Source organism: Bifidobacterium saimiriisciurei (assembly GCF_010667655.1).
Taxonomy (GTDB): Bacteria; Actinomycetota; Actinomycetes; order Actinomycetales; family Bifidobacteriaceae; genus Galliscardovia; species Galliscardovia saimiriisciurei.
Genome location: NZ_WHZU01000010.1, coordinates 19147 through 76817, shown reverse-complemented (window position 1 = coordinate 76817; position 57671 = coordinate 19147). Strand labels below are relative to the sequence as shown.

Below are 57671 nucleotides of genomic sequence, written 5' to 3'. Positions count from 1 at the left end.
GACGTGGTGCGCCACACCACCCGCTACGGCCTGCCGCAGGTGCCGACCAGCGAATACCACCAGCTCGCCAAGGACTGGGTGCTGCGCGACGGCACCACCTACCCGCTCGACAAGGAGCTCGGCACCAAGCGCGCTCGCGCCGCCATCCTCATGGAGATGGCCCTGCCCGGTTCCGCCTACGTGTACCAGGGCGAGGAACTCGGCCTGTTCGAAGTCGCGGACATCCCGTGGGACCGCGTCGAGGATCCGTCCGGCCACCGCACCTCGCAGGCCGCCAGCACCAAGGGCCGCGACGGCTGCCGCGTGCCGCTGCCGTGGACTGCCGCCGACGCCCCGAAGCTGGAGAACCCCGACGACGAGTTCGGCACCGGAGGCTCCTTCGGCTTCTCCCCCGCCGACGCCGCCGAGGAACCGCACCTGCCGCAGCCGGCATGGTACAAGGACTTCGCCGCCGATGTGGAGGACGCCGACCCGGACTCCATGCTCAACCTCTACCGCAAGGTCCTGGAGCTGCGCCACAAGCTGCAGACCACCGACCTGAGCATCGAATGGCTGCCCGAGGACCGCTCCAGCGGCAAGCCCGACGGCGCCAACGGCTTCACCGGAGGCACCATCGCCTACAAGCGAGCCAACGGCTGGGCCTCGATCACCAACTTCGGCGCAGATCCGGTCGACCTGCCCGCCGGCGAGCTGCTGCTCACCTCCGGTCCGCTGACCGAGGACGGCAAGCTCCCCCAGGACACCTCCGCGTGGATTCAGCTCTAACGCGCTACCCATTCGTTCCTTTTGACGATATGCGGAAGGAAGGGAAGGGCGTGTGATGCGAGACCGTAGGCTAGCGCCCGGCTTGACCGGGCGCGGGGCCGAACGGCCTTGAGTGTGTCGCGCATTACACGCCCTGACCGACCGTCCATCCCAAAACTTCACATGAATAACCAGCAACTCAAGGAAGAGGAGAAAAGGAAAATGACCACTGCAACAGTGAATCCGACTCCCGCAAACACCAAGTCGGAGAAGTGGCGCTATGTCGGCGGCTTCATGGCCTTCGCCGTGCTGTCCGGCGTCGCGTTCTTCGGCACCATGTCGGTGCTGGTCCCGCAGCGTCTGCGTGCGGACCTCGGCATGGGCGCCACCGAATCGACCGCGGCCCTCGGCGCCATCAACTCGGCCGGTTCGATCGCCTCGATCTTCATCGCGCTGTTCATCGGCGCGCTCTCCGATCGCACCGCCAGCCGTTGGGGCAAGCGCACCCCGTGGATCTTCACCGGTGCATTCATCTACGGCATCTGCTTCTGGTCGCTGAGCCGTCCGTCCACCGCCGTGCTCATCGGCATCTTCTACGTCATCGCCCTTATCGGCCTGAACATGGTGCAGGCTCCTATCTACGCGTTGATCTCCGACCGTGTTGAGGAATCCAACCGCGCCACCGTCTCCGCTGCCATCGGTGGCGGCGGCGTGATCGGCCAGGGCATTGGCACCCTCATCGGCTCCCGCTTCATCGAGAACGTCGAGGTCGGCTTCATCTGCACTGGTCTGTGCGCCCTCGCCGCCGGTGTGCTCGCCGTGGTCATCACCCCGAAGGAGCCGTCCTCCAAGGACATGGTGAAGGACACCTCCAAGCCGATGTGGAAGGTCATCGTCGAGTCCCTCACCCCGCCGCTGAAGGATTGCGGCGACTTCTACCGTGCGTTTATCTGCCGTACCTGCCTCATCGTCGCCTATCAGATGATCTTCAGCTACCAGCTGTACATCCTGACCGACCACATCGGTGAGAGCACCAAGCAGGCCGCCGTCTCCATGTCCGTGATCTCCGTGCTCACCATGGTCGCCTCGATGGTCGCCTCCCTGATCTCCGGCCCGATCGCCGACGCCCTCCACCGCCGCAAGGCCCCGATCGCTGTCGCCTGCGCCGTGTTCGCCATCGGTCTGGCCATGCCGTGGATCTTCCCGACCCAGATGGGTATGTTCCTCTTCGGCGGCATCGCCTCCTTCGGTTACGGCATGTACCTCTCCGTCGATCAGGCCCTGAACGTCGACGTGCTGCCGAACAAGGAGACCGCCGGCAAGGACCTCGGCTTCATGAACATCGCCACCTGCGCCGGCCAGGCCATCGGTGTGGCGATCACCTCCAGCATCGTCGCCGCCACCGGCTCCTACAACATCGTGTTCCCGACCGCCATCGCCATGGCCGCGATCGCCGCGATCGCCGTCCTCGGCATCAAGCGAGTCAAGTAACACCAACCCGTTGCCGCCCCGGCAAGGTCGGGGCGGCAATCCCAACCATAATCCTTACCGTTTCCGTCCATCCCTCCCCCAGGCCCTGCAGCCCAAAAGGCAGCAGGGCCTTTTTCATGCTCGCCGACGGCATCGGTACATGCAGACTTCCCAAGGTTTCACTCCCCAGCCCATCCAAAACCCCACGAATCGTTCAATATCAACACCGCGCAGGTAGCGGCGATGTCCGCAATATGCAGCATCGCATTCTCGCGGATTCTTCGGCACAATCCACGAGAATCATGCTGATTGTGTTGGATTGCGTTGCAAATCGGTGATTTTGCGACGCAATCCATGAAAATCACGGTGGTTTTGATGGATTGCGTCACGAAACCGTCGATTTGCAACGTAGTCCATCAAGATTCGGCTGTCATGATTTTGGGATCGTTGGAATCATGCGGTTTTAATGGATCAGCAAATACAAGCGTGATGGATTGCGTCACAATTTGGGCGAAATGCGACGCAATCCATTGGAATCATCCCGTTTTTGATGGACCACGGTGCGATAAAGGCGAAATGCGGCGTAATCCATCATGATGCGATGCAACGCCATGGATTGCGGAAGATTATTCGGACAGGCAACGGAATCCTTGAGTAACGGCGGCCCGAGCCCAGGGAACCGGCAAGGCGACGGTCGACGGCGAACAATCAACGCGCAAAACAGCGAATATCATCCTCAGGGATGATTGCGGGAGTTCGCACGCGGCTTTCAGGTTCGCTCCAGATTCGATGGAGACGACACCCGTAGATTGAAGACATTCCGCACATGCAACCGTCTGGTAGGACTCATCCGGCATGGTCGTACGAAGGCCGTCGCCCAGCATGATCGTTCGGCAGGACCGTCTGTCATGGTCGCTCCCCGGTCGTTCGGCACGATTACCCGACTTGGCATGCGCGCAATCGTTTTCGTCGAAAGGCCCATCATGCAGTCCATCGCGCAAGCCATCAGATCGCGTCTGCCCCGGCAATCCCAACCATCCCGACAGACCTCGACCCGGGATTCGCAACCGTCATCAACCACCAGCCGTGCCAGCGTCCGCACCCGCCGCACCATGCAGACCGTGTGCAGCGCCGTCGTCGCCGTCGCCATGGCCGCGACGGTCGGTATCGTCGCGTTCTCCTCGCAGCGGGCGGCCGCGACAACCAGTGCCGGCGCCGACATCGAGAAGATATACACCGAGGAATATCAGACGGCGGCGCAGACCAAACTCGACGAAAAGAAATCGTCCGGCACATGGACGGCCGACCACATGCTGGTGGAGAACAATCCGTACGGCACCAACACCACGTCGCTGTACGTGTATTTCAAGACCGACGACATCGTCAAGGTCTCCTATACGGTGAGCGCTCCGAAGACCGACTACCCCGACTTCTCCGCCACGCCGTCGGGCGGCGACAGCTACGCCACCGTGCATGAGTTCCAGGTGCTCGGCCTGATTCCCGGCGAGGACAACACCGTCACCATCACGATGACCAAGCGGGACGGCAGCAGCACCACACGCACCATCCACCGCAAGGCGCCGGCCACCATCGGCGGCGAGCAGGTCCAGCTCGACCATTCCGTCACCGAAACGGGAACGCAGACCGAATACGCCGGCACGATGGGCAACGGTCTGTACGCGGTGCTCGGCAACGACAGCAACGAACAGGACCTCATCTACCTGTACGACGACTACGGCGTGCTGCGCGGCGAGATCCCCATCCTCTACTATCGTGCGCAGAGACTCGTCTTCAAGGACGGGCTCATGTACTACAGCGCGTCCACACACGACATCGTGGCGATGAACAGGCTCGGACGCATCGAGAAGTTCTACAACCTCGGCAGCCGGTACATCCTTCACCACGACTACGTGTTCGACGACGACGGCAACCTGCTCGTGCTCGCCACCGACATGAAGGGCAATTCCGTGCAGGACAAGGTCGTGCGCGTGAACCTCGCCACCGGCAAGACCACGCTGGCCGTCGACATGGGCACGCTCATGGCGTCGTACAAGGCCGGCACCAAACATGACGCCGACGCCAAGGCCACCTCGACCGACAGCGGCTCCGACTCATGGGATTGGATCCATCTCAACACCATCCAGTACGTGAGCGACGACGACAGCATCATCGTCAGTTCGCGCGAGACGTCGTCGGTCATCAAGATCGACGACGTGAGCTCCAAGCCGACGCTCAAGTACATCATCGGCGAGGAGACGTTCTGGCAGGGCACCGACTACGCGAAGTACAACCTCACCAAGATCGGCGACTTCCCCAGTTCGGGCGGCCAGCACACGGTGACGTATGTGAAGGACGATTCGCTGCCCGACGGACAGTACTACATCTACATGTTCAACAACAACGGCGGCGTGAGCTCGACGACCGACTACGACTGGTCGCAGATCCCCGGCATGGTGACGGAGCTGGCGTCTCAGGACACGAGCAACAAATCGTACTTCCAGAAGTACCTCGTCGACGAGAAGGCGGGCACGTACAAGCTGGTCAAGCGGTTCGCGGTGCCGTATTCGGGCTACATCAGCAGCGCCGAGGAGTATTCGGACGGCACGATCGTCACCGAGTCGGGCATCAAGGGCACATGGGGCGTGTACAACGCCGACGGCACGCTGCTGCGCGACTACACGATGAAGATCAACAGCGCGTTCATCTACCGCGTGTTCAAGTACGATTTCAAGGGATTCTGGTTCGCGTAGCGACGTGGAACCACCCATACGAATACAAGATACGGGCGAATAACCCCGATACCCGGAATCCACGGTGTCTTTCGTTCGTTTTCACAGCGAGAAACGAACGAAAGACACCGTAAACACACAAGGGCCTCTCCCACAAGCGGGAGAGGCCCTTGTCATGCCGATATCAGACGGATGATCAGCTGTGGAAGCCGGTGTAGTTCGGGGCTTCCTTGGTCATCACGATGTCGTGCGGGTGGGATTCACGCAGCGCGGCGTCGGTGATGCGGATGAACTTGCCCTTCGACTGCAGCTCGGGGATGTTGTGGGCACCGACGTAGAACATCGTCTGGTGCAGGCCGCCGACCAGCTCGTACAGCACGTAGTTGAGCGGTCCGCGGTAGGGCACCTGGCCTTCGACGCCTTCCGGCACGACCTTGTCGGCGGTGGTGACGTCGGCCTGGAAGTAGCGGTCCTTGGAGTAGGACTTCTTGCCACGCGGGGCCATGGCGCCGAGGGAGCCCATGCCACGGTAGATCTTGTACTGCTTGCCGTGCAGGAGCACCTTCTCGCCCGGAGCCTCCTCGCAGCCGGCGAGCAGGCCGCCGAGCATCACGGAGTCGGCGCCGGCCACGAGGGCCTTGCCGATGTCGCCGGAGTAGTGGATGCCGCCGTCGGCGATGCACGGAACGTCGAATTCCTTGCAGGCGCGGGAGGCCTCGTACACGGCGGTGAGCTGCGGGACGCCGACGCCGGCGACCACGCGGGTGGTGCAGATGGAGCCGGGGCCCACACCGACCTTGACGGCGTCAACGCCGGCCTCGATCATGGCCTTGGCGCCGTTGTAGGTGGCGATGTTGCCGCCGATGATCTGCACACCGTCGAAGGCGCGGTCGGCCTTGATGCGACGGATCATGTCGAGGGCCAGACGGGCCTCGCCATTGGCGGTGTCGACGACGAGCACGTCCACGCCAGCCTCCATGAGGGCGGTGGCACGCTGCCAGGCGTCGCCGAGGAAGCCGATGCCGGCGGCCACGCGCAGACGGCCCTGCTCGTCCTTGGTGGCGTCCGGGTACTGCTCGGTCTTCACGAAGTCCTTCACCGTGATCAGGCCGGCGAGCTTGCCGTTGCCGTCGATGAGCGGGAGCTTCTCGACCTTGTGCTGGGCGAGCAGACGGTGGGCGTCCTCCTTGGAGATGTCGGCCGGACCGGTGATGAGGTTCTCCTTGGTCATCACATCGGAGACGCGGAGGCTGTCGTAGTCGTCGGGGTTCACGAAACGCATGTCGCGGTTGGTGATGATGCCGACCAGATGATCGTCCTTGTCGACGACCGGCAGGCCGGAGACGTGGTAGGCGGCGCACAGCTTGTCGAGGTCGGTCAGCGTGGCATCGGGCTGCACGGTGAGCGGGTCGGAGATCATGCCGGACTCGCTGCGCTTGACGATATCGACCTGGTTGGCCTGATCCTCGATGCTGAGGTTGCGGTGAATGACGCCGATACCGCCGTTACGGGCCATGGCGATGGCCATCTGGGCTTCGGTGACCGTATCCATGGCGGAGGAGAGCACCGGGGACTTCATGGTGATCTCGCGCGTCAGGCGGGTCGAGGTATCGACTTCGGAGGGAATGACGTCCGTCTCGTTGGGGAGCAACAGAACGTCATCATAGGCCAGACCAAGCTGCTGGAATGGAGTGGCGAGCGGTTTGTAAGTGGACTCTTGTTCTGAAGTGTTAGAAGCCATAGATTTACTCTATAGGCGTGCGTAGACCTCATTACCATTTCGTGTCTCGGACACGAAATCGACGTCTCAGTCCTCGAAACGATCGCGCTTCGGCGGGTCGACATACGGAACGCGCGACGTGGCCGCCGTATGGATCTCCGCGGCGAGCACGATGGCCGCGCCGATCAGCAGGAACACGGCGCACAGCTTGGGGTCGAGCCACTGTGCGTCCTTGATGCCCAGCAGCACCGCCACGACGATGCCGACCTTGATCATCCAGCCGAGCAGGAACCATGTCAGATATGCGGCGGGGCGCAGATGCAGTCGGCTAAGCACCGACACCAGCACCGGGTTCGACAGGCAGAACAGGATGACCGCGACCAGTGCCATGACCGCCGACCAGATGCCGTGCAGGCCGGAGAACATGTAGCCGGCTATGGCGCTGACCACGGCGAAGACGCCGATGAACAGCAGGCTCTGATAGATCGCGCGGTACATGAGCTGCCAGACGGTCTCCTCCCCCACACGCGGCGGCTTGTGGAACAGTCCGTGGCCCTTCGCGCTTTCGGCGCCGGCCGTCGCGTCGTTCGGAGTCTCCGTACGCGGGGTCTTGTCGGTGAGGTTCGTTTCGTCGCTCATATTCGCTCTCTTTTCTTCCCGTTGTCCGTCAGTTATCCGTCATGCTTGGTCGTGCGTATGATTCGTGCCGCCGTATGCGGCCTGCGGTCACTGGAGCCTGCCGTGCTTTCCGGTAGACACCGTATCCGTGCTGTGTTTCGGCCGGCCCATGTTCTCCCTGGCCGGGTCGCGCGATGCGGCCAGCGCCGCGTTCTCCGCGCGCAGCTCCGGTATACGCCTACGAAAATACGGGTAGAGCGTGGCGAATGTCAAGACCACGGTGGCGATGGCGAATCCGATGAGGACGTACTTCACGGGGAAGAACAGCACCATGATGGACCCGAAGGATATGAGCGCGGCCCAGCCCCACAGAATCAGCACGGCGCCCTGCACGGTGTGTCCGATGCGCAGCATGCGGTGATGCAGGTGCATGCGGTCGGGGTGCATGGGCGACTGGCCCTTCGCAAGACGCCGCGTGATGGCGAGGCACATGTCGAGCACCGGCAGGAACAGCACGAGGATCGGCAGCAGGATCGGCATGAACACCGGCAGGTAGATGCTGGCGTGGATGGTGGTCGGGTCGAGACGGCCGGTCATCACGATGGAGGCGCAGGTGACGAGATAGCCGAGCAGCATGGAGCCGGAATCGCCCATGAACAGCTTGGCGGGATGCCAGTTGTGCAGGATGAAGCCGATGCAGATGCCGACCAGCGCCACGTCGATCATGGTGGCCATCGAGGCGTAGCTCGGCGAATTGCGCGCGATGATGTACGAATATATGGCGAAGGCGACGCCGCCGATGGCGACGATGCCCGAGGAGAGGCCGTCAAGGCCGTCTACGAAGTTCACGGCGTTGATGGACGCCACGATGAGGATGGCGGTGATGGCCATCGACATGCTCGGCGAGGCCGCGACCAGGGAGCCGAACGGCAGCGACACCACCTGCAGTCCGCCCCATGCCACGAACACGGAGATGATGAGCTGTCCGGCGAGCTTGAGCATCCAGTCGAGGTCCCACCGGTCGTCGCATACGCCGAGCAGGCATATGAGCACGGCGCCTATGGTGATGACCCATGGCTGCATGGTGTTATGGAACAGCCCGCGCGTCAACGACAGCTTGCTGGCGAAGCACATGGCGACCACGAAGCCGAGCATCATGCCCACGCCGCCCATGCGCGGGGTCGGCACGGTGTGCACGTCGCGCGCACGGACCTCGCCCACCGCGCCGAATTCGATGGCCAGATGGCGAATCAGCGGCGTGAGCAGGAACGTGGCGCCGCCCGCTATGGCGGCGATGAACAGATAGACCCTCATACGCGTTCCCCTCCGTCCTCGTCATGGTTGTCGATGTCATGGTTTTCGATACGCCGGCCGGCCGTCATATGCAACGCCTGGCGGATGCGGCTCTGGTCGATGACGCCCTCGCGCAGGATCGCGATGCCATCGCGGCCGTGGATGTCCGCGGCCACCACTGTACTCGACAACGGCCCCGGCGTGGGACCTCCGTCAAGGTACAGCGACACGGAGTCGCCCAGCGCATCGGCGGCCTGTTGCGCGGTCTGGGCCGAATCGCCGCCGGAAAGATTGGCGCTCGACGCGGCGAGCGGCCCGGTGGCACGCAGGATGCGCAGCGTATCGGACGAATCGGGTACGCGGATGCCCTGCGTACGGCTCGGATGCGCGTTCGGGTCGACGCGGACGGTCGCTAGCGGGCATTCGTCGCGCGCCACGCAGATCGGCGAGAACGCGCCGGGCAGGAATCGGCGGGACAGCCTGTCGAGAGGCACGGGAAGGTCGAGCGCGTAGCCGGCGAGCTCGTCGACGGACGAGAACAGCACCTGCAGGGATTTGGCCGCGGGACGATGCTTGGCGGCGAAGATCTTCGCCACGGCATCGGGGTTCCTCGGATCGCAGGCGACGCCGTACACCGTGTCGGTGGGCACCACGATGATCTCGCCGGCACTGATCGCCTCGGCGGCCAATCGCAATGACTCTTCGTCAATCGGCATGATTCGGGCCATATGTTCCTCCCGTGTCTTTAAGCCTCACCATTGCACCACTGCGTGCCGACGATGGGCGGGAACACCCGTCGATTCATGAATTATGATACGTTATGAACGTTCTAATGAGAGCGCACACATACATATTGCATATACAAGGAAGTGCATAATGAGCGAAGAAGCCCAGTCCACGGTCCCACCGATTGAACCGCGCACGCCGCGTGCCAGCGAGCGCGAGGAGATGCTCGCCGGCAAGCTGTACGACGCGTCCGATGCCGAACTCGTCGAGCTGCGCAAGAAGGCCGGCGACCTGTGCACGAGGTTCAACGCGCTGTCGCGCAACGACGAGAAGACCCGCGCCGAAGTATTGGACGAATTGCTGCCGAACCACGGCAAGGGCCTGGACGTGATGGGGCCGGTGTTCTTCGACTACGGCATTCACACGACGATCGGCGAGCGCGTGTTCGCGAACTTCAATTTCACCGTGCTGGATTGCGCACCGGTGACGATCGGCGACGACGTGCTGTTCGGACCGAACGTGTCGCTGCTGCCGCCGATGCATCCGCTGCGATGGCAGGACCGCAACGTGCGCCAGCGTGAGGATGGCAGTTTTTATGATTATGAATACGGCGAACCTATCGTCATCGGTTCGAACTGCTGGTTCGGCGGCAATGTGACGGTGCTGGGCGGCGTGACCATCGGCGACGGCTGCGTGATCGGCGCCGGAGCCGTGGTGACGAAGGACATCCCCGCGAATTCGGTGGCCGTCGGCAATCCGGCCCGTGTGATCAAGACCATCACCGACAAGGACGCCAGCGTACATCAGGATTACGCGCAGTAGACCGCGAACAGGTAGCGCGGTCGGCCGGTGAGGTCGTTGCCGGTGCGGGCTTCGGCGAATCCGTGCGCGGCGGCGTATGCGCGCAGCGCCTCGCCCTGCGAGATGTCGTGTTCCATGACGAGCGCGCCGCCGTCACGCAGCAGCGCCGCCGAACGGTCGATGATGCGTTCGGGGATGCGCAGTCCGTCCGCCGACCCGCCGTATAAAGCGAGATTGGGATCGTGGTCACGGACTTCGGGCTGTTCCGGCACGTCGGTTTCGGGGATGTACGGCGGATTGGATATGACCAGGTCGATGGTGCCGTCGAGGTCGCGCAGCGTGGAGGCGGCCGTGGCGTCGCCAAGCGTGAGATGGTACCGCCCGTCCACGCCCGGATGGTCGGCGATCACGCGGAGACGGTTGCGTTCCGTCCATGCGTAGGTGGTTTCGCTCAGCTCGACGGCCCACACCTCGCTGTCGGGAATCTCGCTGGCGACGGACAGGCCGATGGCGCCGCTGCCGGCGCACAGATCCACAACGCGCGGATGGCCGATTTCATGCCCGGAGAGCCAGTCAAGTCCGGACTGCACCAAGGTTTCGGTCTCCGGCCTGGGGATGAACACCCCGGGACCGACTTCCATATCGAGATAGCGGAACGGGGCGAGGCCGGTGATGTATTGCAACGGCTCGCGTTCGGCGCGACGCGAGACCATCGCGTCGAACGAGTCCCCGTCGAAGGGAAGGGTGTCACCGAGCAGCATCGCCTTGTCCACGTCGCGCGGCTGGACGCCGGCCGCATGCGCGAGCAGCAGCTTTGCATCGAAGGCCGGTGTGTCGATGCCCGCCGCCGACAGCCGGCGTGCGGCGGAGCGTAGCGTTTCGGCGACATCCATGCGTTCAGCCACGACGGCGGCACCTCCTCTCGGTCTCGCTTCGCGAGCCGGCTCCCCTTCTGAGGAGAGCCGTCATCGAATTCCTCCATCAGGCTTCCCTCAATATTGAGGGAAGCCGACCATCTCAGGCGGTCTGAGGAGAGTTATCCCCAGATCCGTCATACTCCGTCACTGCTTGTCGGCGGCGGCGAGGCGGGCGGCCTCGTCGGCCTGGATGTCGGAGTCGATGACGGCCTGCAGATCGCCGTCGAGCACCTGGTCGAGGTTGTACGCCTTGTAGTTGGTGCGATGATCGACGATGCGGTTCTCGGGGAAGTTGTAGGTGCGGATGCGCTCGGAACGGTCGAGCGAACGCACCTGCGAATGACGCATGTCAGCGGCCTCGGCGGCCTCCTGCTCGTGCTTCATGGCCAGCAGGCGGCTCTTGAGCACGCGCAGCGCGGCGGCGCGGTTCTGGATCTGCGACTTCTCGTCCTGCATGCTCACCACGATGCCGGTGGGGATGTGCGTCATGCGCACGGCGGAGTACGTGGTGTTCACGGACTGGCCACCGGGGCCGGAGCTCATGAAGATGTCGATCTTGAGGTCCTTCTGGTCGATCTGGATCTCATCGTCGTCGTCATCGGCCTCAGGGAACACGATGACGCCGGCGGCCGACGTCTGGATGCGGCCCTGCGATTCGGTGACGGGCACTCGCTGCACGCGGTGCACGCCGCCCTCGTACTTGAGCGACGCCCATACGCCGTCGGCGGGAGCCACGGCGCCCTTGGCGCGGATGGCCACCTGCACGTCCTTGACTCCGCCGAGCTCGGTGCCGTTCTGGCTCTGGATCTCGGTCGCCCAGCCTCTACGCTCGGCATAGCGCATGTACATGCGCAGCAGGTCGCCGGCGAACAACGCGGCCTCCTCGCCGCCGGCGCCGGCCTTGATCTCCATGATGGTGTCGCGCGCATCGTCGGGATCGCGCGGAATCAGCGCGGTGCGCAGCTTTTCGCGGGCGTCGGGAATCTCCGCTTCAAGACGCTTGGCCTCCTCGGCGAAGTCCGGGTCCTCGGCGGCCATCTCCTTGGCGGCCTCATAGTCGTCGTTCAGCGACGCGTAACGCTGGTACGCGGAGACGATAACGCTCAGTTCGGCGTGACGACGGCCGAGCTTGCGCATCTTATCGGGGTTGGAGGCCACCTCGGGCTGGCTCATCTCCTGCTCGATGCGGTGGTACTCCTCCAATGCGGTCTTCGCCGCGGGGAACTCTTCTGCCATGATCGCCTTTTCTATAGGGAAGTCGTCTATCGGGAAGTCTTGGTAGGTCTTTTCAAGCATACAAAAACGCCAGCCCGTGGCGGAAACGAGCGTTTCCGCACGGACTGGCGTTGCAACGTCTGCTACTTGGCCTTCTTGCCGTAACGCTTCTCGAAGCGGGCCACGCGACCGCCGGTGTCCAGAATCTTCTGCTTGCCGGTGTAGAACGGGTGGCACTTCGCGCACACATCGGCCGTGATATGGCCGGAGGTGACGGTGGAGCGGGTGACGAAGGTGTTGCCGCACGAGCACACAACCTCGGTCGGCACGTATTCGGGGTGGATACCCTTCTGCATAGTTAACTCCTAAGGATCTATTTCAGGACCGGGTCGCCACGCCCCTACGGCGCAACGTGAACCGGAACCTTCGAGATTATACGCGGGTGGACGGACGAACGCAAAACGACGACGGGCCCGACGCCGGGCCGCCGCCGCACCCTACTTTCCGCCGCGGCCCGAGGCCGTACCGCCGAAACGGGTGAACCGGCATGCGTACCAGAGTTCGGCGACCGTCTGCGGGTCGGCGAGGTCGACGGAAAGGGCCTTGGATATCCTCGCCATGTATTTCGTGACGGTGTGACGGTGCAGACCGAGCGTGCGGGCGACTTCCTCCGCGCGCCCCCGGCAGCGCAGCCATGTGCGCAGCACATCCACGGCATGCAGCGTCATGCCGGCACCGGAACCGTCGGCGGACGTCTTCCTCCCCGACGAACGCGTGTTCTCGCCATGGGGACCGACCGACAGGTTGAACTCAAGCGCCGAGATCGGCGCGAGCTTGAGGTCGGCGAAGGCGCGCATCTTGGATGGCTCCACCATGTTCTCCAGCGACCCTCCGCCTTCGGACTGGCCGTATCGCAGCGACTGCTCGCCCGAGGTCATGGCCTCGGACGCCGCCTGGTACGCCTCGTGGCGGGCGCGGGGCAGATCGCGCCAGATGCATCCCGACGACTGGCCGATGACCACACGCGAGTCACGCAGCAGGCTGGCCATCCACTCCCCCGCATTCGACTGCGAGACCACGGCCCAGAAATCGCCCTCGATCATGCCGAACACCGCCGGATTCATGTTCTTGGCCAGCGACTTCCTGAAAGGCTCGAACAGGCGCTGGGCCGCCTCCAGGGCCTCCTGCTCGCCGGTGACGCGCAGCACGGCGAGCGGTTCGGCAGGCATGCCGTCCCACAGGTCGGATGCGTACGGACGCACCATCTCCGCGCCGCCTTCCAGGCATTGGCGCACCATGGCGGAACGCAGGCGCCCCAACGCACGGTTGGCATCGGCGGAGCTGCTGATCGCCAGCGACAGCAGGGCGGCCGCCTGCGCGACCAGAGGATGGTCGAGCGTGCCCTTCTCGCCGCGGTATCCGGCAACCAGATAGCCGAGCGTCTGGCCGGCCGGGGAGACTATATGGAACACGGCGATGTCGTAGCCGCGCATGGCCACGAACTTCGCCTCGCCGAGCGTGCTGAACGTGAGGGTGTCGCCGAGCGCGGATATCTCGATGGGCAGGAACCGATGAGACGACTCGACGACGGCGCCGGCGGGGTTGAGCAGCGCGGCCCAGCCTCCGATGAGCTCGGCGGTCCTGGAGATGATGGTGCTCACCGGGTCGAGCGTGTGCACGGAGCGCATGAGCTGCTGCTGGTTGCGGTACAGGCGCGCGAACCCCTGCTGCTTGCTGTCGGCGACGCCGCGCGAGATGGCCTTGGTGATGGCGATGAACGAGATTTCCAGCGGCACGGAGAACAACGGCATGTCGCTCATCTCGCACTGCCTGACCAGCCATTCGGGGATGTCCGCATGGTGGACGCCCACGCCGAATCCGATGCCGCGAATGCCGATGTCGGCCAGGCGGGCCACATACCGGCGGAATCGCTCGTCCGGCTCGGTCTCGGGCATGAGCAGTCCGGTCAGCAGCAGCAGTTCGCCTCCCTCGAGGTACGGCGTCGGATCGGCGGACTCGGAGGAATGCACCCAGGAGATTGGCGTGTCAATGGCTCCGGCGGCCCCCTCCACCACCAGGGAAAGCTTCAGCGAGCGCTGTTCCAACAACGTGTTGAGGGTGATCGGCATGGTTCATATCATATCAATCGATATACGACGCCGGTCAATCGTTTTCACTACGAAATACACAATCGTGGCCGACATGTCCACATTTCCGCTCTATTTACTCCAGTACGTCCATAACATGGCGATTTTCGGGAAATTATCTTGAGAGCCAACGAACGCAGACCACGAAACGAAAAGAGCCCCCATGACCACGCCGAACATGACAGCACAACGCCTCCAACCGCAGTCGATGGCGACCGCAGCCGCCAACATCCTCGACTCCGCCAAGCCCGCCGAGCCGGCGCTCAAGCGCACGATGGGACTGCGTTCCGTCGTCCTGCTGGGCCTCGCCTACATGTGCCCGATCATCGTGCTCGGCACGTTCGGCGTGATCGCCGCCGCCTCGCACGGCGCCACCGCCATGAGCTACACGGCCGCCACGATCGCCATGCTGTTCACGGCCGGCAGCTACGGCCGCATGGCCGTGCTCCACCCCGAGGCCGGCAGCGCCTACACATACGTGGGCAAGACGATCAGCCGCAAGCTCGGCTTCCTCGTCGGCTGGGCGGTGCTGCTCGACTACATGTTCCTGCCCATGGTGGTATGGCTGATCGGCGCCTCCTATCTCTCCGCGCAGTTCCCCGCCGTGCCGATCTGGGCATGGGTGCTCGGCTTCATCGTGCTGACCACGGGCATCAACATCGTGGGTCTGAGCGTGGCCGACAAGGTCAACTTCGCGCTCATGTCGTTCCAGGCGGTCGTCATCGTCGTGTTCGTCGCCCTGTCCATCCGCTCCGTGCTCGGCGGCACGGGCGCGGCCACGCTGGTGACCGCCGACCCGTTCATCGGCCAGGGATCCTCCCTTTCCGCAGTGGTCGCCGGCGGCGCCATCGCAGCCTACTCCTTCCTCGGATTCGACGCCGTCACCACGCTGAGCGAGGAGACGAAGAACCCGAAGAAGACCATGCCCCGCGCCATCCTGCTCATCGCCGCGGTCGGCGGCCTCATCTTCATCGCCGTCTCCTACTTCACCCAGCTGGTGCACCCCGGCGGCGCGTTCATCGACGAGTCCTCCGCGGCCTACGAGATCGCCGCGCAGATCGGCGGCAACCTGTTCACCTCCGTGTTCATCGCCGGCCTGTGCTTCGGCCAGTTCACCTCCGGCATCGCCACGCAGGCCAGCGCCTCCCGCCTGCTGTACGTGATGGGCCGCGACGGCGTGCTGCCCAAGAAGTTCTTCGGCCGCCTCAGCGCGAAGTTCGACACCCCGGTCCCCTCCATCCTGCTCGTCGCCGCCGTGGGCCTGATCGCCATGTTCCTCGACGTGGCCACCTCCACCTCGTTCGTCAACTTCGGCGCCTTCACCTCGTTCACCCTCGTCAACGTCTGCGTGATCGTGGCCTACGCCAAGGCCGATGCCGAAACCCGCAGGGAGTACTTCTCCGGCGGCGTGCTGCGCAACATCCTCCTGCCGATCCTCGGTGCGCTGTTCTGCCTCTACCTGCTCGTGCACCTCGACGTCCACGCCCTCGTGCTCGGCCTGTCCTGGCTGGTCATCGGCGTGGTGATCCTCGCCGTGCTCACCAAGGGCTTCAGGCACGACCCGCCCGAGTACACGCACGACTGAGTACACGCACGACTGACCGGCCGGTCCCAGAGCCAACCATCAACACTTGGCCCGCCGCACAGCTGCAGCAAACCGCGCGGCGGGCCACCAAACCAAACACAATCAGACATCGAATTTTTTCATCAATCAGAAAGGAAACAACCATGTCAGTCCCTCAGGTCGCCCGTAAGATCGCAACCGCCATCCCCGGCCCGAAGTCCCAGGCCCTCGAAGAGGAGCACAAGCAGTACGTGAGCGCCGGCGTCGGCCAGCTCATGCCGGTCTTCGCGGAAAGCGCCTCCGGCGCCACCATCACCGACGTGGACGGCAACCGCTTCATCGATCTCGCCTCCGGCATCGCCGTGACCGGCGTGGGCAACTGCGCCCCCGAGGTCGTCAAGGCCGTGCAGGACGAGGTCGCCAAGCTCACCCACACGAACTTCGCCACCACCCCGTACGCCAACTACATCGAGGTGTGCAAGAAGCTCGCCGAGCACACGCCGGGCGACTTCGCCAAGAAGAGCGTTCTCGTGAACTCCGGCGCCGAAGCCGTGGAGAACGCCATCAAGATCGCCCGCAAGTACACGGGCCGCTCCGCCGTCGTGGTGATGGAGAACGCCTTCCACGGCCGCACCAACCTGACCATGGCCATGACCACCAAGTCCATGCCGTACAAGCAGGGCTTCGGCGCCTTCGCCCCCGACATCTACCGCGTGCCGTTCAGCTACCCGCTGCGTGACGGCTTCGGCTCCGACGGCGCCGCCGCCGCGAAGGCCGCCGCCTCGAAGATCGAACTGCTGGTGGGCCACGAGAACGTCGCCGCCATCATCGCCGAGCCCGTCCAGGGCGAGGGCGGCTTCATCGTCCCGGCCCCCGGCTTCCTCTCCGGCCTGGCCGACTGGGCCCACGAGCACGACGTGCTCTACATCTCCGACGAGATCCAGGCCGGCTTCTGCCGCACCGGCAAGTGGTTCGCCTGCGAGTACGACGGCGTGACCCCGGACCTCATCACCACCGCCAAGGCCCTGGGCGGCGGCATGCCGATCGCCGCGGTCACCGGCCGCGCCGAGATCATGGACAGCGTGCAGGCCGGCGGCATCGGCGGCACCTACGGCGGCAACCCCGTCTCCTGCGCCTCCGCCCTCGCGGCCGTCAAGCTCATGGAGGACAAGGACCTGCCGGCCCGCGCCGCCCACATCGGCGAGCTGGCCGACGCCGCCCTCAAGCCGCTGGTCGACGAGCTCGACACCGTGGCCGAGGTCCGTGGACTCGGCGCCATGATCGGCATCGAGTTCGTCAAGCCCGGCTCCCTCGAACCGAACAAGGAGCTGGTCGGCCGCATCGCCAAGCGCACCGTGCAGGAGGGCCTCATCGTGCTCACCTGCGGCATCAACGGCAACGTCATCCGCCTGCTGCCGACCCTGACCATCACCGACGAGGAGTTCGGCGAGGCGCTCGACGTCCTCAAGGAGATCATCACCGAGGAAAGCGCCAAGTAAGTCAGGCGTCCCAACCGCGACACCCGCGACAACGAATGGCGTCGGCCGGAGGCCAGAGGAATCGGTCTCCGGCCGACGCCGTCTCCGGCGGCGGAAGCCGCCATATCATCGTATTGACCACCGGTCGATTCCATATATAAAAGGACATCATCATGAAACTGCTTACCGTCGGACCGAAGGACATCTTCAAGTTCCCCACCGTCGAAGCGTTCGCCAGGGAGTTCGAGCTCGGCGAGAGGGACCTCGTCGTCAGCATCGAGATGATCTACGAGAAGTTCCTCAAGCCGTATCTCAACGGCGCGAACGTGCTGCTCGTCGACAAGTACGGCAACCAGGAACCCACCGACGTGATGATCGACGAGATCATCGCCGACGCCGGCAAGTTCGACTACGACCGCATCGTCGCCATCGGCGGCGGCGCCGTCATGGACATGTCGAAGATCGTGGCCGTGGCCGGCGGCGCCAGCATCGACGACGTCATCGACCATCTGCCCGACTTCAAGCGCAAGGTCGGACTCGTGCTCATCCCCACCACCTGCGGCACCGGCAGCGAGGTCACCGAGATCGCGGCCATCAACCGCACGCGCCTCGGCTGCAAGGCCGGCATCGCGGGCCCCGAGATGTTCGCCGACCATGCCGTGCTCATCCCCGAGCTGCTGTACGGTCTGCCCGACCACGTGTTCATGACCAGCTCGCTCGACGCGCTCGTCCACTCCGTGGAATCCACGCTCTCGCCGAACTCCACGCCGTACACGAAGCTGTTCGGCTACGAGGCCATGAAGACCATCCTCAACGGCTACAAGGCCATCGTCGAGGCCGGCGAGCCGGGCAGCGAGGAGCGCCGCGCCAAGCGCAACGAGCTCATGGACGACTTCCTCATCGCCTCCGACTACGCGGGCATCAGCTTCGACACCGGCGGCTGCGCGGCCGTGCACGCGCTGAGCTACCAGCTGGGCGGCAAGTACCATGTGCCGCACGGCGAATCCAACTACGCGATGTTCACCGGCGTGCTGCGCAACTACATGGAGGTCAAGTCCGACGGCGAGATCGCGAGGCTCAACGCCGTCATCGCCGACGTGCTCGGCTGCGACGTGGCCGATGTGTACGACGAGATGGAGAACCTCATCAACCAGCTGCTGCCGAAGAAGGCGCTGCACGAGTACGGCGTGACCCGCGAGGACCTGCCCGAGTTCACCGAGCGCGTGATGACCACGCAGGAGCGTCTGATGCGCAACAACTTCGTGCCGCTCGACGCCGACCGCGTCCGCAAGATCTTCGAGGAGCTGTACTAGGCGACACTAGTCCCGCAAGCTCCCGCCATCGCGAGAATCCCCCCTGGCCCTCTCTTCGGAGAGGGCCTTCTGCGCTTCGGCGAGTTGCGAGGCGAGCATGTCGATCTTGGCCTCGAGGCGGGCGGCGCGCTCGTCGTCGTGGCGGCTGTCCTCGTCGAGCTCACGGTTCACGCCCGCCTGCAGCTGCTTTGCAAGATTCGCCTGGTTGCCAACGGCCACGCGCTCCATGATCCATGAGGCCACCATGGCGGAGACCACGCCGATGAGCGTGATGCCGCCGAGCATGAGCGCCGCCGCGATGAGCCTCCCCTGCCAGGTGACCGGCGCGTAGTCGCCGTAGCCCACCGTGGTCATCGTGACGAACGACCACCATACGGCGTCGCCGAAATCGTCGATCTGCCGGTGCGGCGCATACCGTTCCACGTCGTAGATGGCCAACGACCCGACGTATATCATCATCGACACCGCGCCGATCACGTAGACGGTGATCCGGCCGCGCAACGCCATGCCCGACGTGCGGTTGAGCATCTTGAGCACCATGAACAGGCGCAGCAGCCGAAGCGGCCGCAATACGGGCAGCACCACCGACGCCAGGTCGAACAGGTGGCGGAAGAACCACAGCTGCCGGTTCTCCGCCAGCACCAGCGACACCACGTAATCGACGACGAACAGCGCCCAGATGACGTTCATGACGATTTCGGTGGGCATCGTGTTCTCCGGCCGCGCCAGCACCTGATACGAATACACGACGAGGAACACCACGGCCGCGGCCGTCATCGGCCATTCCGTGCGCCTGCGCCATTGTTCCAGCGTCATCGACGGGAACGTCGTCGTTCTGTCGGTCATGATTCCAGCGTAGCCGAACGACGACATGGGCATCCGTGCATCGGCGATTCACACAGTATTGAACAAAAGTTCATTGAATAAAATGGACATTTGTAAAAATCGGTGGTAGACTCGGAACCACAAGGCAGCCAACGACGGCGGCCCCTTCACAATCCAGTGAATAATCAGAAAGGCACAGCCCATCATGTCCCTCACCCAGGCTCAGCTCGCCAAGTACATGGACCACACGCTCCTCAAGGCCAACGCTACCGCCGAACAGATCGACAGCACCGTGGCCGAAGCCATCAAGTACAACACCGCATCCGTATGCATCAACCCGTATTGGATTCCGCGCGTCTCCAAGGCCCTCGCCGGCACCGGCATCGCCACCTGCACCGTGATCGGATTCCCCCTCGGCGCCAACACCACCGACACGAAGGTGTTCGAGACCAATGACGCCATCGACAAGGGCGCCGACGAGATCGACATGGTCATCAACATCGGCGAGCTCAAGGGCGGCAACGACGATGTCGTGCTCGCCGACATCAAGGCCGTGGCCGATGCCACCCACGCCAAGGGCAAGCTGCTCAAGGTGATCATCGAGACCGCGCTGCTCACCGACGACGAGAAGGTGCGCGCCTCCAAGCTCACCGTCGAAGGCGGCGCCGACTTCGTCAAGACCTCCACCGGCTTCTCCACCGCGGGCGCGACCGCCCACGACGTCAAGCTCATGCGCGAGACCGTGGGCCCCGACTTCGGCGTCAAGGCCGCCGGCGGCATCCACAACCTCGCCGACGCCTACGCCATGATCGAGGCCGGCGCCACCAGGCTCGGCGTCTCCGCCTCCGTGGCCATCCTCGAGGAGGCCGCGCAGCAGTAGGTCGCGCACGAGACGCGACATCCCATACTTCGGGAGGCCGGCTCTTTTTCTCTTCTTTCTCTCTCCGAGCCTCCCGAACACAAATCACATTCGTTCATCTTTTCCTATGATCTAGATTCTTCTGTCTTTCAACGGCGAAAGGAAGCCTTCCCATGGCATACACCTACAAACGCGTCCTGGCCATCGCGCTGGACTCCATCGGCATCGGCGAGGCGCCGGATGCCGCCAGATTCGACGACGTCGGCGCCGATACCCTCGGCCACATCGGCGAGTTCTTCGACGGCGGCCTGCATCTGCCCAACCTCGCCCGCATCGGACTGGGCAACATCCGCGCCGACAACCCCATCAAGGGCGTCCCCGCCGCCGAGCCGGCCGTCGGATGCTTCGGCAAGATGACCATCACCTCGCACGGCAATGACTCGCTCGACGGCCACTGGGAGATGATGTGCCTGCCGGTGAAGTTCGAGATGGCCACCTTCCCGAACGGATTCCCGCAGAGCATCGTCGACAAGCTGGAGGAGTTCTCCGGCCGCAAGGTCATCGTCAACAAGCCGTACTCCGGCACCGAGGTCATCCACGACTACGGCGAGCACCAGATGGCCACCGGCGACCTGATCCTCTACACCTCCGGCGACTCGGTGCTGCAGATCGCCGCCCACGAGGACGTGATCCCGATCGACGAGCTGTACCGCATCTGCGAGTACGCCCGCACGCTCATCAACGGCCCCGAGATCGTAATGGGCCGTGTGATCGCCCGACCGTACGTCGGCCCCGACAAGGACCACTTCACCCGCACGTCGAACCGTCACGACTACGGTCTCGAGCCCATCGAGCCGACGGTGCTGGACTTCCTGCACGACGCCGGATACGACGTGCTCGCCGTCGGCAAGACCAACGACATCTTCTCCGGCCACGGCATCACCAAGGGCTGGCGCAACAAAAGCAACATGGACGGCATGGACCATGTGGACGAGGCCATGGCCTCCGACTTCACCGGCCTGTGCTTCACCAACCTCGTGGACTTCGACGCCATGTACGGCCACCGCCGCAATGCCCAGGGCGACGGCGAGGCGCTCATGGCCTTCGACGAGCGTCTCGGACACGTGATGGACAACATGCACGACGACGACCTGCTGCTCATCACCGCCGACCACGGCAACGACCCCACCTACAAGGGCACCGACCACACGCGCGAGTTCGTGCCGATCCTCGCCTACTCCCCCGGCATGACCAACCCCGGAACGTCGCTCGGCATCCGCGAGACGGCCTCCGACATGGGCGCGACCATCCTCGACAACTTCGGAGTCGAAGGCAATGGCAACGGCACGAGCTTCCTCGGCCAGGTCAGCTGACGCACCATCATCCCCACACCGGCCGCCGTCCATCCACGGACCGGCGGCCGCCGAACAACCGGACCGACAACCGTCAACCCCATCGAAAGGACCATCATCATGGCAACCCCCCACATCGAAGCAGAACCGGGCGATTACGCCGACGTCGTGCTCATGCCCGGCGACCCGCTGCGCGCCAAGTACATCGCCGAGACGTTCCTCGAGGACGTCGTGCAGGTCAACGGCGTGCGCAACTGCCTCGGCTTCACCGGCACCTACAAGGGCCATCGCGTCTCCGTGCAGGCCAGCGGCATGGGCATCCCGTCGCTGTCCATCTACACCAACGAGCTGGCCACCATCTACGGCGTGAAGACCATCATCCGCGTGGGCTCCTGCGGCGGCATGGCACCGGACGTCAAGCTGCGCGACGTGCTGCTCGCCTCCGGTTCGACCACCGACTCCGCCGTGGTGACCAACACGTTCGGCCACGGCGTGCACTACGCCCCGCTGGCGAACTTCGAACTGCTCGACACCGCCTACCACGTGGCCAAGGAGCAGGGCGTCGACGTGAAGGTGGGAGACATCTTCGCCGCCGACCGCTTCTACAACGACGAGCTCGACATGAAGAAGCTCGCGGACTACGGCGTGCTCGGCACCGAGATGGAGTCGGCCGGCCTGTACCTGCTTGGTGCGAAGCTGGGCTTCCGCGCCCTGTCGATCCTCACCGTCTCCGACCTCATCTTCGGTGAGGGCAAGACGACGAGCGAGGAGCGCGAGAAGACCTTCAACGACATGATCACCATCGCGCTGGAGACCGCCATCGCATAGCGCACGGCGCCATCCAGATGCGACCGACGACGGACGGGAGACAGGCATGAACACCCAGGCGAAGAAGACCCGCGACGCCCTGAAGGTGGCCAAGCTGTACTACCAGCAGGACTACAGCCAGAACGACATCGCCAAGGCCCTGCACATCTCCCGCCCGACCGTCTCCCGTCTGCTGCAGTACGCGCGGCAGACGGGCCTGGTCCGCATCGACATCGCCGACCCGCTCGGCGAGGCGCCCGACCTCGCCGACGCGCTCGAGCAGCGGTACGGGCTGAAGAAGGTCATCGTGGTGCCGATGACCAACATCGCCCCCAAGGACCGGCTCGACACCGTCGGGCAGGCCGCCGCCGACTATATCGAATCCATCGTGCGCAGCGACGACGTAATCGGCCTTGGATGGGGCCGCACGCTCTACGCCATCGGCACGCACCTGGCCCCGAAGGACGTGCACGACGTGTCCGTCGTGCAGATCAAGGGCAGCATCTCGAACACCGAAAGCAACAACTACGCCTTCGAAAGCGCCAACGCATTCGCCGCGGCGTTCCACACCCTGCCGCAGTATCTCCCGCTGCCGGTAATCTTCGACCGCCGCGAGACCCGCGAGCTCGTGGAGCAGGAGACCTACATCTCGCACATCTTCGACATGGGCAGGCGCGCGAACATCGCCGTCTTCACCGTGGGCTCGGTCCAGGATTCGGCGCTGCTGTTCCGTCTGGGATACCTGACCCGCGACGAACGCGACCGTCTGCGCCGCGAGGCCGCCGGCGACGTGCTCTCCCGGTTCATCGACGTCCGTGGCCGCATCGTCGACGACGACATCGACGCCCGGACGATCGGTCTCCGACCGGAGGAGCTCAAGACCAAGCCGCACAGCATCCTCGTGGTCTCCACACCGATCAAGGTGCCGGCGGCCCACGGCGCTGTCGTGGCCGGATACGCCAACACGCTCGTCATCGACGAGAACAGCGCGTCCGACCTTCTGGAATACAACGACTGAACCGACGTTCACCGTCGTTGACGACACTATTGAACAAACGTTCTTAAATCGACACGCACATTTGTAAAATCCACGGTTTTGATTTACCGTTTTATCATCACCAGGCAAAGGAGCCATCATGAGAATGATCGACGTCATCGACGCCAAGCGCAGCGGAGGAACCCTGACCAAGGAGCAGATCGACTTCTTCGTCGAAGGCTACACCAACGGCGACATCCCCGACTATCAGGTCAGCGCCCTGCTCATGGCCATCTGGTTCAACGGCATGACCGCCGACGAGACCCGTGACCTGACCATGGCCATGCTGAACTCCGGCGACCGGCTCGACCTGAGCGACATCCCCGGCAAGAAGGTGGACAAGCACTCCACCGGCGGCGTCGGCGACAAGGTGAGCATCCCGCTCGCCCCGCTCGTGGCCTCGCTGGGCATCGTCGTGCCGATGATCTCCGGCCGCGGCCTCGGCCACACCGGCGGCACGCTCGACAAGCTCGAGGCCATCCCCGGCTACACCGTGGAAATCGAGGAGGACGCCTTCAAGCGCCAGCTTCGCGACGTCGGCTGCATCATCGCCGGCGCCACCGGCAACATCGCCCCCGCCGACAAGAAGATCTACGCGCTTCGCGACGTGACCGACACCGTGGACTCCATCCCGCTGATCGCCGGCTCCATCATGAGCAAGAAGATCGCCAGCGGCACCGATGCCCTGGTGATGGACGTCAAGACCGGCGCCGGCGCATTCATGAAGGACGAGAAGGACGCCGTGGCCCTGGCCCACGCGCTGGTCGACATCGGCAAGGGCGTCGGCATGGACTGCATGGCCGTGATCTCCGACATGAACCAGCCGCTCGGCCGCGCCATCGGCAACGCGCTGGAGATCGAGGAGTCGATCGCCGTGCTGCGCGGCGAAGGCCCCGCCGACCTGACCGATCTGGTGCTGACCATCGGCAGCCAGATGGTCGTGATGGCCGGAGAGGCCGCCGACCTCGACGAGGCCCGAGGCAGGCTCGAGGAGAAGATCGCCGACGGCTCCGCCCTCGAACGCTTCCGCGCGATGATCGAGGCGCAGGGCGGCGACGGCCGCGTGATCGACGACCCGACGATCATGCCGCAGGCCAAATACCGCATCCCGATCCTCGCCGACAGGGACGGCGTGATCACCGGCATGCGAGCCGACGAGATGGGCATCGCCTCGATGATGCTCGGCGGCGGCCGCGCCACGAAGGACGACCGACTCGACTACGCGGTCGGACTGATGCTGAACCACAAGGTGGGCGACGAGGTCCATAAGGGCGACGTCCTGCTCACCGTGCACAGCGACCGCGAGGACATCGCGGACGTTGAACGACTCATCCGAGACAACATCACCATCGGCGAGGAGGCCGAACCCATCACGCTGATCCACCAGGTCATCGTCTGACAGGCGAACGGGTGGACCGCGTCACACTCACGGGCTACCGTGAATAGTGCAAACGCTTGAGCAATCAAGAACTGCAACGGGAAAAGAATTAAGGAAGGGATCACATGTATCTCGCGATCAACATCGTTGGCCTACTGGTCTTTCTGGCCTTGGGCTGGGTATTCTCCCATGACAGAAAGAACGTGGACTTCAAGTCCGTCGGCTGCATGGTCGTGCTGAACCTCGTCATCGCCTGGTTCCTCACCAGCTTCGAATGGGGCCGCGCCGCGGTGAAGGCCGCCGCCGACGGCTTCGCAGCCATCGTCAACATCTCGTACAAGGGCGTCAACTTCGCCCTGGCCAACTGGGTCGGCGCCGACGGCACCAACCCCGCCCCGGTGAACTTCATCGCCAGCGCCCTGCTGCCGATCCTCCTCATCGTACCGCTGTTCGACATCCTCACCTACATCGGCTTCCTGCCGTGGATCATCAAGTGGATCGGCCGCGGCCTGAGCTTCGTCACCCGTCGCCCGAAGTTCGAGACCTTCTACGCCGTCGAGATGATGTTCCTCGGCAACACCGAGGCCCTCGCCGTCTCCAAGGTCCAGCTGCAGCGCATGAAGGCCGGCCGTAACGTGACCCTGGCCATGATGTCGATGAGCTGCGTCACCGCCGCCATCATCGGCTCCTACATCCAGATGGTCCCCGGCGAGTTCGTCATCACCGCCATCCCGCTCAACTGCATCAACGCCCTGATCGTCAGCCACATGCTCTACCCGGTCACCGTCTCCAAGGACGAGGACGTCATCTACTCGCTGGGCGACCCGGCCTCCGAGGACGAGGTCGTCGAGCTCACCGACGAGGAGCAGAAGGCCAAGGACAAGGCCATCGAGGAGTACAAGGCCCTCCCCTGGTACAAGAAGCTCATCACGCACGATCCGAGCAAGCCGGTCAAGGAGCCGTTCTTCTCCTTCCTCGGCGACTCGATCCTCGGCAGCGGCAAGCTGATCCTCATCATCACCGCCAACGTCGTCGCCTTCGTGGCACTGGCCGCCCTCATCGACGCCGGCCTCGGCATGATCTGGGACAAGCTCTCCCTCGAATCCATCCTCGGCGTCGTCATGTACGTGCCGGCCTGGCTGCTCGGCCTTGACCCGGGCACCGCATGGGAGTTCTCGCAGCTCATGGGCCTCAAGCTCGTGACCAACGAGTTCGTCGTCATGGGCCAGATCACCGGCGAGGTCGCCACCTACGCCGCCCACTACAAGGCCGTGCTGACGGTGTTCATCACCTCCTTCGCCAACTTCTCCACGCTGGGCATGGTCATCGGCTGCTTCAAGGGCATCGTCGACAAGGAGAAGAACGACGCCATCTCCAAGCAGGTCGGCCGCATGCTGCTCTCCGGCATCCTGGTCTCCCTGCTCTCCGCCGCAACCGTCGGCCTGTTCGTCTGGTAATCCGCAGACAATACGCATAAGGAGCATTCCATGACCAAGAAGCTCATCCTCGATCTCGACACCGGCATCGACGACACCCTCGCCACCGCCTACGCGCTGGGCAGCCCGGAGGTCGAACTCATCGGCATCACCGGCACCTACGGCAACGTGCTGCTCGACCAGGGCGTGCGCAACGCCTTGGCGGTCACCGACCTGTTCGGGCATCCCGAGGTGAAGGTGTACAAGGGCCTGCCGCATGCCAGCACCAGGGATTCGTTCGAGGTGCAGCCGGTCTCCGCGTTCATCCACGGAGCCAATGGCATCGGCGACGTCGACATTCCCGACTCGAACCGCGAGCCGGAGACCGAATCCGCCGTCGACTTCATCATCGACGCGGTGAAGACCTACGGCAAGGACCTCGTCTACGTGCCGACCGGACCGATGACCAACATCGCCGCGGCATTGGACAAGGCGCCCGAAATCAAGGATGAGATCGGCGGCATCGTGCTCATGGGCGGTGCGCTCACCGTCTGCGGCAACGTCTCCGCATGGAGCGAGGCGAACATCTCGCAGGACCCGGACGCGGCGAACCAGCTGTTCCGCTCCGGCGCGCCGGCCACGATGATCGGCCTCGACGTCACGCTGCAGACGCTGCTCACCTACAAGGAGACGCAGCGCTGGCGCGACCTCGGCACGCCGGCGGGACGCTTCCTCGCCGACATGACCGACTACTACATCAAGGCCTACGAGACCACGTCGCCGCATCTCGGCGGCTGCGGCCTGCACGACCCGCTCGCCGTGGGCGTGGCCGTGGACCCGAGCCTGGTGACGACTCTCGACATCAACATGCAGGTCGACGTCGAGGGTCCGACCCGCGGACGCACCATCGGCGACAACGAACGGCTCAACGACCCGGTCAAGACCATGAAGGTCGCCGTCGGGGTCGATGTGCCCAGGTTCCTCGACGAGTTCATGAACCGCATCACCGGCCTCGCCGAGGCCTGATAGACAGACGGATTGACTCCCTGACCTTGAAAGCCGGGGAGTCAATTCGTTTTCGCTTGTTTCCGAATCATTCCCTGCTACAGACGGCAATCGCCACGAAAACCCGAACGCAGGTACGATACGCGGTGCGATGCAGCGCGTTCCCCGCGTTCGGCATCCCTGCCACTACACTGATAACTGCGGTCCTCCGGCTCCTCCGCATAAAAATGTACGAGTCGATTACCCAGGAGATTCCACATGCGCGTCACGCGCATCGCCAACGAAGGTAGGACTCGTCATGAGCAATCGGCCACAGAACACGACGGAAACGACCACGTCCATCGATCCGTCCCCGTCATCCGACAACGACATCGTCGCCGCCAAGGCGCGCAAGGCACTCGTCCCCCTGCTGTTCATATACATGCTGGGCACCCTGTGCCTGCAGGCGTTCAACCTCGTCTTCCAGCAGGTCGGCAGCGACGTCGGCGCGGGCGGACAGGCCTCGCTCATCACCGCCGTGCCCGGCGTCGTCCTCGGCATCGTATGCTTCATCTACGGATCGTTGTGCGACTTCGCCTCGCTCAAACGCATGACCATGTTCGGCCTCGCGCTGCTCTGGGCCGGCTCCATCCTCGGCTTCATACTGCACGGCAGCCTGTTGGAGATCATCATCTTCCGCGCCATACAGACCGCCGGATTCCAAGCCGCCGGCTCCGTATACCTCGTCATCGTGGCCCGATACCTCCACGCCGGCAAGAAGCTGCTGTACTTCGGCATGTTCACCGCGGCCTACCAGCTCGCCACCGCCATCGGCGTGGTGTGCGGCGGCGTCTTCAGCGCCATCGACTGGTCGTATCTGTTCCTCATCCCCATGGCATCGCTCATCGTGGTGCCGATGCTGCTCGCCGACCTGCCGCACACCACGGGCAGGGCCACGCACGTGGATGTCCCCGGCTTCATCATCTTCGCGCTCGCCGTGCTGCAGCTCACGCTGTTCTTCTCCGACCTGCACTGGCCGCTGCTTGCCGGAGCCATCGTCACGTTCGCCGTGTTCGCCGTGTACATCAAGCGCGCCCGCGACCCGTTCATCACCCCGGAGTTCTTCCGCAACACCCGCTGGTGGAAGGCCGTGACCCTGATGTTCCTCTTCTACTTCACCAACTTCTCCATCACTCCGCTGTTCAACGCCCTCGGCTCGAACGTCTATGGCATGACCAGCGCACAGGTCTCGCTCGTGCTGCTGCCGGCGCTGATCATCGCCACCATCAGCGGAACGTCGTCGGGCGCCATCGTCGGCCGCCTCGGCAGGAAGACGACGATCACGCTCGGAGCCTCGCTCATGTTCCTCGGCTCGCTCAGCGCCGCACTGTGTGTACTCGCCGGCCCCGTGACGCTGGGTGCATGCATCGCCCTGTTCTACGGAGGCATGGCCATGCTCTACTCCCCCACCGTCGACACCGTGCTGGGCACGCTGCCGGCCGAGCAGTCCGGACGCGGCGTCGGCATGAACGATCTGGCCATGCAGGGAGCCGGCTCCATCGGCATCGCCATCTTCGGCACGCCCATCGCCACGAACTCCCTCGCCGGCGGCAATCCGGTGACGAACCTCATCGGCGCGAGCGGCGCGGCCTCGAACTATACGAATCTGCTGCTTGTCTACGCGGCGGTCATGGCGGTGTCCATCATCTGGTTCCGCGTGAACAGCCGCGCGATCTACGGCGAGGCGCCGGCTGACGGCGGAGAATGATTCAACAGATGCGGAGCCTGAAACAAGTCTCGGCTGTTCATGCCGGAACCGGCAAAGGAAGCCGATGAACAGTGAAAAACAGAAAGTGGGGCCTCAGGGGCTTGAACCCTGGACCGACGGATTATGAGTCCGCTGCTCTAACCGACTGAGCTAAGGCCCCACGTCGCCAACAAGCAACTTTGCAATGATAGCAAAGACCGCGGAAGTCCTCCGACACAGAATGCGGGGATGCCGGTGCGTTACAGTGTTTTCATATCCGACGGCATGAGGAAGAGACGAAGGAAGCACGCATCATGGCCAAACATTCCGCAGGCGACCTCGCTGGAAAGCATTCGAAACGTCCGCTGGTCATTCTTATCGTCATCGCCATGGTTGCCGCCATCGCGGTCTCGGGCGGCGTGGCATTCACCCGACATAATCGACATATGCAGGCGCTGAACCAGTGTTCCGCAGCCCGCACGACGCTGACCGCCGCCGCAGGACGTCTCGGCGACGCAGTGAAGGACGCCGAACCAAACACCACCGTGCAGGCCTCCACGCTTGAGGACCCGGCCACGCTCACCGCATTGCAGACCACGGTGGACAAGGCCGGGAAACTGGTGTCGGCAGTGAAATCCGATGACGACTACCGATGCACGGAGACGCTGTCCGCCGACGAGCTCGGTGCGAGAACGCAGAAACTGGATTCCGCCACAGGCGCCGCAAAGAAGCAGACGACCGCCATCACGGACGGCGTTCGCAGCGTGCGCCAGAGCATCGCGAACAAAACCAACGAAACCGTGCGGTTCACGCTCACCGCAGCGGTATCGCAGTCGCAGGGGCTGCTTGACCAGACCAAAGGACAAGTGAACGACGAATCCACACGCGCCAAGCTCCAGCAGCTCGTCAAGACCGCAAACGACCAGCTCAACGGCAACGACATCATCACCGACGGCGCCGTCTACCAGAAATCCCTTGACCAGCTGAACGCCGCCATGGACGCCGTCACCACGTCGAACATCGCCAAACTGGGAGTGGATTGCAGGAAGGTCCAGTGCGTGGCGCTGACGTTCGACGACGGCCCCGACGCCAACAACACCCCTCCCGTGATCGAGGCGCTGAAGAAGACCAAGGCCACCGCCACGTTCTTCTCGGTCGGCGAGCACATCACCGACACGACCACGCCCATGCTCAAACAACTCGCCGACGCCGGATACCCGATAGAGAACCATTCGTGGAACCATCCCCATCTGCAGACGCTGAGCAAGGCCGACGTGGTCAAGCAGTTGACCGACACCAGCACCGCAGTGAAGAAGGCCGTAGGCACCTACCCGTCGATGATTCGCCCGCCCTACAGTGAATGGAGCAACGACGTCCGCGACCAGGCCGTGGTCATGAACTCGTCGATCATCAACTTCAATGTCATGGGCTACGACTGGGAGAAGGACGCCGACGGCGTGCATGACGCCGTACTCGAATGGGCCAAGCCGGGCGACATCATCCTGCTGCACGATCTGCAGGGCAGCACGGCGAAGGCCACCGAACGCATCATCACCGACCTTCAGGCCAAGGGCTACACGCTGGTGAGCGTTCCGCAGCTGCTTGGGGAACGGCCGAAGCCCGGATACGTCTACTATTCGCAGGACCAGGTCGTCAAACCCGGCGAGCCGTGGAAGCCCTCCACCGACTACGCCGAGCAGTGGTAGTGAAGTGAGGTAACGACGAATAAGGCCCCGCAGCCTGGAATCCTTGCTCCGGAAACGAGTTCTCCGAAGCGGAATTCCCGAGTTGCGGGGCCTTGCGGCTAGCGACGGTCCTCGATCGGCACGAAATTGCGTTCAGGGGAGCCGGTGTACACCTGACGCGGACGGCCGATCTTCGTGGCCGGGTCGTTGAGCATCTCGCGGTACTGGGCTATCCAGCCGGGGATGCGCCCAAGGGCGAACAGCGTGGTGAACATCTCCCGGTCGAAGCCGATGGCCCTGTAGATGAGTCCCGTGTAGAAGTCCACGTTCGGGTAGAGATGGCGCGAGACGAAGTAGTCGTCGTGCAGGGCGATGTCCTCCAGCTCGAGCGCCACGTCGAGCAGGTCACGCTCGCCGGAGAACGCGTCGCCGCGCAGCTCCATGATCTGCTTGAGGTACTTCTTGGCGATGGCCGCGCGCGGATCGTACGACTTGTAGACGCGATGGCCGAGGCCGGAGATGCGGTGGCCCTCCTTCTTGGCCTCCTCCACGAACTCCTTGACGCTCTTGCCGGAGTCGCGGATTGTCTCGAGCTGGCGCAGCACGGCCTCATTGGCGCCGCCATGCAGCGGGCCGGACAGCGCATTGATGCCGGCGGCCACGGCGGAATACAGGTTCGCGTGGGCGGAGCCGGCGATGCGCACGACCGACGTGGAGCAGTTCTGCTCATGGTCGGCGTGGATGATGAGCAGCTTGTCGAGCGCTTCGACCATGAGCGGGTCGGATTCGAACTGCGTGTAGGGCACTGCGAAACTCATGCGCAGGAAGTCGTCCACATAGCCGCGCAGATAATCCGGGTACAGCATCGGCTCGTCGCGGCGGCGGCGCCAGATGTGCGAGACGATGGTGCGAACCTTGGCCATGATGTTCGCCGCGGCGGCGTCGAGCTGGGCGGGGTCGTTGATGTCGACGGTGTCGGGATGGTAGGCGGCGAGCGCGTTCACGGCGGAGGCGAGCACGCTCATGGGGTGGGAGTTGCGCGGGAAAGTGCCAAGGAACGTACGGAAGTCCTCGCCAATGACGGTGCGGCGCAGGATGCCGTCGCGGAATCTCGTGTACTGCTCCGAGTTCGGCAGTTCGCCGTGCTGGAGCAGCCATGCCACCTCAAGGAAGTTCGAGTGCTCGCACAGCTGCTGGATCGGGTAGCCGCGGTAGCGCAGCACCGAGTTGTTGCCATCGATGAACGTGATCTTGGATTCGCACTGTGCCGTGGTGAGGAATCCGGGGTCGAGCGTGACCCATCCGTCGTTACGCAGCCTCGATACCACGATGCCGTCAGGTCCGCTGGTCGCCTTCACCACCGGCAGGTCGTAGGCGGTGGATTCCACCTCCAGCCGTGCTGTTGACATATTCCCTCCCTTGATATCGCTACACAACGTAGTCGAACAGTATTCGCCTCAGGTTACCGCATGATTATGGCGCACGCCGCCGTCCGCTCATTTCCGGAGGATACGGCGACGGCCCGGCCGACGCATGCCGCGTCATGCCGGGCCGTCGATACGGCTTATTCCGCCGGGGCGCATCCAGCCGTCCCGCGCTCAGTCGCGGGCGGTGAGGATGATGGGCTCGCCGTCGGTGATGGCGATGGTGTGCTCGGTGTGCGCGCCGCGCGAGCCGTCGGAGGAGCGCAGCGTCCAGCCGTCCTTCGGGTCCTGGTAGATCTCGTCGGTGGTCTTGAGGAACCACGGCTCGATGGCGATGACCAGGCCGGGGCGCAGCTTGTAGCCGTGGTGGGCCTTGCCGTCGTTGGGCACGTGCGGGTCGCCGTGCATGATGTGGCCGACGCCGTGGCCGCCGAACTCGAGGTTGACGGTGTAGCCCTGCGAGCGCGCGATGTCGCCGATGGCGGCGGAGATGTCGCCGAGACGGTTGCCGGCCTTGGCCTGGGCGATGCCGGCGGCGAGCGCGTCCTCGGTGCACTTGATGAGGCGCAGGTCCTCGGGGTCCTGGTTCTTGCCGACGACGAAGCTGATGGCGGAGTCGCCCACCCAGCCGTCGACGTTGATGGCGAGGTCGAGGGAGATGAGGTCACCGTCCTTGAGGTTGTAGTCGTAGGGGACGCCGTGCAGCACGGCGTCGTTCACGGACGTGCAGATGTAGTGCGCGAACGGGCCGGTGCCGAAGTCGGGGGCGTAGTCCACGTAGCAGGATTCGGCGCCGTTGCGCGCCTCGATGCGCTGCTTGACGAATTCGTCGATTTCGAGGAGGTTGGTGCCGACCTTGGTCATGGCCTTCAGATCCTTGAGGATGGATCCGACGAACTTGCCGGCGGGACGCATTTCCTTGATTTCCTGAGGGGTTTTGAGTTCGATCACGTCTGCTTCGCTTTCTTCGATTGTTTCCCCACTACCATACTTCAACGTCATGCCATATCGTCCGATGCGGAATATGATGGCGGAAGTATGGTTCGGCCGTTAATCTGGGTCGTATGACAGACACGCTTATCTCCGGCATCGATCCGGCTTCGTTCTCCTCCGTCACCAGGCCATCCGACGATTTCTTCCGTTATGTGAACGGCCCGTGGATCGACACGTACATCCTTCCCGCGGACCGCGCCCGCTTCGGCGCGTTCGACAAGCTGGCCGAGAACGCCGAACAGGACGTTCGCGACATCCTCGAGGACGAGGACAGCCCGGCCATCAAGTCGGCCATCCTCTACCGTTCGTTCCGTGACGAGGACGCCATCGACGCCGCCGGCCTCGACCCCATCCGCCCCGATCTCGAAGCCGTGGACTCGGCCGGCGACAAGGCCGCGCTGACGCGTGCGCTCGGCGCCCTGAACCCGGCGGGAGGCCCCGACCTCATCGGATTCATGGTGTACCCGAATCCGGGTGACCCGGAACGCAACATCACGCATGTGGAGCAGGCCGGCATCGGCCTGCCGGACGAGGCGTACTACCGCGAGGAGCGCTATGCCGCCGTGCGCGAGGCATATATGGACATGGTCGCGAACCTGCTGCGTCTGGCCGGCTATGCGAAGACGGGCGACGAGGCCGACACGCAGGCGAAGCGCTTCCTCGACGTGGAGACCCGCATCGCCAAGCACCACTGGGATGTGGTGGCCACCCGCGACGAGGACAAGACCTACAATCCCACCGATTTCGAGCAGCTGAAGGCCACGCTCTCCTCGTTCGACATCGAAGCGTGGGCCGAGGCGTGGCAGCAGGCCTACGACGTGACGGCCGCCGCCTCGATGCAACCCATCGACATGACCACGGTGCTGGCGCACACCATCGTGCATGAGCCGAGCTTCCTCACCGGCATCGACCGTTTCTGGAACGAGGCCGACCTGGACGATCTGAAGCTGTGGGCCCGCGTGCATCTGCTCAACGGATGGGCCCGCTTCCTCAGCAAGGATTTCGACAGGACGAGCTTCGACTTCTACGGCAAGGTGCTGTCGGGCACGACCGAGCAGCGCGACCGCTGGAAGCGCGCCGTCTCGCTGGTCAACGGCATCTGCGGCGAGGACGTCGGCCGCGAGTACGTGCGCCGCCACTTCCCCGAATCCTCGAAGGAGCGCATGGAGGAGCTGGTCGGCAACCTCATCAAGGCGTATCACGCCTCCATCTCGGCCAGCGACTGGCTGGGCGAGGACACCAAGGCCAAGGCGCTGGAGAAGCTCGCCAAGTTCACACCGAAGATCGGCTACACGAACCATTGGCGCGACTACAGCGCGCTGAGCGTCTCCGACGACCTTTCCCTCGTGGAGAACCTGCGCAACGCCTGGCGCTACGAGGCCGGCTATCAGCTGGCCAAGGCCGGCCAGCCGGTCGACAAGGACGAGTGGCTGATGAACCCGCAGACGGTGAACGCCTACTACGAGCCGACGATGAACGTCATCGTGTTCCCCGCCGCGATTCTGCAGCCGCCGTTCTTCAACCCGGATGCCGAGGATGCGGCGAACTACGGCGGCATCGGCGCGGTGATCGGCCATGAGATCGGCCACGGCTTCGACGACCAGGGTTCGAAGTACGACGGCGACGGCAGGCTGCATGACTGGTGGACGGCCGAGGACCGTTCGAACTTCGAGGAGCGCACGAAGGCGCTCATCGAGCAGTACAACGGGTTCGTGCCCTCGCAGCTGGCCGAGAAGTACGCCCGCAAGGGGCATCCCGAGCAGGCGCCGCATGTGAACGGCGCGCTGACGATCGGCGAGAACATCGGCGATCTCGGCGGCGTGAACATCGCCATCAAGGCGTATGCCATCGCATTGGGCGCCGGGGACGGCAGGCCGGAGACGGTGGAGCGCGTGCTGGAGCATGCGCCGGTCATCGACGGGTTCACCGGCCTACAGCGCTTCTTCCTCTCCTACGCTTCGGTGTGGCGCGGCAAGAACCGTGACGAGCTGGCCGAGCAGTATCTGCAGATCGACCCGCATTCGCCGGCCGAGTTCCGTACCAACGGCATCGTGCGCAACGTCGATCTGTTCTACAAGGCGTTCGATGTGACCGAAGGCGACGCCATGTGGCTGGCCCCCGACCAGCGCGTGCGCATCTGGTGACGGCCTTGCCGATGACGAGATAACGATTCGTCCCCTCGACGGGCATGTGGATTATGGCCTCGGCCATCCACATGCCCGTTTTTTGATGCGCGGTTATCCACACTTCCCCGGCACGGGTGGGCCGTTTTTCCACAATGCCGTTTCGGCTTCCCCTCCGCGCCGCCGCCGATGCACAGTAGGTATCACCGTTCCGACGACGACCGGAATCACCGGCGGCTTGCAACCTCCTCTGTTTTCCCATCGTCGGTGGATCCGGCGCCGTCGGCGGAACGGTCCAAACGTTTATGCCGGGGTTTGAGGACTCGGCGAGGCAAGCAGAAAGGGCCGAAGATGGCACAGCATTCCCAGATCGTAATCACCGGCAACGTAGGCAAGGAGCCGGTTCGGCTCGGCGCGCAGGGCGGCACGCCGATGTGCACGTTTCGCCTGGCTTCAACCCGTTCGTTTTGGAACCGTCGCACCGGGCAGTGGCAGGAGGGCAACACCACGTGGATCACCGTCAAGGCCTTCCGGTCGCTGGCGATGAACATCATGCAGTCGGTGAAGAAGGGAGATCCCGTCATCGTGGTGGGCGATCTGATCACCGACGTATGGGAGCGCGACGGTGCGCAGCGCAGCAGCATGGCCATCGAGGCCTCCCATGTGGGTCATGACCTCAATCGCGGCGCGGGCGCGTTCGTGCGCAAGCAGCATGGTGGGGGAAGCTCCGGCGGAGGGGATGCCGAACGTGCCATCACGGGCAACGGGATGGATGTCGGCGTGAATGCCGACGCAACGGATGAGGAGTTCGGAGCCATGGAGGACGAATCGGGCCTGCCCCGGCCGTCATGACGCTTTCGGTCATGACGATGGAGACAGGCCCGATGACAAGCGGCCGCGGCGAACCGGCGATGCCGGATCGCCGTCGAAACTACTTGAGCAGTGCGGCGACGCGTTCGGCGATGACGCCGGCGGCCTCGGCGACCGGGACGGCCACATTGTTCCCTCCGTCGCGGTCACGCACCTCGATGGTGCCGTTGTTCACGGTGTCGCGGCCGGCGACGGCGATCAGCGGGACGCCGACGAGTTCGGCATCCTTGAACTTCACGCCCGGGGAGACCTTCTTGCGGTCGTCGTAGATGACCTCGATGCCCTTGGCCTCGAGCTCGGCGACGAGGTTCTCGGCGGCCTCGAACGCCTCGGCGTTCTTGCCGGTGGCGACGACGTGCACCTGGGCGGGGGCGATGATGGCCGGCCATGCCAGACCGCGCTCGTCGTGATGGGTCTCGGCGATGCATGCGAGCACGCGGGAGACACCGATGCCGTAGCAGCCCATCCACACCGGGACGGCCTTGCCGTTCTGGTCGAGGACCTTGAGGTCCAGGGCCTTGGAGTACTTGAGACCCAGCTGGAACACCTGGCCGATCTCCACGCCGCGCTCGAAGCTCAGCGGACCGGAACCGTCCGGGCTCATGTCGCCGTGACGCACCTCGACGGCCTCGACGGTGCCGTCGGCCTCGAAGTCGCGACCGTAGACGAGGTCGTAGTAGTCGACCTCATGCTCGTCGGCGCCGGTGAACCATGCGGAGCCCTTGACGACGTGCGCGTCGAGGAAGTAGCGGACCGGGCTCTCCACGCCTGCGGCCTTGGCCTGCGGGCCCAGCACCATCGGTCCGATGTAGCCGGGGACCAGTTCCGGATGGGCCTTGAGGTCCTCTTCGGTGGCCTCTTCGATCTCGGAGGGGGCGAACTGCGCCTCGAGACGCTTCATGTCGACGGTGCGGTCGCCGGGCACGCCCACGACGAGCACTTCGCGCCACGGCTCGTCGTGGTCCTCGTCCTCGGCGTGCTTGACGGCGATGACGACGTTCTTGAGGATGTCGGAGGCCTCCCACGAGCGGCCGTCGGCACGCGGGTGGTCGGCGTTGGCGCGTTCGATCATCTTGTCGATGGTCTTGGCGTCGGGCGTCGCCTCCTTGTGCGCGGCCGGGGTGTTCGACGCATCGATCTCCGGCAGTTCGGGCGTGGTGAGCGCCTCGACGTTCCAGGCCTTGCCGGAGGGGGCGAGCGCGAACGTGTCCTCGCCGATCGGCATGGGGGCAAGGAACTCCTCGGAGGCGGAACCGCCCATCGGGCCGGACATGGCGAACACGGGCACGTACTTCAGGTCGAGACGCTGGAAGACGCGCTCGTAGGCGCCACGCTCGTCGTAGTAGGCCTTCTTCAGACCCTCCTCGTCGATGTTGAACGAGTAGGCGTCCTTCATGACGAACTCGCGGCCGCGGATCAGACCGGCGCGCGGACGGAACTCGTCGCGGTACTTGGTCTGGATCTGGTAGAGGACGACAGGAAGGTCCTTGTAGGACGAGTACATGTCCTTGACCAGCAGGGTGAACATCTCCTCGTGCGTCGGCGCGAGCAGGTAATCGGCCTGATGACGGTCCTTGAGACGGAAGATGTTGTCGCCGTACTCCTCCCAGCGGTGGGTGGCCTCGTACGGTTCGCGCGGCAGCAGCGCGGGGAAGTGCACCTCCTGGGCGCCGATGCCGTCCATCTCCTCGCGGACGATGTCCTCGATCTTGTTGAGGACCCTCAGGCCCAGCGGCAGCCACGTCCAGATGCCAGGGGCGGCCTTACGAATATATCCGGCTCGCTGCAGCAGTTTCGCGGAATCGACGTCCGCGTCGGCGGGGTCTTCGCGCAGCGTGCGAAGGAACAGCGTAGACATACGCAATGCTTTGGAACTCATAAACCCCAAGGGTATTCATGTTAAGGGACATCATCGGCGGCCCGCGCACGACGAAAAACACCGGCCCCCTTCCTTCCCGCCGACACGGAAATGTGACAGACTTGAAGAGGCAGTGAATCAGAAGGGACTGCACATGAACTACAACGTCGTACCCGCGCCGAACGGCGTGCCGGCCATGAACCGCTGGCCGCGATCCGTCTCCCAATTGCGTTCCACGACACTGAACCCCGACACGTTCACGCCGGTGACCGGACGTTTCACCCCTACCGGCATCGATCTCAACGACCCCCGTTCCCAACGGCTGCTCGACATCAGCCGGCGCGCGGCCAGAGCGCTGGAACAACGGGACCGCCTCATCAACCGTCTTCGGGACCCGATGGCAAGACCTCCCAAGGGCGTGACGCTCAATGCGTGGCCACGCAACCCCGACGTCCTGACCAATCCGAACATCTACCCCGACACGTTCACCTCGATCACCGACCCGCGACGCTCCCCCACCGGCGTGGACCTCACCGACCCTGAGGCCCGGCGGATTCTCGAGCTCGGCATGGAGGCGGCGAGGCTGTTGCGCGAACGCACCCAGCTGCTTGACGAGATGCGCCTGAACCCGGCCGGCGACGATGCCGAACCGAAGGATTCCGCGACCGCTTCCCCGCAGCCCGCCTCCGATCACCCGGCTCCCGCACCGGCGCCGGCCGAGCCGCCGGCGTCCACGCAGGCCATGCCTTCACGGAACGCATCCCCACAGGAAGCATCCCCCCGGCCCGCTCCCCCGCAGAATGTCGCGCAGCAGACGCCCATGCACCGGCCCGCAGCCGTCCCCGGCCGGCCGCCTCAACAGGCTGCCCCATCGCAACAGCCCGCCTCATCACAACAGCCTGTCCCATCGCAACAGCCCGCCGTTTCGCAACAGTCCATCGCACCGCAACAGCCCGCCGTCCCACGGCAGCGGTTCAACGTGCAGATCCTGCTGCTGGCCGTGGGCATCGTGCTGGTGTCGGCCGCGGTGTTCGTGTTCGCCGCGCTCACCTATTCACTGCTGGACGACACGCAGCGTGGCATCGCCATCGCCGTCATCGGCGTGCTTGGCCTTGCGGTGACGTTCGCCCTGCAGACCCGGCTGCGCATCACGGCGGAAGGCATCGGCTGGGCGTCGCTCATCGCCCTGTCCATTGAATCGCTGCTCGCCCCGAATCTTCCGGCGTTCGCGGATACGCCGAAGGATGCCGTCACCGGCCTGGGCATGCTGTTGGTCTCCAGTCTCGGTCTGGGGTTGTGGGGCGTCGGTCGCATGCGTGCGCATCAGGCGCATGACCCGTCCCCCGCACATCGTCCGTTGCGCGTCTTCACGCTGTTTCCCGCCTTCGTCGCCCCGTACTCGTTCATGAACGGATTGCATGGCGTATTCGCCATCGACCCCGTCAACACGGCCCTGTTCCACGACGTCGAGACCACCCGATTCTGGGCGGCGGCAATCATCGCGGCCGTCGTGCTCATCCCCGTCGGCGCGTTCCTGCCACCGCAACGGCATGGCGAGGCCAAGGCCCCCAACGTGGAACGCAATGCCGTGATCGTCGTCGGCATGGTCGCCGGCGCATTCGCGACCATAGAGAACATGGGGCTCGCCACCCAGCCCAGAAGTCCGATGCTCATGCTGTTCACGACCATCGCCACCACGCTGGTATGGCTGGCCGCATGGCCGTTCCTTCACCGACGTTTCGCCCTTACGGCGCCGATCGTTCCGGCGCTGACGCTGCCGGCCGCGGCGTTGTCCCTCATGCCGATCGCCTTCGCCATCGACAAACTGGTGTTCGCCGGAGTCGACGCGCAACAGCACAGGGACTGGCAGTTCCTGATCCCCTGCGCCGAGGCCGCCGTCTTCGCCTGCGCGTTCTCCGCGCTGGCGCACATGCTCAGGGCAAAAAGCCCTTCGAGGAATCCGACGACGGCAACAATCGCACCCATCGCCCCGGCACCGACCAAGAACCCTGCACCGGCAGGAAACCCGGCATCACCAGCCCCGGCGTCGCCGGCCGATCCGGCGCCGGCGGATACCGCGGCGCCTCCGGCCGATTCGCGGCGATCGACGTGGAAACCGTCCGCGAAGGAATGCGAGGCGGGACGCATCCTCGGCATCATCATCGCCGTCGTCGCATTGGCCATGCAGGCGCTGTTCAGCATTCCCGCGATGTTCACCGTGTTCATCGACGTCCTGCTCACCATGCTGGTCGCCAAATGGTCGTCGTTCTTCTCCATGTTCGAGCCGGATCCGTCCATCCCCACACTCGTCACCATGCTGCTGCTGACCGTCACGCTGCTGTGGCTGTCGCGCGCATTGGAACGCCGGTTCGTCATCCCGGCCCTGGTGTCCGCGACGATGACGCTGTCCCTGCTGGCCACGTTCCCCTCCAACCGCGTCGTCGTGCTGGCGATGTTCCTGCTGCTGCCGGTCATCTATGCCACGGTCGTGCTGGCACTGCGCCTATTCGCAGCCGGAGGAATCACCACATCACGGCCGGCCCCCCGTCCGAAGCCCATACAGGCATCGTTGCCGCCGGCGATGCCGGAAGCGGCGCCGGCACCCGACCCGGCGTCCCAACAGGTGACCGTGCCGCCGCTTGCGGCAATGCCGCCCCGACCACAACCACCGACGAAACCGCGACCGTCGTATGCCGTCCATGCACTGCGCACCCTGCAATGCCTGTCGCTGCTGTCGACGGTGTCGCTCGGCATGCTGAACACCAGCGGACACGACGGCATGGAGATCGCCATCGACCTTGTCGCCGTACTGCTGCTCGCCGCCTGGTATCTCATGCTGGCGAATGACGTTCCCGAAGGCCCTCGCATCGTCGCGGGACTCGTCATCGTGCCGTGCATCGGCTTCTATGCCGAGAACATCGCCTATGCGACGCAACGGCTGGCGGACCTCATGAACAGCGACATGAGCACCATACGCTACCTCCTGTGGGGTCTCATCATGATCGGCGTGCTCGCGTGGGCCGCCTTCGCCAAGGCCGACGGCCGAATCATTACGCTTACGACCTCGGAACGCACCGGCCTCATGCTGCCGGGCGGCGTCTGCGCCGTCGGCGGCATAGGCGCCGCAGGCACGCTGCCCTGCCTCAAGGGCTGCGGCACGTTCGTCGACACCATCCCGTTCATCACCGCTCCGACGGTCATCATCATGCCGCAGCTGGTCGCCCTGTGCGTCCTGGCCGCAATCGCATGGCTTGGCATGCCGCCGGCCGCCGCAAAGCCGAACACGCCGACGCCGGCCGTCTCGGCACCGGCACCGAACATCCCGACTCCGAACATCCCGATGCCAATGCCGCCCGCCGTTCCGTCACCCGCCGACATCGAGTCAAGGAACCGTCGCCAACGTGCCGTCATCCTGCTCGTCATCGCCATAATCGGCACGTCGGTCATCGCCATCATGAACTTCAACGCGCTGGTGTTCGATGGCCGCACCACCTACGCCCCCGTCACACCGCCGGAACTGCCGACGCTCACGTTCGCGGCCGCCGCGCTCGCCGTCGGCGGGCTGCTCATGCGCCGCGACGCCGCCTTGCGCAGCTGGCGGGCGCTCGGCCTCGGCCTGATCGCCGCCATGCTGCCGTCGCTGCTGCTCGTCTGGATCGCGCCGACGCCGTCGAACATACGCATCGTCGTCGTCGGCACGATGGCGTTGGCGGCAATCATCGTCGGCGCCGTCCGCGGTCTGCAGGCGCCGCTGCTGTGCGGCACCGTCGTGCTGGCCGCCCATGTGCTTGTGCAACTCTGGCCGGCGATCAGCGCCTTCAGTGCGGGCTACTGGTGGGTGTGGCTGGCGCTGGCAGGCATCACGCTCATCGTCGTCGCTGCGTTCTACGAACGCAGCCTCAAGGCCATGCGCACGCTCGGCCGCCGCATCCGCGACCTGCGCTGACATCGCCTTGCCGAATTCATTCAGAACAACGCGTCCTGCATGAATTCGTCGAAATCGCCGCCGGCCGACGATTCCCCCGTGGCAACGTCATCCGCACGATTGCGCGGGTCGAACGCGTCGGCGCCTTCGGCGGCGAGCCGTTCGGCCGCCGCCCGGGACGCCTCCCGCAGTCGCGAGTCGAGCCGTACGGCGTCGTCGGAGACGAGGAACGCCTTGTCGTTGATGCCGTGCAGATACAGTCCGTCGAGCGCTTCGACGCGGGATAAGGCGACGTATCCCATGCCGGGCGCGAATGTGCGACGCAGGTCCATGACGGCCCTGTCGAGCGTCATGCCCTGCGATTTGTGGATGGTGATGCCCCACGCGCAGCGCAACGGCACCTGGTTGACGCTGGCGAGCACGTTCTCTCCATCCATCATCTCCCAGGCGGCCGGCTTCATGGTCACGATGTTGCCGTTCTCGAACCGCACGATGGGCCAGCCGCCCTTGTTCTCCTGTTCGAATTCGACGACCGTGCCGATGGACCCGTTCACGTACTGTCGGTCCTGATCGTTGCGTAGCGCCATGACGGCGGCACCGCGCTTCAGCACGAGACGCTCGGGGGCGAGCATGTTCTTCTTCAGCCGCGCCACCAGCTGCGCGGAGCCGGCCGACTCGGCGTGGAACTCATGGACTTCATCCGGTATCGCGGCGAGCATGCGGTCGTTGAGCGCATCGGCCTGACGGTTCGTGGGGAACAGGTTCGTGGCGACGACGCCCGGCTCGGGGAATCGTCCGATACGCGAGGCGAGCGCCGTGCGGTCGGCGTCGGTCACGCCGCCGTCGCGGATGTCGGTAAGGACGCCGAGCAGCTTGCCGTCATCCTGACGATGCTGCTCGGTCAGATAGCAGATCGTGGGTGCCAGACGCTCCCACACCAACGATTCGGTGACGAACCCCTCCGGGTCGAGGCCACGGCGCGCGTATTCCTCCCGCGAGCGCAGGAACGTTTCGCTTGGCGCAAGCATGTCGTTGCTGCGGCCCGATCTGCTGACGGGCGGCAGTTGGAAGAAGTCGCCGGATATGACCACCTGCAGGCCGCCGAACGGACGGTCGTCGCGGCGCAGCACGCGACAGACCTCGTCGACCATGTCGAACAGCCAGGCGTGCATCATCGAGACCTCGTCGATGATGAGGACGTCCGTGGCGGCGACGGCCTTGCGGCGGCGCGTCTTGATGCGTTTGAGGGTGGCCGGTTCCAGCGAGGTGGCGACGCCGATGCCGCTCCATGAGTGGATGGTCTGCCCGTTGACGTGCGTGGCGGCGATGCCGGTGGACGCGGTGACGGCCACCGATCTGCCGGTTTGGCGGGCGTTGCGGATGAATTCGTTCAATACGTAGGTCTTGCCGGCGCCGGGGGCGCCGGTGAGAAATACGTTGGCGCCGGCGTCGAGCATGGCCAAGGCCTCAGTCTGCAGCATAAGGACCCATGGTACCCGTCCGTATCACCTGTCGGTTGCGGCACCGGCGCTCCCCCGTCATTCGGCCATGGCGGCCATCCACCGTTCGACGGCGTCGGCGGTGCGGGGGATGTAGTCCGACAGCCATTCGGGGCCGTGCTCGGTCATGAGCACGTCGTCCTCGATGCGTACGCCGATGCCGCGAAATTCCGGCGGGATGAGCAGGTCGTCGGACTGGAAGTACAGGCCGGGCTCGATGGTGAACACCATGCCGGGCTCCAACGGCCGGTCGAAGTACTCCTCGTTGCGGGCCTGCGCGCAGTCGTGGCAGTCGAGGCCGAGATGATGGCCCACGCCGCAGACGAGCCAGCGGCGATGCTGCTGGCCTTCGGGGCTCAGCGCCTCCTCCACGCTCACCGGCAGGATGCCCAGCTCGTGGAGCTTCTGCGCGGTCACGCGCATCACGGTGTCGTGGATGACGGAGAACGGCACGCCCGGCCGGCAGGCGTCGAACGCGGCCTGCTGCGCCTCGAACACGGCGTCGTATATACGGCGCTGCAATGGCGTGAAGCGGCCGCCGATGGGGAACGTGCGGGTGATGTCGGCGGTGTAGAGGTCGTCCACCTCCACGCCGGCGTCCATGAGCAGCAGCTGTCCGTTGCGGGGCGTGCCGGTGTTGCGCATCCAGTGCAGACGAGGCGCATGGTCTCCCGAGGCGACGATGGTGTCGTAGCCCACGGTATTGCCTTCCACACGGGCGTTGGCGTTGAACACGCCTTCGATGATGCGTTCGCCGCGCGGCTGGTCCACGGCCTCGTCCAGGCCGCGCAGCACCTTGCAGAAGCCGTTGTAGGTGGCACGCACGGCCTTGCGCAGCTGGTCGATCTCGTAGTCGTCCTTGATGATGCGTGCCTCGGCGCAGGCGGTGTGCAGCACGGCGTCGTCGGCGCCGTTCGCGGTCGGGTCGTCGAATCCGCCGGCGGCACGGGCGGCGTCCACGATTGCGGTGGCGTTCGGGTCGGCTTCGCGGATGACGCGCACGCGCACCGCGTCGGGGCCGACGTCCTTGGCCACGGTGTCGGCGAACTGGCCCAGGTCGTGGGTCTCGATGCCGGTCATCGTCTCGAATTCCTGGAGTCCCGGGCGCGGGCCGATCCAGTATTCGCCGTATTCGGCCGACATGTAGAAGTCGCTGGTGCTGTTGTCGGCCGGCTGGTGCATGTACAGCATCGGCACGTGCGTGGTTCCGGCGTTCGCCTCGGGCGAGCCGGGACGCACCGGTTCAAGCACGAGCACGGCATCGGGGTCGTAGTCCTTGCCGAGTCCGGTCAGGTAGGCGAACGACGTGTTGGGTCGGAACGCGTAATCGAGGTCGTTGCTGCGCTGCTTGTGCGCGCCGGCCGGGAACACCAGGCGCTCGCCGGGGAACAGTCGTCCGATGGCCTTCCATCGCTCCGGCGTGTATTCGCTGGACGGCAGGGGCTCGGTGTCGAGCTTGTGGTCGGCCCATCCCGTTCGCATGAATTCACGGAAGTTCGCACCCAGCGGTCGTCTCGAGCTGGAGTCCCCCTGCGGTTTCGTCGGCTTCCGCGACTCCTCCTGCGGCTTCCTATCATCTTCGTCGTTGTGCTCGGACTTCGTCATGATGACCATCCTTCCTTCATGGTCTTAATGCATGGTCTTATATGGTCTATGGTCCCGCATGCGCCCCGCCACCGTCGACGGCATACGGCGCCGCTGAAATCAGCGTATGGCGCCGCCTCGCTGCGCGATGAGCTCGTGCAGCCGGGTGAAGACCCCGGCGTGGGTGATGCCGTCGTGCTGGTATTCGTTGGTCACCCAGGCGCGGGCGTTGCCGATGCCGCTCAGCGTGCGCAATTGAATGCGCGAGTCCACGTACAGGTCGTCGAAGTAGACCAGCGACTGCACGGGCACCTCGTTGCGGGCCAGTACGTCCGGACGATAGATGGTCGGCCATTCGTCGCGCTGCATGAGCAGGTCCACGGCGGGTTTGAACGGCCGCAGGCACGATATCTCGTCGAACATCCACGGGAAGGTCATCTCGCCGAAGAACATGAGCGGGCGCCGGTCCTCACCGAATTCCGGATGGTTCTTCAGCTCGCGCTGTGCGGCCCAGTTCATCGGCCCGCTGTGTTCGTTGCCGTAGATGAACTCCTGCAACGTCCAGTACAGTGGGCTGCCCGCGTTCGATGTGCGGCCCAGCACCTGGTAGAGGAACGTGTCGGAGAGCCGGCCGTCGGGCGTGAACGCCTCGTCGAACAGCCAGTGGATCTGGTCGAAGCCGGTTCCCATGCCGAACACCGAGCCGACGGATTGCAGCCGGGCCACGCTGAACGGGTCGCCGTTGGGCAGCCGCACGTCATGGGAGGCGAGCCGATCGGCCACGTCGGCCACGATGCGTTCGTCCTGCGGATAGCGTTCGTAGTACATCCGGCTTTTCAGCGCCGCCCGCGGGTACGTGTGCCGGTAGACCTCGTCGGCGTCCGGCGGCACGCCGGGGATGCCGCCCATGGTCATGCACGCGCCGAGTCCTTCGGGGAACAGCGACAGGTAGGTGAGGGTGAGGAATCCGCCGTAGCTTTGTCCGATGGTCGTCCATCGCCGGCCGCCGAACCGTTTCCTCCGCAGGTATTCGAAGTCGCGCACGATGGAGTCGGCGAGGAAATGACTCAGATAGTCGGCGGCCTGCCGTGCGTCGTCGAATTTTGCGATGATGCCGCCGTCCACGGGCGTCGACCGGCCGGTGCCGCGTTGGTCGGGCATGATCACGCGGTAGTGCCGTATGGCCTCGCCCAGCCAGGCGTCGCCCGGCATCGGCCGCTGGCCCTTGCCGCCGGGGCCGCCCTGCAGATGCAGCAGCAACGGCAGGTCGTCGTCGCGTCTGTCCGGGTCCACGATCTCCCGATAGAACACGGTGATGGTGCCGGCCGTCTCGTCGTTCCAATCCAGAGGAACGTCGATGGTGTGGTCCTCCACGTAGAAGCCGGGCACGTAGTAGCCGCCGTCCGTCGTCGGCGGAATCGTCGGCGACGTCGGCTGCGCCGGCGCGCCGGACGATCCGGTCACGAGATAATTCGTCGTATCCATCGTCGTATTCGCTTTCTCGATGTCATTCATTCGATGTCATTCGATGTCGATGATTCGATATCGATGATTCGATATCGATGATTCGATATCGCCGACGTCCGTCGCGCCGGCATTCGCCACGTCAACGTTCGTTATGTCAACGTTCGTCACGTCATCGCCGCAGCGTCGGCTCCAACGCCACGTGGAGGATGTCGACGAGCAGGTTCATCATCACGATGAAGAATCCGCCGAGCAGCACGACGCCGATGATGACGGGGCGGTCCTGCGTGTTCACCGATTTGACGGCGAGCGCGCCGACGCCCTGGAGTCCGAAGACCTGTTCGATGATGATGGAGCCGGAGAGCAGGGAGCCGATGTCGGCGCCGAGCTGCGTGGTGAGCACGGTGAGTGTGGAGCGCAGGCCGTGCTTGTAGATGACCTTGCGTTCGGAGATGCCCTTGGCGCGGGCGGTGCGGATGTAGTCCTCGCCGAGCACGTCGATCATCTCGGCGCGGGTGAGGCGCTGGTAGAGGGCGGCCATGAGCAGGGCGAGGGTGAGCCATGGCAGCACCATGTGCCATGCCCAGTCGATGAAGCCGTCCTCGAGGGGCTTGTAGCCTCCCGGGGGAAACAGCGTGAAGCCGTTGCGCTTGGGCAGATAGTAAAGCAGGTAGAGCAGGAACATGCCGAGCACGAACGAGGGGAAGCTGATGAACAGCTGGCTGAGCACCTGGGCGAGGCGGTCCTTCCAGGTTCCGGGATGGGTGGCGGAGACCACGCCGAGCGGCACACCGATGAGCAGCCAGATGATGACGGCGCCGCCGACGAGCGAGAACGTTACGGGCAGTCTCGAAAGGATGAGTTCGGTCACCGGCGTCTGGTTGCGGTAGGAGATGCCGAAGTCGCCTTGGAACGCGTGGGTGATGAACCGGATGTACTGCTGCCACAGGGGCTTGTCGAGGCCGAGGTTGCGGGTGACCTGGTCGAGCACCTCCTGGCTGGCCTTTTCGCCGGCGATGAGTCGGGCGGGGTTGCCGGGGGCGATGTAGAACAGCGCGAACACGAAGATGCTCAGGAGGAACAGGATGATGACGGCGAAGAGGAGTCGCCGGAGAATCTGCTTGACCATGTCAGTCGCCTTCCTTCGTCATGGATGCCGCCGACGTCGATGACGAGGCCGGCGTCGATGACGTCGCTTCGGCCGATTTCGCCGCGGCGATGTCGTCGTCGGCCGCGGCGATCTGCGCGGTGACGGGCGCGACCGCGGCCACGGCCGCCGCGCCCTTCCGCTTGCGTTTCCTCGCCAGCATGCGGCGTCCGGCCTTCGGGTCGAGGGCGTCGCGCAGACCGTCGCCGAGGATGTTGAACGACAGCGTGGTCATGAGCAGGAACAGACCGGGGAAGAACACGAGCCACGGCGCGACCATGTAGATGGAGTTGCCGGCGGCTTCGGAGAGCATCCCGCCCCAGCTTGGCGTCGGCGGCACGATGCCCATGCCGAGGAACGACAGCGACGCCTCGAACACGATGCAGCTGGGGATGCCCTGCGTGGTGTAGACGATGATGGTCTCGGTGAGGTTCGGCAGGATGTCCTTGACGATGATGGATGCGTCGGAGGCGCCGAGCGAGCGAGCGGCCTCTACGAACTCCTTCTTTTTGAGCACCTGCACCTGGGCGCGGATGACACGTCCGGTGACGGCCCACGAGAAGAAGATGACGACGAACAGGCACATGCGGATGCTGGCGCCGAACACGGAGACCAGGGCCAGCGCGCACAGCAGGAACGGGATGGTCATGACGAAGTCGGTGATGCGGGAGAGCACGTTGTCGACCCAGCCGCCGAAGTAGCCGGCCAGCACGCCGATGACGACGGCGATGAGCGAGCCGCACATGGAGGCGACCACGCCGACCAGCAGCGATACGCGGGCGCCGTAGGCGATGCGGACGAGTTCGTCGCGGCCCAACTGGTCGGCGCCGAACCAGAACGCCTTGCCCGGCCCGGTGGGCAGGCCGGTGGCGGTCAGGCCTATCTCGCGGTACTGCTGTGCGGGGTCGTGGCCGGTGATGGCGGCGAGCGCGGGCGCGAAGACCGCCATGAGCACGAGGAGCACGATGAAGCCGAGGGCGATCATCGAGGCCTTGTCGTGGCGGAGTCGTCGCCATGTGGCCTGTCCGGCGCCGAGCTGCTCGATCTTGCGGGCGGGTGTCGGCTTGTTGCCGGCTGCGCCTATCGCGCCGAGGCTGGTCTTGGCGTCGGTGGATGTTCTGTTGCGTACGGTGGCCTCGCTCATGCCGCCACCTCCTTGACGAGTGTGCGATGGGCCGTGGCCTCCGACTGCGGGGGCACTGCCCGGATGGATGCGGCGAGCAGACGCTTGGTGAAGGGAGCCTGCGGATTGTCGTAGATCCGTTCGGTGTCGCCGCGTTCCACGATCCTGCCGTTCTCGATGACGACGACGCGGCTGCATACGTGGCGTACGACGGCCAGGTCGTGCGAGATGAACAGGTAGGTGTAGCCGAACGCGTCCTGCAGGTCCTGGATGAGGTTGAGGATCTGCGCCTGGATGGAGACGTCGAGCGCGGAGACCGGCTCGTCGAAGATGATGAGTTCGGGGTCGAGGGCGAGCGCGCGGGCTATGCCGATGCGCTGGCGCTGGCCGCCGGAGAATTCACCGGGATACCGGTTGTAGTGTTCGGGGTTGAGACCGACGAGCTCCATGAGCTCCTGCACGCGTTTCTTCAGTCGGTCGCCGGACCAGTGGTGTTGGATGCGGATGGGTTCGCCGATGATGGAGCCGATGCGGCGGCGTGGATTGAGTGAGCCGTACGGGTCCTGGAACACGAGCTGCACATGGCGGCGTTGTTCACGCCATTCGGTGCGGCTTACGGTGCTGTTGTCCTGACCGAGCAGTGTGACGGTGCCGCTGGTGGCGGGCAGAAGGCCGGCGATCACGCGGGCCAGCGTGGTCTTGCCGCAGCCGGATTCGCCGACGAGGCCGATGGAGTCGCCGCGGTTGACGGTCAGGTCTATGCCCTTGAGCACCTCGACGGCTTTGCGGGTTCCGGCGTTGTAGGTCAGGTGCAGGTCTTCGACGAGGGCGATGGGCGCGTTCCTGTCGATCGGCCATTCCTTGTTTTCCGTGGTCCCGTCGGCCTGCTCCTCGGCGCGGTCGCGGGCGCGTTGGAGCACGAATTCGTCGATCTCCGGCTTGGCTTCGGCGGGGATGGGGTCGGCGCGGCGCCAGCAGCTCACGGTCACGCCGTCGCTGAGCGTGCGGCGCGGCGGCGCCGTGAGCCCACAGCGGTCGGTGGCGTTGGGGCAGCGGGGCGCGAACACGCAGCCGACGGGGATGTCGAGCAGGCTGGGCATACGGCCTTCGATGGGTGTGAGCCGCTTGCGGTCGCCTTCGGCGTCGGGCGATGAGTGCAGCAGTCCGAGCGTGTACGGGTGCGCGGGACGGGAGAACAGTGCGGAGACGGGGCCGGTCTCGAGCTGGTGGCCGGCGTACATGACCATGGCCCGGTCGGCGAACGAGCCGAGGAGGGTGAGGTCGTGGGAGATCATGACGACGGTGGTGCCGAGCTTGTCCGACATGTCGCGCAGTACGTCGAGCACCTGTTTCTGGATGGTCACGTCGAGTGCGGTGGTCGGCTCGTCGGCGATGATGATCTCCGGGCGGAGCACGAGGGCCATGGCGATCATCACGCGTTGGCGCATGCCGCCGGAGAACTGGTGGGGGTAGTCGTTGAAGCGTTTGTCGGCGTTCTTGATGCCGACCATCTCCAGCATTTCGACGGCCCGGGCCTTCGCATCCTCGCGGGAGGCCTGCGGCTCGTGGGTTTTGATGACCTCGACGATCTGCGAGCCGATGGTGAAGTATGGGTGCAGGCTGGAAAGCGGGTCCTGGAAGATCATGCCGATCTTGTTGCCGCGCATGGACCGCAGTTGCCTGGGCGCGGCCTTGAGCAGGTCGACGCCGTCGAATACGGCGGAGCCGTGGACCTCGGCGCCGGGCATGAGGCCGGTGATGGCCTGGGTGAGCACGCTTTTGCCGGAGCCGGATTCGCCGACGATGCCGAACACCTCGCCTTTGTCGACGTCGAACGACACGTGCTGCACCGCATGCACCACGCCGTCTTCGGTGGGCAGATCCACGCTGACGTCGTGTACCTGAAGAATGGACATTTCCGTAACTCCTTGTGCTCTGTTCGTTGGAAGAGCCGATGTGTGGCGGAGAAGAAGAAGGACGGCGCCCCGCCCGTCCGTATGGGACGGTGCGGGCGGGGCGCCGGGCCCGTCTACCGTTCGACCGAGACGTTGGTCCAGTCGTAGCCGGCGGAGAGGGCGAAGATGGAGGCGTTCTTAATCGCGCTGCTGTGGATCAGCGTGGCCTTCACCGAGTAGAGCGGCAGCACCGGCGGGTCGTCCATGACGGCGTCGTTGACCTGGCCCCAGATCTTCTCGGCGTCCGAGGTGCTGGAGCTGGCGAGCGCCTTCTTGGCGAGTTCGCTGGCCTTGGCGTTGTTGTAGTTGTCGTAGTTGTACACCTGGGCGGTGCCGGTGTAGGTGAACTGCGGCTGGAAGACGGAGCGTGCGGCGCCGCCGACCCAGTCGGGGTTCCATCCACACAGGGCGATGTCCCACTTGCCGTTCTTGGTGTTGTCGGGCGTGGTCATGAAGCTGGCGTAGAAGTCGGAGGCGGGCACGGGCACGAGCTGCACGTCGACGCCGGCCTTCTTCATGTCCTGCTGGATGATCTGCGCGATGGAGGGTTCGGTCGCGTTGTCTGAACGGTAGGCGAGCTTGAGCTTGAGGTTGCTGACGCCGGCCTTGGCGAGCAGCGACTTGGTCTTGGCCGGGTCGCCCTTGCTGCCGTCGGTCTTGTACGGGTCGCTCTTCTCGTCGAAGCCGACGACGCCGCGTCCGAAGATGCCGACGGCGGGTTCGGCGAGTTCGGAGCCGCCGAGCTTCTGCACGAACGCCGCCTTGTCGACGGAGTACTGCAGGGCCTTGCGCACCTCGGTCTTCTTCAGTGCGCCGCCGTTGTTGTTGGAGAGCGTGTTGAACCACAGGAAGTTGGTGCCGCCCTGGGAGAACGCGCTCATGTCGTCGCCGTTGGTGGCCTTGAGGGTGCCCCATTGCGCGGCGGGAACGTTCATAGCCCACAGGCCGTCGGCGTCGCCGTTGGAGACCTGCTGCAGGGCGTTGTCGGCGCTGACGCCGAACGTGAACTCGATGCGGTCGGCGTTGGCGGCGCGCAGCGGGTCGGACGCCTTCTTCCAGTTGGGGTTGCGTTTGAGGTACAGGTGGCTGTCGGCCTTGTAGTCGTCGACGGTGTAGGGGCCGGACGAGATGTAGTTCTTGCGGTAGTCGGGGCTGTCGGGCTCGTAGTCCAGCGATTCCTTGGCCACCGGGGAGACGTTGTCGAGCGACACCATGTAGATGAAGTCGGAGGCCTTCTCCTTGAGCTTGAACACGATGGTGTGGTCGTCAGGTGTGGTGATGCCGGAGACGTTGTCGTTCAGGATGTGCTTCTTGACGTTCTCGGTGGTGGGGTTCTTGGTGTCGTATGCGGCGCAGTACTGCTCCATGCCTTCGATGGCGTTGTAGTAGGAGGCGGCGGCGGAGGGCAGCAGCGGGTTGCATACCTTCTTGAAGCCGTTGGCCACGTCCTCGGAGGTGATGGCGCGGGCCGGGCTGGTGCTCCACATGGCGTCCTTGCGCAGCTTGAACGTGTATGTCAGGCCGTCGGCGGAGACCTCGGGCATGGATTCGGCGAGGTCGGGCTGGGCCTCGACCTGCTCCTTGGCGTCGTTGCTGGCCTTGTAGCTGATGAGCTGGCGGCTGATGGCGCGCTGGAACGTGTAGGTGCTCACCAGCGAGCTGCCGGTCGGGTCGAGGTGGTCGATGTCGTCGGTGCCTACCAGTTTGATGGTGCCGCCGGTCTTCGCCGTGCCGGAGTCGCTCGATCCGGAGCCGCCGCAGCCGCTCAACGTCATGGCGCATACGGCGACCAGGGCCGCCAGCGCCGTCATTTGCTTTTTCATCGTATTTTCCTCTCTGTGAACGGCGTTTCGCAATATGTGGGAGTGATCGAGACGCCGGAGATATGGACCGCGATGACATCGGTCCGGCATTTCCGTGGGTGGAGATGTTGATGTCTATATAACGGTTTGAATTCGCCATAAGATTTGCCGATATGTAAAACAAAAGTGAACTATGGTCTAGTCGATGGTCTTGTCGTTACATGACGTGCGCTTTGCCGAAACGTGGACGATGGTAACGTAGGCACCCTGTTCAAGGCTTCCCGACAGGGGGTGCAAAAGCTTGGAAATACAATTGATTACGCATGATATGCAGTTTCATATGACCAATGGCGTCGTCAGCCATGTCATACGAGTGCTTCCCGACGGCGACCTCAATACGTTGTACTTCGGTTCAGCGATTCATGACCGTCAGGACTTCTCCGACCTGCAGGACCTCACCGTACGCGACACCATCCAGGCGGACGCCGACCATCCGGGCATCTCGCTCGAACAGATTCGGCGCGAGTATCCGCAGGCGGGTTCGTCCGACCTGCGGCCGTGCGCACTGTCCGTGCGCGACGAGGCGGGATCGCGTGCCGTGAAACTCGCGTACGAAACATATCGCATCATTCACGGCAAGGTTTCGCCGGATGGTCTGCCGTCCACGTTCGCCCATGCCGACGAATCGGGCGGAGCGGATTGCAAGACGCTGGAGATCGACTTCTCCGACGCGTCGTTCGGACTGAGGGTCACGCTGTCGGAGACGATGTTCCGCGACCTTCCCGTCGTCGCCCGGAATGTGCGGATGACGAATGTCTCGCATATGCCGCTGACCGTCGAATCGGCGTACAGCGCGAACCTCGATCTTCCCGATGCCGATTGGGACATGATCACGCTCACCGGCGCGTGGGCGCGCGAGACGCATGTCGGCCGCGCGCCGCTGCGCATCGGATTGCAGGGCGTCTCGTCCGTCCGCGGCCACAGCAGCCAGCATGCAAGCCCGTATATCGCGCTTGCGCGGCCGACCACCGACGAAATGCAGGGCGAGGCCGTCGCCGCCACGCTCGTGTACAGCGGCAATTTCGACGCCTCCGTGTTCGTGGACCCGTACGCCCGCACGCGTCTGCGCATCGGCATCAATCCGGAGCTGTTCTCGTGGCGGCTCGCGCCCGGCGAGACGTTCCAGGCGCCCGAGGCGCTGCTGGCCTGCAGCAGCACCGGCCTCAACGGCCTGAGCCAGGCGCTGCATACGCTGTACCGGTGCAATCTCATCCGTTCGCCGTGGAACGCGCGACGCTCCCCCATCGTCGTCAACACATGGGAGGCCGTGCATATGGATATGGACGAATCATCCCTGATATCGATGGCCCGTTCTGCGAAGGACCTCGGCATGGAGATGCTGGTCGTGGACGACGGATGGTTCGGCCAACGCGACCGCGCGGATTCGTCGTTGGGCGACTGGTTCGCCGACCGTCGCAAGTTCCCGCATGGTCTGCGGCCGCTCGCCGATGCCGTGCATGCGATGGGGCTGGGGTTCGGCCTGTGGTTCGAGCCGGAGATGATCAGCGAGCGCAGCGACCTGTTTCGCCGGCATCCCGACTGGGTGCTGGGCGATCCGCGGCTGCCGTTGCGTTCGCTGGGCGTGCAGCGCTGCCAGTACGTGCTCGACATGACCCGTCCGGAGGTCGTCGACCATCTGCTGCGTTCGATCGGCGACGTCATCGAGCGGGCCGACGTCGATTACGTCAAATGGGATATGAACCGTTCGCTGTCCGAGGCGTATTCGCGAGCCCTGCCGCCCAATCGGCAGGGCGAGGTGTTCCACCGGTATGCGTTGGGATACTATCGCCTGCTGCATGGCCTTGCCGCACGGTTCCCGAATCTGCTCATCGAATCATGCGCGAGCGGCGGCGCGCGCGTGGACGCCGGCACGTTGGCGACCGCGCCGCAGGCCTGGATCTCCGACGACACCGATGCGTTGGAACGGGTGAAGATCCAATACGGCACGTCGATGATCTATCCGGTCGGCGCGTGCTCGAACCATGTTTCGGCCATTCCCAACGAGGAGACGGGCCGTCGTCTGTCGTTGAGGATGCGCGGCGATGTGGCGTTGTTCGGTACGTTCGGCTACGAGCTCGACCCGCGTGCGCTCGATGACGGCGAACGCACGCGCATTCGCCGGCAGATCGCCTGGTCGAAACGATTGGGGCCGTTGATGAGGACCGGTACGTTCTGGCGTCTGCGCAGCCCGTTCGACCGGCGGCCCGGATTCGACGCCGCCGACGCCGCGTGGATGATGGTCGCCGAGGATGGACGCATGGCCGTCGTCGGCTGGTATCGGGCGCTGACCGGAGTGAACGCGCCGGTGTCGCATTTGCGTCTCGCCGGATTGGACGCGGACGCACGGTATGCGGTGACGGAAATCGACACGACGGTGGCCGATGCCGGCGACACCGCCATGGCCGGCAGGGGGTTCACGCCGTGGCGGCCGCGATACGGCGACGAGCTCATGCGCGCCGGCCTGCCGTTGGCCGACCGCACCACCGCGACGTGGGGCCGCGCCCCGCTCCCCGGTGACGGCTCCTCCCGCCTCTTCATCCTCACCGCGATTCCCACCGCCACGACCTCCCTCTAAGGACGCTTTCCATGACCGATATTGCACAATCCGACGCCGACGCCATCACGCTCGGCAATCTCGCCACCGTGGAGTTCGACCTCGACCTGCCGTCGACGGGCCGGCATGGCTCCCGTATCGCCTGGCAATCATCGGACGACCGCTGGCTGGATTCCTCCGGCCGTGTGCATCGTCCGGTGTTCGGCCGGGGCGACCGCAAGGTCACACTCACCGCCACGGTCACGAACGGCGGCGACACCGTGACGCGCGATTTCGCCGTCACCGTGGTGCAGCAGCCGTATACGGCATCCATCCGCTCCGTGCCGCCGGTCACGCGCCGATGCATAATCGCCGCCGACCGCGTGGAGCCCGTACATGTTCGTCTGCCCTCATGGGGTGCGGCGATCACCGACATCGGCGCCATCGCCGTGCCGTTGACGTGGCCCGATGCCGAAGCCGTCGTCCGGCCGGCTCCAGGCCGGACCATCGTCACAGGCCATACCGGCACCGAACCACCGTTCCCCGTAACGGCGGTCATCGACGTCGAACCGGAACATTCCGGAAGCGCCGAGGGCCCTGTGAACGATGCCATGGGAGACAACGACAACGACAACGATGATTTCCCGGCGGTGAAGCCGACGCTTCGCAACATACCCCTTGCCGCCATCCGCTTCGACTCGCATTCGACCATCGGCCGCAACCAGCTTCTTCGTTTGGAATACCTGCGTTCGGTGGACGACGACCGGCTGCTCTACGCCTTCCGTCAGGCGGCCGGCCTCGATACGAGAGGCGCGCGGCCGATGACCGGCTGGGATTCACCTGATTGCCTGCTGCGCGGCCACACCACCGGGCATGTGCTCTCCGCCTATGCGCTCTGCGTGCAGGCGACCGGCGACGACAAAATCCGCCGCAAACTCGATTATCTCGTCGACGCCCTTGCCGAAGTGCAACGGGCGTTCGCGCGGCGGCCCGGCTGCCGCCCCGGTTTTCTCAGCGCCTACGACGAACGACAGTTCGATGACCTGGAACGACTCGTGCCCTACCCGGACGTATGGGCGCCGTACTATACGCTGCATAAGCTTCTCGCCGGCCTCATCGATGCCCATGAGGCCGGGGCCGCGCGGGCATTGCCCGTCGCCAAAGGCATAGGCCGATGGGTGGCGGACCGTCTCGAACGGCTTACGCCGGAGCATCGCCAACGCATGTGGGGCACATACATCGCCGGCGAATTCGGCGGCATGAACGAGGCGCTGGCGCGGCTCGCCACCATCGTCGGCGAGCGCGGCGGCAGTGGCGACAACGATGACGGCAATCGTCACGACGGCCACTACGGCGCCAAACGGTTCCTCACGGCCGCCCGCTATTTCGACAACGACCGATTGCTCGAACCGCTGCGGCAGCGGGTGGACGCACTGGACGGGATGCACGCGAACCAGCATATTCCGCAGGTCATCGGCCATCTTGCACTGGCCGACGCGGCGGCCGACCGGCAAACCGCCGCCATATATCTTCAGGCGGCGCAACGGTTCTGGCATGAGGTCGTATCATCGCATCTGTATGCGGTCGGCGGCACCGGCCAGGGCGAGATGTTCCGCACGCCGAACGTCATCGCCGGACTATTGGCCGACGACACGGCCGAGACCTGCGCCACCTATAATCTGCTGAAGCTCGCCGCCGGCCTGCGACGGCATGGAACCACCCTTTCCCCCGAATACGGGGACTACATCGAACTGGCGCTGTGCAACCATATCGCCGCGTCCATCGACCGCACGGCACCGAACGGCGGCAGCACGTATTTCCTGCCGACGCGACCGGCCGGCCGCAAGTCGTTCGACATCGACGGCAACACCTGCTGCCACGGCACCGGTCTTGAGGTCCACTTCCGGGCCGGAGACGGCGCGGTGCTTGTCGACGACCGATCGGACGCCGTGCACATCCAGCTATTGGAATCCATGAACGTTGATTCTCCGGACGACGGCATCGCCATGCGCATCGATGCGCCCGACGAGACGCCGAACGTCATCCATATCCATATCGACCGATTGGCGGCCGCGACGCTTCGCGTCCGCGTGCCGTGGTGGGCGCTCGGCCGGGCATTCCCCGATTTCGACGGCCACGACGACAATGGAAGACTCCCGACGGACACCATCGTCACCGTCAACGGCCGGCAATCCGACGACGTCGACTATGACGCCTCCACGCATGAGCTGGTGTTTCCCATGAAACGTCCGGACGGCGCATCGATAACCGACATCGACATTCGGTTCCCCATCGGCCTGAGGCTCGTCCGCACGCCGGACGACGCCGACATGGCGTCTATCATGTGGGGGCCGTACGTACTGGCGGAGCATGGCGATTCCCCGCGGCTCGAACCCATCTCCCGGATTCCGGCCGATACGCCGTACCGACTGTATTTCCGCATCGACGACGCCGAATAACCGGAGCGCCGCGAGCGGCCATATCGGCC

At 64.7% G+C, this 57671-nt stretch carries 40 protein-coding genes and 1 tRNA gene (1 of these 41 running past the window's edge); 21 read left to right on the top strand and 20 right to left on the bottom strand.

Annotated elements, in window-relative coordinates:
• From GFD18_RS07230 to GFD18_RS07220, 3 genes are all read left to right on the top strand, one after another.
• A protein-coding gene (locus GFD18_RS07230; RefSeq protein WP_163200250.1) for a glycoside hydrolase family 13 protein crosses the window boundary here: on the top strand, positions 1–765 show its end. Its footprint begins 993 nt before the window's first position; the window shows 765 of its 1758 coding nt (coding positions 994–1758); its start codon lies beyond the left edge, outside the window; the stop codon is at positions 763–765.
• Between the two features lie 201 nt (positions 766–966).
• Positions 967–2235 (top strand): MFS transporter, encoded by a 1269-nt coding sequence (locus tag GFD18_RS07225; RefSeq protein ID WP_163200249.1) that lies wholly within the window; start codon positions 967–969, stop codon positions 2233–2235.
• Between the two features lie 962 nt (positions 2236–3197).
• Entirely contained in the window at positions 3198–4964 is a 1767-nt protein-coding gene (locus GFD18_RS07220) for an aryl-sulfate sulfotransferase (RefSeq protein WP_225432965.1), read from the top strand.
• 175 nt (positions 4965–5139) lie between these two features.
• Here GFD18_RS07220 and guaB read toward each other — a convergent pair whose 3' ends face one another.
• The 4 genes from guaB to GFD18_RS07200 all read right to left on the bottom strand — a co-directional run bounded on the left by guaB (position 5140) and on the right by GFD18_RS07200 (position 9302).
• The gene (guaB, locus tag GFD18_RS07215) at positions 5140–6684 is read right to left on the bottom strand and encodes an IMP dehydrogenase (protein WP_163200248.1); all 1545 of its coding nucleotides are present in this window, start codon (positions 6682–6684) and stop codon (positions 5140–5142) included.
• Between the two features lie 66 nt (positions 6685–6750).
• Positions 6751–7302 (bottom strand): DUF1129 domain-containing protein, encoded by a 552-nt coding sequence (locus tag GFD18_RS07210; protein WP_163200247.1) that lies wholly within the window; start codon positions 7300–7302, stop codon positions 6751–6753.
• A gap of 87 nt (positions 7303–7389) precedes the next feature.
• Positions 7390–8595 carry an MraY family glycosyltransferase gene (locus GFD18_RS07205; RefSeq protein ID WP_163200246.1) on the bottom strand — a complete coding sequence of 402 codons (1206 nt, stop codon included), beginning with the start codon at positions 8593–8595 and terminating at the stop codon, positions 7390–7392.
• Positions 8592–9302, bottom strand: coding sequence for an L-threonylcarbamoyladenylate synthase (locus tag GFD18_RS07200; protein WP_163200245.1), 711 nt, complete (start codon positions 9300–9302; stop codon positions 8592–8594). The genes GFD18_RS07205 and GFD18_RS07200 overlap by 4 nt, the downstream gene beginning before the upstream one ends.
• A gap of 148 nt (positions 9303–9450) precedes the next feature.
• Between GFD18_RS07200 and GFD18_RS07195 the strand changes: the two genes are divergently transcribed.
• On the top strand, positions 9451–10122 hold the full coding sequence (locus tag GFD18_RS07195; protein WP_163200244.1) for a sugar O-acetyltransferase: 672 nt from the start codon (positions 9451–9453) through the stop codon (positions 10120–10122).
• On the opposite strand, the gene prmC is transcribed toward GFD18_RS07195, so the two are convergent.
• From prmC to GFD18_RS07175, 4 genes are all read right to left on the bottom strand, one after another.
• Positions 10110–10994, bottom strand: a complete 885-nt coding sequence (gene prmC, locus GFD18_RS07190; RefSeq protein ID WP_163200309.1) for a peptide chain release factor N(5)-glutamine methyltransferase — start codon at positions 10992–10994, stop codon at positions 10110–10112. The two genes, GFD18_RS07195 and prmC, sit on opposite strands and share 13 nt — an antisense overlap.
• 168 nt (positions 10995–11162) lie before the next feature.
• Entirely contained in the window at positions 11163–12254 is a 1092-nt protein-coding gene (gene prfA / locus GFD18_RS07185; RefSeq protein ID WP_163200243.1) for a peptide chain release factor 1, read from the bottom strand.
• Positions 12255–12376: 122 nt separating this feature from the next.
• Positions 12377–12589 (bottom strand): 50S ribosomal protein L31, encoded by a 213-nt coding sequence (gene rpmE, locus GFD18_RS07180; protein ID WP_100510783.1) that lies wholly within the window; start codon positions 12587–12589, stop codon positions 12377–12379.
• A 141-nt stretch (positions 12590–12730) separates the two neighbouring features.
• Positions 12731–14362: a PucR family transcriptional regulator gene (locus GFD18_RS07175; RefSeq protein ID WP_163200242.1), complete on the bottom strand. Its 1632-nt coding sequence runs from the start codon at positions 14360–14362 to the stop codon at positions 12731–12733.
• A gap of 181 nt (positions 14363–14543) precedes the next feature.
• Here GFD18_RS07175 and GFD18_RS07170 point away from each other — a divergent pair, with 181 nt between their 5' ends.
• From GFD18_RS07170 to GFD18_RS07160, 3 genes are all read left to right on the top strand, one after another.
• Positions 14544–15965, top strand: a complete 1422-nt coding sequence (locus GFD18_RS07170; RefSeq protein ID WP_204314002.1) for an APC family permease — start codon at positions 14544–14546, stop codon at positions 15963–15965.
• Positions 15966–16108: 143 nt separating this feature from the next.
• A complete protein-coding gene (gabT, locus tag GFD18_RS07165) occupies positions 16109–17443 on the top strand; it encodes a 4-aminobutyrate--2-oxoglutarate transaminase (RefSeq protein WP_163200241.1) in 1335 nt (444 codons plus the stop codon).
• A gap of 152 nt (positions 17444–17595) precedes the next feature.
• Positions 17596–18735, top strand: coding sequence for a 4-hydroxybutyrate dehydrogenase (locus GFD18_RS07160; RefSeq protein ID WP_163200240.1), 1140 nt, complete (start codon positions 17596–17598; stop codon positions 18733–18735).
• 6 nt (positions 18736–18741) lie between these two features.
• Here the strand turns inward: GFD18_RS07160 and GFD18_RS07155 are convergent, their stop codons facing one another.
• On the bottom strand, positions 18742–19581 hold the full coding sequence (locus GFD18_RS07155; RefSeq protein WP_225432964.1) for a potassium channel family protein: 840 nt from the start codon (positions 19579–19581) through the stop codon (positions 18742–18744).
• A 184-nt stretch (positions 19582–19765) separates the two neighbouring features.
• Between GFD18_RS07155 and deoC the strand changes: the two genes are divergently transcribed.
• From deoC to GFD18_RS07115, 8 genes are all read left to right on the top strand, one after another.
• A complete protein-coding gene (gene deoC, locus GFD18_RS07150) occupies positions 19766–20440 on the top strand; it encodes a deoxyribose-phosphate aldolase (protein ID WP_163200239.1) in 675 nt (224 codons plus the stop codon).
• 152 nt (positions 20441–20592) lie between these two features.
• Positions 20593–21792 carry a phosphopentomutase gene (locus GFD18_RS07145; RefSeq protein ID WP_163200238.1) on the top strand — a complete coding sequence of 400 codons (1200 nt, stop codon included), beginning with the start codon at positions 20593–20595 and terminating at the stop codon, positions 21790–21792.
• 99 nt (positions 21793–21891) lie between these two features.
• Positions 21892–22599 carry a purine-nucleoside phosphorylase gene (gene deoD / locus GFD18_RS07140; RefSeq protein WP_163200237.1) on the top strand — a complete coding sequence of 236 codons (708 nt, stop codon included), beginning with the start codon at positions 21892–21894 and terminating at the stop codon, positions 22597–22599.
• 46 nt (positions 22600–22645) lie between these two features.
• Positions 22646–23596, top strand: a complete 951-nt coding sequence (locus tag GFD18_RS07135; RefSeq protein WP_163200236.1) for a sugar-binding transcriptional regulator — start codon at positions 22646–22648, stop codon at positions 23594–23596.
• Positions 23597–23714: 118 nt separating this feature from the next.
• Positions 23715–25013, top strand: a complete 1299-nt coding sequence (locus GFD18_RS07130) for a pyrimidine-nucleoside phosphorylase (protein ID WP_163200235.1) — start codon at positions 23715–23717, stop codon at positions 25011–25013.
• Between the two features lie 104 nt (positions 25014–25117).
• Positions 25118–26449 (top strand): NupC/NupG family nucleoside CNT transporter, encoded by a 1332-nt coding sequence (locus tag GFD18_RS07125; RefSeq protein ID WP_163200234.1) that lies wholly within the window; start codon positions 25118–25120, stop codon positions 26447–26449.
• Between the two features lie 30 nt (positions 26450–26479).
• Entirely contained in the window at positions 26480–27433 is a 954-nt protein-coding gene (locus GFD18_RS07120) for a nucleoside hydrolase (protein WP_163200233.1), read from the top strand.
• 277 nt (positions 27434–27710) lie between these two features.
• On the top strand, positions 27711–29159 hold the full coding sequence (locus GFD18_RS07115) for an MFS transporter (RefSeq protein ID WP_163200232.1): 1449 nt from the start codon (positions 27711–27713) through the stop codon (positions 29157–29159).
• Positions 29160–29245: 86 nt separating this feature from the next.
• Here GFD18_RS07115 and GFD18_RS07110 read toward each other — a convergent pair.
• Positions 29246–29319: transfer RNA gene (locus GFD18_RS07110), tRNA-Ile, on the bottom strand.
• A 133-nt stretch (positions 29320–29452) separates the two neighbouring features.
• Here GFD18_RS07110 and GFD18_RS07105 point away from each other — a divergent pair.
• Positions 29453–30844, top strand: a complete 1392-nt coding sequence (locus tag GFD18_RS07105) for a polysaccharide deacetylase family protein (protein ID WP_163200231.1) — start codon at positions 29453–29455, stop codon at positions 30842–30844.
• A 98-nt stretch (positions 30845–30942) separates the two neighbouring features.
• Here the strand turns inward: GFD18_RS07105 and GFD18_RS07100 are convergent, their stop codons facing one another.
• Together GFD18_RS07100 and map are read right to left on the bottom strand one after the other, a co-directional pair.
• On the bottom strand, positions 30943–32232 hold the full coding sequence (locus GFD18_RS07100) for a citrate synthase (RefSeq protein WP_163200230.1): 1290 nt from the start codon (positions 32230–32232) through the stop codon (positions 30943–30945).
• Between the two features lie 189 nt (positions 32233–32421).
• Positions 32422–33198, bottom strand: a complete 777-nt coding sequence (map, locus tag GFD18_RS07095; protein WP_100510769.1) for a type I methionyl aminopeptidase — start codon at positions 33196–33198, stop codon at positions 32422–32424.
• 104 nt (positions 33199–33302) lie between these two features.
• On the opposite strand from map, the gene GFD18_RS07090 reads away from it, so the two are divergent.
• Both GFD18_RS07090 and GFD18_RS07085 read left to right on the top strand, forming a co-directional pair.
• Positions 33303–35384: a M13 family metallopeptidase gene (locus tag GFD18_RS07090; RefSeq protein WP_275575990.1), complete on the top strand. Its 2082-nt coding sequence runs from the start codon at positions 33303–33305 to the stop codon at positions 35382–35384.
• 330 nt (positions 35385–35714) lie between these two features.
• Positions 35715–36215: a single-stranded DNA-binding protein gene (locus GFD18_RS07085; protein WP_163200228.1), complete on the top strand. Its 501-nt coding sequence runs from the start codon at positions 35715–35717 to the stop codon at positions 36213–36215.
• Positions 36216–36294: 79 nt separating this feature from the next.
• Here the strand turns inward: GFD18_RS07085 and GFD18_RS07080 are convergent, their stop codons facing one another.
• Positions 36295–38112, bottom strand: a complete 1818-nt coding sequence (locus GFD18_RS07080; protein ID WP_163200227.1) for a proline--tRNA ligase — start codon at positions 38110–38112, stop codon at positions 36295–36297.
• Between the two features lie 133 nt (positions 38113–38245).
• Between GFD18_RS07080 and GFD18_RS07075 the strand changes: the two genes are divergently transcribed.
• Positions 38246–42037: an SCO7613 C-terminal domain-containing membrane protein gene (locus tag GFD18_RS07075; RefSeq protein ID WP_163200226.1), complete on the top strand. Its 3792-nt coding sequence runs from the start codon at positions 38246–38248 to the stop codon at positions 42035–42037.
• A gap of 20 nt (positions 42038–42057) precedes the next feature.
• Here GFD18_RS07075 and GFD18_RS07070 read toward each other — a convergent pair whose 3' ends face one another.
• From GFD18_RS07070 to GFD18_RS07040, 7 genes are all read right to left on the bottom strand, one after another.
• Positions 42058–43497, bottom strand: coding sequence for a PIF1 family DEAD/DEAH box helicase (locus GFD18_RS07070; RefSeq protein ID WP_163200225.1), 1440 nt, complete (start codon positions 43495–43497; stop codon positions 42058–42060).
• Positions 43498–43554: 57 nt separating this feature from the next.
• A complete protein-coding gene (locus GFD18_RS07065) occupies positions 43555–45129 on the bottom strand; it encodes an aminopeptidase P family protein (protein WP_163200224.1) in 1575 nt (524 codons plus the stop codon).
• 90 nt (positions 45130–45219) lie between these two features.
• The gene (locus tag GFD18_RS07060) at positions 45220–46614 is read right to left on the bottom strand and encodes an alpha/beta fold hydrolase (protein ID WP_225432960.1); all 1395 of its coding nucleotides are present in this window, start codon (positions 46612–46614) and stop codon (positions 45220–45222) included.
• A gap of 121 nt (positions 46615–46735) precedes the next feature.
• Positions 46736–47692, bottom strand: a complete 957-nt coding sequence (locus tag GFD18_RS07055) for an ABC transporter permease (RefSeq protein WP_100510761.1) — start codon at positions 47690–47692, stop codon at positions 46736–46738.
• A gap of 1 nt (position 47693) precedes the next feature.
• The gene (locus GFD18_RS07050; RefSeq protein WP_163200223.1) at positions 47694–48854 is read right to left on the bottom strand and encodes an ABC transporter permease; all 1161 of its coding nucleotides are present in this window, start codon (positions 48852–48854) and stop codon (positions 47694–47696) included.
• Entirely contained in the window at positions 48851–50749 is a 1899-nt protein-coding gene (locus tag GFD18_RS07045) for a dipeptide ABC transporter ATP-binding protein (RefSeq protein ID WP_163200222.1), read from the bottom strand. Before GFD18_RS07045 ends, GFD18_RS07050 begins: the two co-directional genes overlap by 4 nt.
• Before the next feature lie 113 nt (positions 50750–50862).
• On the bottom strand, positions 50863–52611 hold the full coding sequence (locus GFD18_RS07040) for an ABC transporter substrate-binding protein (RefSeq protein ID WP_163200221.1): 1749 nt from the start codon (positions 52609–52611) through the stop codon (positions 50863–50865).
• Positions 52612–52930: 319 nt separating this feature from the next.
• Between GFD18_RS07040 and GFD18_RS07035 the strand changes: the two genes are divergently transcribed.
• Together GFD18_RS07035 and GFD18_RS07030 are read left to right on the top strand one after the other, a co-directional pair.
• A complete protein-coding gene (locus tag GFD18_RS07035) occupies positions 52931–55225 on the top strand; it encodes an alpha-galactosidase (RefSeq protein ID WP_163200220.1) in 2295 nt (764 codons plus the stop codon).
• A gap of 11 nt (positions 55226–55236) precedes the next feature.
• The gene (locus GFD18_RS07030; RefSeq protein ID WP_163200219.1) at positions 55237–57642 is read left to right on the top strand and encodes a beta-L-arabinofuranosidase domain-containing protein; all 2406 of its coding nucleotides are present in this window, start codon (positions 55237–55239) and stop codon (positions 57640–57642) included.
• Positions 57643–57671 lie beyond the last annotated feature (29 nt).

Bases quoted from the DNA above. Each gene is read 5' to 3' on its own strand.
- GFD18_RS07225 (WP_163200249.1), top strand. From the start codon at position 967: ATGACCACTGCAACAGTGAATCCGACTCCCGCAAACACCAAGTCGGAG.
- GFD18_RS07220 (WP_225432965.1), top strand. From the start codon at position 3,198: ATGCAGTCCATCGCGCAAGCCATCAGATCGCGTCTGCCCCGGCAATCC.
- guaB (WP_163200248.1), bottom strand. From the start codon at position 6,684: ATGGCTTCTAACACTTCAGAACAAGAGTCCACTTACAAACCGCTCGCC.
- GFD18_RS07210 (WP_163200247.1), bottom strand. From the start codon at position 7,302: ATGAGCGACGAAACGAACCTCACCGACAAGACCCCGCGTACGGAGACT.
- GFD18_RS07205 (WP_163200246.1), bottom strand. From the start codon at position 8,595: ATGAGGGTCTATCTGTTCATCGCCGCCATAGCGGGCGGCGCCACGTTC.
- GFD18_RS07200 (WP_163200245.1), bottom strand. From the start codon at position 9,302: ATGGCCCGAATCATGCCGATTGACGAAGAGTCATTGCGATTGGCCGCC.
- GFD18_RS07195 (WP_163200244.1), top strand. From the start codon at position 9,451: ATGAGCGAAGAAGCCCAGTCCACGGTCCCACCGATTGAACCGCGCACG.
- prmC (WP_163200309.1), bottom strand. From the start codon at position 10,994: ATGGATGTCGCCGAAACGCTACGCTCCGCCGCACGCCGGCTGTCGGCG.
- prfA (WP_163200243.1), bottom strand. From the start codon at position 12,254: ATGGCAGAAGAGTTCCCCGCGGCGAAGACCGCATTGGAGGAGTACCAC.
- rpmE (WP_100510783.1), bottom strand. From the start codon at position 12,589: ATGCAGAAGGGTATCCACCCCGAATACGTGCCGACCGAGGTTGTGTGC.
- GFD18_RS07175 (WP_163200242.1), bottom strand. From the start codon at position 14,362: ATGCCGATCACCCTCAACACGTTGTTGGAACAGCGCTCGCTGAAGCTT.
- GFD18_RS07170 (WP_204314002.1), top strand. From the start codon at position 14,544: ATGACCACGCCGAACATGACAGCACAACGCCTCCAACCGCAGTCGATG.
- gabT (WP_163200241.1), top strand. From the start codon at position 16,109: ATGTCAGTCCCTCAGGTCGCCCGTAAGATCGCAACCGCCATCCCCGGC.
- GFD18_RS07160 (WP_163200240.1), top strand. From the start codon at position 17,596: ATGAAACTGCTTACCGTCGGACCGAAGGACATCTTCAAGTTCCCCACC.
- GFD18_RS07155 (WP_225432964.1), bottom strand. From the start codon at position 19,581: ATGACCGACAGAACGACGACGTTCCCGTCGATGACGCTGGAACAATGG.
- deoC (WP_163200239.1), top strand. From the start codon at position 19,766: ATGTCCCTCACCCAGGCTCAGCTCGCCAAGTACATGGACCACACGCTC.
- GFD18_RS07145 (WP_163200238.1), top strand. From the start codon at position 20,593: ATGGCATACACCTACAAACGCGTCCTGGCCATCGCGCTGGACTCCATC.
- deoD (WP_163200237.1), top strand. From the start codon at position 21,892: ATGGCAACCCCCCACATCGAAGCAGAACCGGGCGATTACGCCGACGTC.
- GFD18_RS07135 (WP_163200236.1), top strand. From the start codon at position 22,646: ATGAACACCCAGGCGAAGAAGACCCGCGACGCCCTGAAGGTGGCCAAG.
- GFD18_RS07130 (WP_163200235.1), top strand. From the start codon at position 23,715: ATGAGAATGATCGACGTCATCGACGCCAAGCGCAGCGGAGGAACCCTG.
- GFD18_RS07125 (WP_163200234.1), top strand. From the start codon at position 25,118: ATGTATCTCGCGATCAACATCGTTGGCCTACTGGTCTTTCTGGCCTTG.
- GFD18_RS07120 (WP_163200233.1), top strand. From the start codon at position 26,480: ATGACCAAGAAGCTCATCCTCGATCTCGACACCGGCATCGACGACACC.
- GFD18_RS07115 (WP_163200232.1), top strand. From the start codon at position 27,711: ATGAGCAATCGGCCACAGAACACGACGGAAACGACCACGTCCATCGAT.
- GFD18_RS07105 (WP_163200231.1), top strand. From the start codon at position 29,453: ATGGCCAAACATTCCGCAGGCGACCTCGCTGGAAAGCATTCGAAACGT.
- GFD18_RS07100 (WP_163200230.1), bottom strand. From the start codon at position 32,232: ATGTCAACAGCACGGCTGGAGGTGGAATCCACCGCCTACGACCTGCCG.
- GFD18_RS07085 (WP_163200228.1), top strand. From the start codon at position 35,715: ATGGCACAGCATTCCCAGATCGTAATCACCGGCAACGTAGGCAAGGAG.
- GFD18_RS07080 (WP_163200227.1), bottom strand. From the start codon at position 38,112: ATGAGTTCCAAAGCATTGCGTATGTCTACGCTGTTCCTTCGCACGCTG.
- GFD18_RS07075 (WP_163200226.1), top strand. From the start codon at position 38,246: ATGAACTACAACGTCGTACCCGCGCCGAACGGCGTGCCGGCCATGAAC.
- GFD18_RS07070 (WP_163200225.1), bottom strand. From the start codon at position 43,497: ATGCTGCAGACTGAGGCCTTGGCCATGCTCGACGCCGGCGCCAACGTA.
- GFD18_RS07065 (WP_163200224.1), bottom strand. From the start codon at position 45,129: ATGGTCATCATGACGAAGTCCGAGCACAACGACGAAGATGATAGGAAG.
- GFD18_RS07060 (WP_225432960.1), bottom strand. From the start codon at position 46,614: ATGAATGACATCGAGAAAGCGAATACGACGATGGATACGACGAATTAT.
- GFD18_RS07055 (WP_100510761.1), bottom strand. From the start codon at position 47,692: ATGGTCAAGCAGATTCTCCGGCGACTCCTCTTCGCCGTCATCATCCTG.
- GFD18_RS07050 (WP_163200223.1), bottom strand. From the start codon at position 48,854: ATGAGCGAGGCCACCGTACGCAACAGAACATCCACCGACGCCAAGACC.
- GFD18_RS07045 (WP_163200222.1), bottom strand. From the start codon at position 50,749: ATGTCCATTCTTCAGGTACACGACGTCAGCGTGGATCTGCCCACCGAA.
- GFD18_RS07040 (WP_163200221.1), bottom strand. From the start codon at position 52,611: ATGAAAAAGCAAATGACGGCGCTGGCGGCCCTGGTCGCCGTATGCGCC.
- GFD18_RS07035 (WP_163200220.1), top strand. From the start codon at position 52,931: ATGACCAATGGCGTCGTCAGCCATGTCATACGAGTGCTTCCCGACGGC.
- GFD18_RS07030 (WP_163200219.1), top strand. From the start codon at position 55,237: ATGACCGATATTGCACAATCCGACGCCGACGCCATCACGCTCGGCAAT.